The following is a 57,041-nucleotide window of genomic DNA, read 5'->3' as shown; positions in this document are numbered from 1 at the left end:
CACGGCGGTGACGACGGCAAACGGCGGCGCGGCGGTTGGTCCGGTTGAAGATCATGCGGCGGCCATACAGGCAAATCGCAACCGGTGTCAAGATGCCGGCCTGCAGACTGCAACAAGGGCCGCCGCTCCAGGAAGCGGCGAGGGAAGCGCCGCCGGTGCGAAGCCCGCTCGATCCGGTCTCGGGTCTCGCACCTTAGTGACAACTTTACCAAACATTTAGCGGCTGTGTTTACCCTGCCTGGGCAGCTTGAAAATGCAAGCGCTCAGGACGAGCGATGTCGAACCCCCATCTCACGATCGCCGAAGAAGTGCAGGCGGCCATAGCCACCGGCTCAGCCGACCGCTGCTCCGGCGTGGCCGAGCGGGTCGCCTCCCTGTTCGTCGCCTCTGCCGGTAGCCTGGATATCGAGCAGCACGCGCTGTTTGCCGACGTCTTCGAGCGTCTCGTCAATACCATCGAGCTGCGTGCGCTGGCCGACGTCGGGGCCCGGATCGCACTCGCCGAACTCAGCGCCCAGCTTGCCCCGATCCCGCAGGCGCCGGCCGGCGTGATCCGGCGGCTGGCCCATCATGACGACATCGCCGTCGCGGGGCCGGTGCTTTCAGAATCGCCGCGGCTGAGCAGCGAGGATCTGATCGAGATCGCGCAGACGCGCAGCGAGAAGCACCTGATGGCGATCGCCGGGCGCTGGTGGCTGCAGGAGATCGTGACCGACGCGCTGCTCGCGCGACGCTATCCGAGCGTGAGCCGGCAACTCATGAAGAACCCCGGGGCGCGGGTGTCACCCGCCGGATTTGCCGCCATCGTGGCGCAAGCGGCGGGAAACGCGGAGCTCACGGTCGCGGCCGGCATCCGCGCCGATCTGCCGGCAGCCTTGCGCAGGACCCTGTTGCAGCGCGCGACGGAGGCGGTGAGGGTGCGCCTGCTCGCGTCGGCACCGCCGCATCTCTACGAGGAAATTCGCAGCGCCATTTCATCGGCCACGCTCGACGCCGAGCGCGAGATGTCGCGCAATCGCGACGCGGGCAGTTCCAAGGTGGCCGTCGGCCAGCTGAAGCAGGGCGGCAAACTGACCGAAGCCGCGCTGCTGGAATTTGCCCGTCAGCGGCGTTACGGCGAGACGATCGCGGCCATCGCGGAGCTCGCGAAATGCAGCATCGAGCTGGTGCGGCCGCTGATGCAGAGCCTGCGCAGCGACGGCATTCTCGTGCCGTGCAAGGCCGCTGGACTGAGCTGGGTCACGGTTGCCGCGATCCTCGATAGCCGGTTCGTTTCAGGCGCAACGCCCCCCGACGAGCTGACCAAGCTCAAGAACAAATATCTCGAACTGAAGCAGGACGAGGCGCTTCGCCTGCTGAAGCTCTGGTCGGTTCGTACCACGGGCTCCTCGCACTGAGGACGGCTCGCCCCGGGGCCGCAAAGGCGCTTGGGCGACCTGCTGCGGTGCAGCAAGACAACCGAGGGGCGTTCGGCCATATCCACGCACCTTCGATCTTTTAAAATCAGGGGTTGTATCGTATCCTCTCCGCTGCCTGCGGGAGATGCCCCGGTCAGACCGGTCAGGAATGACTCCCGTCGAGGAGATCGTGATGGGTGTCGAGCTTCGTCCGCTGGGCGTGACCTGCAACATCATGTGCCAGTATTGCTACCAGAACCCGCTCCGGGACAGCGGCAGCCTGCGCCCGCGCTATGACATCGATGCGATGCTGGCCGCCCTCGCAGAGGACGATGAGCCGTTCACGTTGTTCGGCGGCGAGCCGCTGCTGCTGCCGCTGCCGGATCTCGAGAGGCTGTGGGCATTCGGACTGGCGCGCTTTGGCCGCAACCGGATCCAGACCAATGGCACGCTCATCACAGACCGCCACATGGAGCTGTTCGCGACCTATGCGGTTCATGTCGGCATTTCCATCGACGGCCCTGACGCTTTGAATGATGTCCGCTGGGCCGGGTCCCTCGACAGGACGCGGGACCTCACCAAGAGCGTCGATCGTGCGATCGCCGGACTGTGCGAGCGGGGCCTGCATCCGAGCCTGATCATCACGATGCATCGGGGCAATGGCCTGCCGCAGCACTGGCCCTCGATGGACAGCTGGCTGCTGGAGATGCAGGCGAGGGGGGTGCGAAATGTCAGGCTGCATGCACTCGAGGTCGACTCGCCCGCCGTGCAGGCGCATTGGGCGATGACCGATCCCGAAACCATCGCGGCGTTTCTGCACTTCTACCGATTCGAGCGCGAGCACCTCACCTCGATGCGCTTCGATATCTTCGACGAGATGCGCGCGCTTCTTCGTGGGCTGGACGACCAGACCGGTTGCGTCTGGCATGGCTGTGATCCGTATACGACCGGCGCGGTGCACGGCATCGAGGGATTTGGCGAGCGCAGCAATTGCGGCCGCACCAACAAGCGCGGGATCGACTTCATCAAGACCGAGGCTGCCGGCTATGAGCGCAGCATTGCCCTGTGGTTCACCCCGCAGCCGGCCGGCGGCTGCCGCGACTGCCGCTTCTTCGCGATGTGCAAGGGCCAATGCCCGGGAACCTCGATCGACGGCGATTGGCGCAACCGCAGTGCGCAATGCGCGCTCTGGACCGCGCTGTTTGTCCAGATCGAGGAAGACCTGCTCGCTGCAGGCGAAACGCCGTTGTCCTGCGATCCTCGTCGCGCCGAGATCGAGCACAGGCTCATCAAGTCGATGATGGACGGCCGGGTCCCGTTGCTGACGGAGATCATGGACGATTTGAGTGGATCGCCGCCTGTGGCGGTTTGAGATCCAGGACGTTTGCGAAAGAGAATTTGGCCGATCAAATGTCCGAGCATGCCGCGATCCTCCCTCCGATCCGCCCGCCATTCGTTCGCATCGGCTGGGTCTCGGAGGCTGCGAGAAAGGTGTGGGAGCCGCGCTTCGAGCTGATCAGGACGGAATGGAAAGTGTTGCGTTGGCGGGCGGTCGCGGCCGGTTTGAGCCGGGCATCGATCAGCACCGTCAACCCCGACGCTCTCGACGAGATGGCGCTGCAGGTCGAACGCGCAGGGCTCGCGCTCATACCAGTCCGACTGGCGGTCGAGGCGGTCCCGAAATTGCCGTCGTCGCAGACGCGGGCAAGACTGCCGCTCGAAGTCACCATCGCTGTCGTCCGTGCTCGCGACACGGATGAGTTCGAAGCCGACTGGCAGCGCGATCCGGCACGCACATTGCGGGACTGGGCAGGGTGTCCCCATTGTTGCGCCGAGGCGCTGCGCCGCCGCGAGCGCCGGCCGCTGGATCCGGTCTGGGCGAGCGCGCTGTTCGAGAGAGCCGAAGCGTCGGGACATCGGCGGATCGAGCTGCCGTCGCGGCCGGCGACGAACATGCTCTGGCGGTCAATTGATCTCTGCATCATCCCGCACTGGCCTTGCCGGCTCGATTGCCCGGCAAGCGCCGCGCTCGCGGCGAACATGCTCGCATTCGGCCGAGCGCATTGCGGGCAGACGACGGAGTGGCTGCTCGATGTCCTGACATGGCCGGCCGAGTGGTCGATGATGCACGGCATCGCCGAGCTGCACGCGCCGGTCTGCCGGATCACGGCATCGACCTCCTACAGCAGCGCACGCCGCGAAATTATCTATCATGGCGCGACCTGGCCCGTTGAAGGCGCGAGCGGCTTGCGCTTCCCGTATCGGGCACCATCGCGCGAACGCTGGACGGGGTCGAAGAGCTTTCGTGGGGGAACGCTGACGACAGGGTAGGCGGTCCTACTTCCCTAGCCCGAGTGAAAATACAATCTCCGCGAGTTGTGATGTATCTACTGCCGCAAAAGTGTTATATGCTCCGCTTTGCGTTGATTGACCACCTTCATTGCCAAGAGCGATTATCGGGAGACTCCAAGATGTCTTACATGGACAAGAAGATTCAAATCACTGCGGACCTTGCGAAAGTGAAGGCTGCGGCGGCCCAGCTGAAGAGCCAGGCCAATGCCGCGGACGAGCTCCAGAAGGATCCGCAGGGATATCTCGCCCAAGTCGGCATCGAGATCGATTCGAACACGGCCGATCTGATCAAGGATCGCCTGTCGGGCCAGAAGGCGACCGCCGCGCCTGCTTCGGTCATTCACGTCGACGTCTGACCGCGATCTCAAGCCGGCCGGACAATGTCTGCATTGCCCGGCCGGAAACGTGCTGCAGCTCCGACCTCCGTCAAAGTCAGTTCCTGCCCCTGGGAGCAGCTGGACATGCATTCGCGTGACCGGGTGACGAAACCGACTGAGCTTGTCTTCAATATCAGTTACCGCTGTCCGCTGAAGTGCAGCCATTGCTGCTTTTCGTCGGATATGACTCAGCTCGACGTGCTGCCGCAGGACCTGATGATCGCAGCGATCGATGATGCAGCCGTCGCTCACGGCATGACGCGGATCAATCTGGTCGGCGGCGATCCATTCCTCCAGCCCGAATTGATGCGCGCTGCGGCATCCCGCGCCAGGTCGTTCGGCCTCTCCACGTCCGCGACCACCAGCGCCTATTGGGCGACATCCGAAGCGAAGGCCGAGCGGATCCTGACTCCACTGGTTGAAGCAGGTCTCGAACGGATCATCATCTCTTTCGACGACATGCATGCCGAATTCTTGGACGGGCGCAATATCGCGCATGCCTACCGGGCTGCCCGTTCGCTCGGATTGGACGTGCTGATTGCCGTCGTGACATCGCCGGGCAGCGTGATCGACCGGTCCCGGATCTTCGATCTTCTCGGTGTCGACCCTGACTCGGATCCGCAGCTGTCGGTGTACGAGACGGCGATCAACTCCACGGGACGCGCCGTCGACGATGTCAGCGCGTCCGACCTCGACGCAAGGCGGCATTCGCCACAGGTCTATCGCGGACCATGTCCCTCGGTGCTGAGGCATTTCTCCGTGGCCCCGAGCGGGAACGTTCTGCCCTGCTGCGGCGTGCTGCCGTTTCATGCCGCGATGAGCGTCGGTGATCTGAACGAGACGCCGATGTCCGAGGCGATGTCCCGCGCCTACATGGACCCGGTGTGGAAGTGGATCGCCTTCGAAGGTCCGGTCGCTCTGCTCTGCGAAATCACGGCGGAGACCGAACGACCGCTCGCGGCCAGCGATTTCGACGGCATCTGCACGGCGTGCGACCGTCTGTTCTCAAATCCCGAGCTGCTGCAATTGCTCGACAGCCATTTGCCGCGGAAGCTGCCAACGTTGACGCTGCTCGAGCACATGTTCGAGGCAGTGGGTGTATTTCATTCGGTGCCTCCGCCGTCGTCCGACCTGTCCGCCAAGTTCTGACAGCCCAAGTTCTGAGAGCCATTGCCATGACCATATCCGTTGCGCTGGTTGCAGCGCCGTTCCTGGCCTTGACGCGGCCCGCGCTGGGGATCAGCACGCTCCAGGCGGCCCTCGAGGACCGCGGGATCGACGCACGGCAGTACTATCTCGGTTTTGCGTTTGCCGAGTTGATCGGCGCCGACACCTTCCAGTTCATCGCGGAGCAGGTTCAGACCAGCCTGCTGATCGGTGAATGGGTGTTCGCCGCGACCTTCGAAAACGCTCCTGATCCTGTCGCGGAAGCCCGGCACCGGGAGCGAATGGAAGCCTATTGCGGCAAGCATTGGCCCGCGGTCGTCGCGGCGCGCGATGCGGCGGAGAGGTTCGTCGACCGGTCGGCTCGTCTGCTGATCGCAGACGGCGCCCGCATCGTCGGCTTCTCGTCGACGTTCCAGCAGAATTGCGCGTCTCTCGGCATCGCGCATCGCATCAGGCAGCTCGCGCCGGACACGATCATATGCTTCGGCGGCGCCAACTGCGAGGGGCCGATGGGCGAGGCGCTGCTCGAACGCTTCCCGCAAATCGACTATGTGTTTCGCGGCGAGTCCGACCGGACCTTTCCGGATTTCGTCGAGCGCTTCCTTGCAGGCACCTTGCCTTACAGTGAAAGCACCGACGTGCTGGGCCGCGTGGGCACGAATGGGAGGATCGCGGAGACTCCGCTGCAGAATCTTGACGAGCTTCCCGTCCCCGACTTCACCGACTATTTCGCGGAGCTGAGGCAGGCGTCGTTCTGCGATGATCTGCTCCCCGCGCTGCCGTTCGAGAGCTCGCGCGGCTGCTGGTGGGGCATGAAGCACCACTGCACATTCTGCGGCCTGAACGGCGCGACGATGGCGTTTCGCACCAAGTCGGCCGAGCGCGTGCTGGCCGAGCTCGCAACACTATCCGCGCGCTGGAGCGTCAAGCGCTTCGAGGCGACCGACAACATTCTGAACTTGAAGCATGTCGACGCCGTGTTCGGCCACCTCGCCAACACCGCGCCGTCGCCTTACCGGATCCTCTACGAGATCAAGTCGAACATGCGCCCCGAGCAGCTGCGTACGCTCGCGCGCGGCGGGGTGACCTGGGTTCAGCCGGGCATCGAGCATCTCGACAACGATGTCCTGCGCCTGATGGAAAAGGGCGTGACCGGGCTGCAGAACGTCCGCGTGCTCCGAAGCTGTGCCGAGATCGGACTCCGGCCGATCTGGAACGTGCTGTGCGGCTTCCCCGGCGAGCGGCCTGCGGCCTACGCCAAGATAGCGCGATGGTTTGCGCTGCTGGAGCATCTGCAGCCGCCGACCGGACATTGCCGGATCAGGCTCGACCGCTTCAGCCCGTATTTCAACCACGCGGCCGAGTTCGGGTTTGAAAATGTCGCTCCCGCGCTGGCCTATCAGGCGGTCTATGGCCAGCCGGAAGATGTGCTGACGCGGCTCGCTTATTTCTTCGATGGCACGGCCGCCAACACCGCCTCGGACGAGGATCTCGCCCCGCTTGGCGCTGCGATCAGGCTTTGGCGGTCTGCACATGTGGACGGCACCGCAATGCCGATACTGGCGGTGGTCGGATTGGGTCCGTTGTCGATCCTCAAGGACACGCGCCGGATCGCAACCGAGACATGGCGCATCCTCGATCCGATCGAGATCGCCGTGCTGGACGCCTTCCGAGAGCCGGTGCGCATCGACGCGACCCTCGGGCGGCTGGTCGACCAGGAGACCTCCTGGCCAGAGGTGGAGCAGAGCTACACCGGCCTGGTCGCCCGCGGGTGCATCCTGGAAGACGAGGACTGCGCGCTGACGCTGGTCACCAGCACCGAAGCCCTCGTCATCGACGACGAATGCCGGCGCGATTTCCCCGGCGGCTGGCTGCGCCCGATCGCCAGGGACGGCTCCGGCGCGTCGTCCGCTCAGCTTCAATTCTGAATCAACATCCGTCGCGGGAGGAGACAATGATCGACTGGTCGCGGGCCGCGGCACCACAGGATGATCTGTATGACGCATTGCTGGCCTGTCATCTCGCCAGCACGACCACGAACGCTCACCGGCCGGAGCCGTTCGTGCACCGGGTCGTCGGCCATTCGCCGCGCATCTTCGATGGCGCCGTGTCGGTTCGCTACGTGCAGCCGACCGCGCCGGGGGCGCCCGTATTCAGCAACGGTCCGCTGGAGCACCCCAACATCGATGCTGCCGTCGACTACGTGCGGCGCTGGCCGGTCGCCTTCGAACAGATGCGCATGCTCATCGATTCCTTCCATCCGTTGGCGCGTCCCGATGTTGCGGAGAGCGACTATCGCGAGGGCTACGGATCCTACAGCGGCTCGACCGACGACCGGCTGGGCACGCTGTTCGCCACCATCTTCGATCCGATCGGCCTGGCCCAGGCGTTCGTGCACGAGATGGGACACAACAAGCTTCGCGCGCTCGGCATCAATCTGGAATCCGCGGATCGGCTGGTGTTGAATCCGGCGGACGAGTTGTATGTCAGCCCCGTCATCAAGGATCGTTTGCGCCCGATGACCGCGGTGCTGCACGCGGAATATTCGTTTGCCTACATCACGGCGCTCGACATCGTGCTGATCGAGACCGAGCCGGATGAAGAGCGGCGCCAATTGCTGTTTCGCCTGCTGCGGCGCAATCTCGCCCGCATTGAGGAGGGGGTCGACGAGATCCGGCGGTACATCCGCGTCGACCGGGACGGAGAGGCGTTCGTTGCCGGCCTCTATGCCTGGATCGACGCGTTGATCGCGCGAGGCCGGCAGTTGCTCGAGACCCGCGAGGCGGCGGCGGTGCACTGAGGAGGCCGTCGTTGGACCTGTCAACGTGGCGAGCGCTGATGTCCGGCGAACGGCCCGCGCCGGATTGGCTTGCGGCCGACAACGGCTTCGCGTCCGTCCGCGGAATGCGAGAGGCTCACGCTCCCATCGCCGCGGCCGTAAGAACGGTCACGGCCGGGGCGCGCTACAACATCATCGATCTCGGATGCGGCAATGGGGCGCTGTTGGCCGCGAGTTGCGAAGGGACGCCTGATCTGCAGCCGCTCGGCATCGAGCGAGATTCACGAAAGCTCGTCCATGCGCGAGCGATGTTCGGACGAGCGGTTTCGCACTGGCCGAGTTGCGACATGTTCGCTTGCCCCGCACCTCTTGAGACGGCCGCTGATCGGAGCGTCGTTTTGATCATGCCCGGACGGTTGCTCGAAGCGGGCGCCGACAGGGCTGCCACACTGTGTCGGTGGCTTCGCAGCCACGCCGACATTATCCTCTGCTACGCCTATCCCGATTGGATCGCGCGCTACGGCAATCTTGATGAACTCGGCAGACGCGCCGGCTTTGCATCATTGGAAAGCGTAGGACCCGACCGGACGATTGCGATCGGCCGGCTTCCCTGAATTGCCGTTGACCCGCGCTAGAACCCAGCGACCGTGCCGTGCAGGTCGTATTTGTCGGCACGCTCGATCTTGACCGTGACGATCTCGCCGACACGCAGCGGCCGCCGGCTGGACAGATAAACGGCGCCATCGATGTCCGGGGCATCGGCCTTGGTGCGGCCCTTGGCGACGCTCGGCCCGACCTCGTCGATGATCACCTGCTGACGCGTTCCGACCTTGCGCTTGAGCCTGCGCGCCGAGATCTTCTGCTGGCGGGCCATGAGCGCGTCCCAGCGCTCCTGCTTGACCTCGTCCGGGACCTGGTCGGGCAGGGCGTTGGAGGTCGCGCCGGCCACCGGCTCGTATTTGAAGCAGCCGAGCCGATCGATCTCGGCCTCATCCAGCCAGTCCAGCAGGTAGGCGAAGTCGGCGTCCGTCTCGCCGGGGAAGCCGACGATGAAGGTCGAGCGCAGCGCAAGATCCGGGCAGGTCGTCCGCCAGGCCTTGATCCGGTCCAGCGTCTTGTCCTGCGCCGCCGGCCGGCGCATCGCCTTCAGGACGTTGGGGCTGGCATGCTGGAACGGGATGTCGAGATATGGCAATATCTTACCGTCCGCCATGAGGCCGATCACCTCGTCGACATGCGGGTAGGGGTACACGTAGTGCATGCGCACCCAGGCGCCGAGCTCGCCGAGTTCGCGCGCCAGATCGAGGAAGCGAGCCCGGACGTTGCGGTCCTTCCAGGCGCTTTCGGCATATTTCAGGTCCAGCCCATAGGCCGAGGTGTCCTGCGAAATGACCAGGAGCTCCTTGACCCCGGCTGCGACCAGCCGCTCGGCCTCGCGCAGCACGTCGGCCGCGGACCGCGACACCAGATCGCCGCGAAGCTTCGGGATGATGCAGAAGGTGCAGCGGTTGTTGCAGCCTTCGGAGATCTTCAGATAGGCGTAGTGCCGGGGCGTGAGCTTGATGCCCTGCGGAGGAACCAGGTCGAGATGCGGGTTGTGCGCCGGCGGCGACGCGCGATGGACGGCGTCCAGCACGCTCTCATACTGCTGCGGGCCGGTGATCGACAGCACGCCGGGATAGGCCTGCTCGATCTGCTCCGGCTCGGCGCCCATGCAGCCGGTGACGATGACCTTGCCGTTCTCGGCCATGGCCGCGCCGATCGCCGACAGCGATTCCTGCTTGGCGCTGTCCAGGAACCCGCAGGTGTTGACGATGACGACGTCGGCGCCGTCATGCTTCCGGGCGAGCTCGTAGCCCTCGGCGCGCAGGCGCGTGATGATGCGCTCGGAATCGACCAAGGCCTTGGGACAACCGAGCGAAACAAAGCTGATCTTGGGCGCCGAACCCTGCTGCATCTTGGAACTGCCTGATGAGATAGGCGTCAGCTAGTCCGAATTGTCCAGAAAGACAAGGCTTTGAGGCGGCCACGTCCATGCTATGGGTGAGGGCCCGGACAACCTGGTGATCGATGAGCGCCGAGCAATCGCCTAAAATCGTGATCGTCGACGAAAGCCCGATCCGCGCGGCCATCCTGGAGGAGGGCTTGCGGGAGGCGGGTTTTACCGGCGTGGTGCATGTCAGCGAGATGCAGGGTCTCCTGGCGCGCATCTATGCCCTGGACCCGGACGTCATCGTCATCGACCTGGAGAACCCCAGCCGCGACGTGCTGGAGCAGATGTTCCAGGTCAGCCGCGCCGTCCGCCGGCCGATCGCGATGTTTGTGGACCAGAGCGACGCGGCCTCGATCCAGGCCTCGGTCGAGGCGGGCGTCTCCGCCTACATCGTCGATGGGCTGAAGAAGGAGCGGATCAAGCCGATCCTCGACCTCTGCATCTCGCGCTTCAATGCGTTCTCCAAGCTTCAGGACGAGCTCGAGCGCACCAAGTCCGCGCTGGAGGACCGCAAGGTGATCGACCGCGCCAAGGGCATTCTGATGAAGATGAAGGGCTTCACCGAAGAGGAAGCCTATGTGCTGTTGCGCTCCACGGCCATGCGCGAAAAGAAGAAGATCGGCGAGATCGCGCAGTCGATCCTGACCGCCTCGGAGTTGTTGAAATGACCGGCCCGCTTCGCATTGGCTTCATCCCGCTGGTCGATGCCGCCGCGCTGATCGTCGCCGTCGACAACGGCTTCACCGCGGCCGAAGGTCTCGACGTCACGCTGGTCCGAGAGGTGTCGTGGTCGAACGTGCGCGACAAGCTCAACATCGGCCTGTTCGACGCGGCGCATCTGCTGGCTCCCGTCGCCATCGCGTCGAGCCTGGGCATCGGTCACGTCAAGGTGCCGATCGTGGCTCCTTTCAATCTCGGGGTGAACGGCAACGCGATCACCGTGACGCCGGCGCTGCATGCGGCGATCATGGCCAATCTCGATGGGGATCGTTTCGACCCGATGGCGACGGCGCTGGCGCTGGCGCGCGTCGTCGCGGAACGGCGCAAGGCCGGGCGCGAGCCGCTGACGTTCGGCATGACGTTTCCGTTCTCGACCCACAACTATCAGTTGCGGTTCTGGATGGCCGCAGGTGGCGTCGACCCCGATGAGGACGTCCGCCTCGTGGTGCTGCCGCCGCCCTACATGGTGGAGAGCATCGCCAACGGTCACGTCGACGCGTTCTGCGTCGGAGCACCGTGGAACTCGATCGCAGTCGATCTCGGCATCGGCCATATTCTCCACTTCGTGTCTGACGTGCTGGTGCGCGCGGCCGAAAAGGTGCTGGCGGTCAGGCAGAGCTGGGCTGACAAGAATCCCGGCGCTCTCGCCGGCCTGGTTCGCGCCTGCGCCAAGGCCGCCAATTTCATCGAACAGAACCACGCAGAATCCGCGCGCATCCTGGCTCAGCCGGAGCGGATCGGCGTCGATGCGGAGGTGCTCCAGCGTACGCTGGACGGCCGCCTCAAGATCTCGCCGGACGGCACCTTCCGCGAAAGCTCGCGCTATCTGCTGGTGGGCCGCGAAGACGCGGGACGGCCCGAGAAGATCCAGGCGGCATGGCTCTATGCCCAGATGGTGCGGTGGGGCCAGACTCCCCTAAGTACTGAAGCCCTGGGCACTGCCATGGGCGTGTTCCGGCCGGACATCTACGACGCGGCCATGGGCACGGCCGCGGTCGGCACGGATGCCGCCATCGGCGCATTCGCCGGTCCGCCTTTCGCGGCGGACGACGTGATCGGCCATCTCGAGGCCTTCAAGATCGGCCGCTGGACGGCCTGATTCACGCACCGATCACGGTCTGGGCACCGTGTGCCGTCGACCAATTTTTGGGCGGCGTGCCCGTATTTCGAGGCTTGAGTCGGTTAACTTGCCTTCATTGATTCGATCAGCATTCTGATTTTACACGCTTTTCCTGATTTTTCAGGCTGGCACGCAACTTGAATATTGCAGTGCAGTCAGCCGCCGCAGATGCCGCTGACTGCAATCCGTGTCGGATTTCCGCAGCAACGAAGCTGGTCGGATCTTTCATCGGAAGCAGGCCATGTCGGCCTGTCGGACGGTGCGATCCTCATCCCATTCCCGAACGCCAACCACCGTGGCCGCTGGAGCTTCGTCCGCCATCATGAAAATCGAATCGTTGTCAGTCGACTTCAACGACGAGCAGAAGCGCTACCTTGAAGGGTTGGCTGCGGGCCTCAAGGTCACGCTGGCGGGGCGCGGCCAGGGTGGCGCGCCGATAGCAAACGAGCCGACCGGTCCTGACGCCATCCACGTCAAGGCGCAGGACAAGGTGATCGCGTCGGGACGGAAGCTCGTCGACCAGGAGAAGGTCAAGCGCGAGCTCCATCCCTTCGATGCCTACGAGCGGCTGAAGGAGCAGGCGCGCAATGATGCCGCGCCATCCACGGCCGACAATTTCCGCTGGCGCTATTTCGGCTTGTTTCACGTCGCGCCGGCGCAGGACTCCTACATGTGCCGTCTGCGCATTCCCAACGGCATCCTGAAGCACTGGCAACTGACGGGCCTTGCCGATCTCGCCGACCAGCTTTGCGGCCCCTACAGCCACGTCACCACGCGGGCCAACCTGCAACTGCGCGAAATTCCCCCAAGGCACGCGGTCATGCTGCTGGAAGGACTCTCGGATCTCGGTCTGACGGCGCGCGGCTCCGGCGCCGACAACATCCGCAATGTGACGGGGACGCCAACGGCCGGCATCGATCCGCAGGAATTGCTGGATACGCGGCCTTTCGCCCGCGAATGGCATTTCCACATCCTCAACGACCGCTCGCTGTACGGCCTGCCGCGCAAGTTCAATGTCGCCTTCGACGGCGCCGGACGGATCGCGGCACTGGAGGACACCAACGACATCGCGTTCTCGGCGGTCGAGGTGAAGGACGGCTTTGGCGTTGCGCCGGGCGTGTGGTTCAAGCTCGGCCTCGGCGGCATCACCGGACACAAGGATTTCGCCAAGCCGACAGGGATCATCGTCGAGCCGGAGCGGGCGACCGAGGTGGCCGACGCCATCGTGCGGCTGTTCATCGAGACCGGCGACCGCACCAATCGCCTCAAGGCGCGGCTCAAATATGTGCTCGACAGCATGGGTCACGACAAGTTCATGGAAGCCGTTGAAACAAGGCTCGGCCGCAAGCTGGCGCGCGTCCCCGACGAGGCGCTCGCGCCGCGGCCCGACGCCGATCGCATGGCCCATATCGGCGTCCACCAGCAGAAGCAGCAGGGGGTGAACTGGATCGGCGTGGTGCTGCCGTTGGGCAAGCTGACGACGGACCAGATGCGCGCGCTCGCCAAGATCGCAGCCGATCTCGGCGACGGCGAGATCCGGCTCACGGTGTGGCAGAACCTGCTGCTCTCGGGCGTTCCCGACGACAAGGTCGCGCTGGCCTGTGCGGCGATCGAGCAGATCGGGCTGTCGACAAAGGCCTCGCACATCCGCGCCGGACTGATCGCCTGCACCGGCAACGCCGGCTGCAAGTTCGCGGCATCCAACACCAAGAAGCATGCGGCCGAGATCGGCGACTGGTGCGAGAGCAGGGTGGACGTCGACACCCCGTTGAACATCCATCTCACCGGCTGTCATCATTCCTGTGCCCAGCACTACATCAGCGACATCGGCATGATCGCGGCAAAGGTGCCGGTCGGTGATGGCGACGACACGGTCGAGGGCTATCACCTGTTCGCCGGCGGCGGGTTCGGCCCGCAGGCCGACATCGGCCGCGAGGTCTATCGCGACCTCAAGGCGGCGGATGCGCCTGTAACCGTTGAGAAGCTGCTCAAGGCCTATCTCGCCCATCGCGCCTCTCCCGAGGAGACCTTCCTGTCGTTCGCACGCCGTCACGACGGCGAGGCGCTGCGCAATCTCGCCGAAGCCCAGACCTCGTCGGAGGTGTCTGCATGAACCAGATCACGCCCATGCCCAAGATCGAGATCATTCCTTCGACGGCGCCATTCTCCGAGGCGCAACGCTCATGGCTCAACGGCTTTCTGGCCGGAGCGCTCGGCTTCGACGGCGCGACAGCGTTGTCGCCGGCGCAGAACGGCGCCGTGCTTGCGCCCGCGGGCGACGGTGACGACGGCGAGGCGCCATGGCACGACCAGACCATGCCGATCGCCGAGCGCATGAAGCTCGCCGAGGGCCGTCCGCTGCGCCGGCGCATGATGGCGGCCATGGCGCAGCAGGACTGCGGCCAATGCGGTTACAATTGCAGCGACTATTCGGATGCGATTGCCGATCGCAGCGAGGCGCGGCTGAATCTGTGCGTCCCCGGCGGCAAGGAAACCGCGCGGATGCTCAAGGCTCTCTACGAGGAGATCGACAAGGCTCCGGCGGCGGCCAAGCCGGCTGCGGCTGCGCCAGCCACCGTTTCCGTCGTCGTCAGCGAGCCCGGCCGCTCGCGCGACAACCCGGTCGAGGCGACGTTCCTGTCGCGGCGCCTGCTCAACAAGCCGGGCTCGGAGAAGGAGACCTGGCACATCGAGTTCGATCTCGGGGAGAGCGGGCTCGACTACGTCGTCGGCGATTCCTTCGGCATCTTCGCCAAGAACGATCTCGGCCTCGTCGATCAGATCATCGCGCTGCTCGGCGCCTCGCACATGACCGAGGTGAACGGCAAGCCGCTGCGGCAGTGCCTGTTGGAGGACGTCTCGCTGGCGCCGGCGCCGGATTCGCTGTTCGAGCTGATCTCCTTCATCACCGGCGGCGCAACCCGCGAGAAGGCGCGGCAGCTGGCGCAGGGCGAGGATCCCGACGGCGACGCGGCGACGCTCGACGTGATGGCGGTGCTGCAGAAGTTCTCCGGCGTCCGGCCGCATCCGGAGGCCTTCGTCGAGGCGCTGGAGCCGCTGCAGCCGCGGCTCTACTCCATCTCGTCGTCGCACAATGCCACGCCCGGCAGGTTGTCGCTGACGGTCGACTGCGTCCGCTACGTCATCGGCAAGCGCAAGCGGCTGGGACTTGCCTCGACGTTCCTGGCCGAGCGGATCAATCCCGGCGACAAGCTGCGCGTCTATGTGCAGAAGGCGCACGGATTCGCGCTGCCCGCTGATCCGAAGACGCCGATCATCATGGTCGGTCCCGGCACCGGCGTCGCGCCGTTCCGCGCGTTCCTGCACGACCGCAGGGCGACCGGCGCGCCCGGCAAGAACTGGCTGTTCTTCGGACATCAGCGCAGCGACTGCGACTTCTTCTACGCCGACGAACTGAACGCCATGAAGACGGCCGGCCTCCTGACGCGGTTGTCGCTGGCGTGGTCGCGCGACGGCGACAAGAAGTTCTACGTCCAGGACCGCATGCGCGAGGTCGGGCGCGAGGTCTGGACCTGGCTCGCCGACGGCGCCCATCTCTACATCTGCGGCGACGCCAAGCGCATGGCCAAGGACGTCGAGCGCGCCCTCGTCGACATCGTCGCCCAGTTCGGGGCCCGCTCGACCGACGAGGCCGTCAGCTTCGTGGCCGACCTCAAGAAGAAGGGCCGGTTCCAGCTCGACGTCTACTGAGCGGGAACCCTGCGGAGAATATTCTCGGCCGCTACCCCCGGCCGAGAATTTTTTGGTTCCAGCGGGACCCGAAGCAGGGGGCTTGTCGTTATTTCGCCGGTTGCCTTGCGCCGGCCCGCGAGAACGCTTTTCTCATGGCCGGAACTTCAGGAGACCGGCCATGCGGACGATATCGACGCCCCTGCGACAGATGCCCCAGGCCCGCGCCATTCGCGAGCGCGGCGCAACTGTCGCGTTGGTTGCCTTCTACAGCGCGATGGCGCTGATTGCCGCGATCACCTTGGGCACATCCTTCACGCACCCGTTCTGATCCTCCTCACCTCTTGAACGGCGCGACCGTGATGCCGGCCGCGTCCAGCGCCTTGCGGACCTCCCGCGCAATCTCGACCGCGCCAGCGGTATCGCCGTGAATGCAGACGGTGTCGGTGCGCATCTTCATCACCTTGCCGGTCACCGAAATCACCGCGCCGTCCTGAACCATGCGCACGACGCGATCGGCGATGACCTTGGGATCGTGCAGCACGGCGCCGGGCTTGCTGCGCGACACCAGGAGTCCATCGTCGCCATAGGCGCGATCGGCGAACACCTCGTGCGCCATCGACAGGTTGGCCTTCTCGCCCGCGGTCACCAGCTTGGAGTTGGCGAGCACGACAAAGATCAGACTGGGATCGACGGCCTTGATCGCCTTGGCGATCGCGTTTGCCGTCATGTCATCCTCGCAGGCGACGTTGGACAGCGCGCCGTGGGCCTTCACATGCGTGACCTTGTGGCCGGCCGCGGTGGCGATCGCCTGCAGCGCGCCGATCTGATAGGCGACGAGGTTTTCGATCTCCGATGATTTCAATCCGGGTACCGGACGCCGGCCGAAACCATGCAGATCGCGATAGCCGGGATGCGCACCGACGCTGACGCCTTTGGCCTTCGCCATCTCGACCGTGCGGCGCATGATGTCGGCATCGCCGGCATGAAAACCGCAGGCGACGTTCACCGACGTCGCCAGCTCGATCATGGCGGCATCGTTGCCCATTTCCCACGGGCCAAAGCTCTCTCCGAGGTCGCAGTTCAGATCGACGGTGCTGGTCATGTCAGGGTCCGCTCGTTGATGGGTCCGAAACAGCGTGAGATGTGCTCAAATCAATCGGGAGTCGCTCCGGGCCAGGTGGTGGCGTCGGTTGCGCTGACCGCATGACCGGCGACATTGGCCGTGAACAGCGCATCGACATTGAAATCGCTGTTGGCGAGCTCGGTGACGCGGCCGGGCAGGCTGCGCAGCAGATCCTTGTAGCGGCGCAGCTCGGCCTGCGCCTCGGCGACGCTCACGGCCTTGAAGCGGAACGGCGTGCCGGCGGGCGTCTGCGCCAGGCGGCCGAAATCCGCCGTGATGACGGTCGCGATCTTCGGATAGCCGCCGCTGGTGCCGCGATCGGACATCAGCACGATCGGCGAACCGTTGCCAGGCACCTGGATGCTGCCGTCCACGGTGCCGTCGGAGACGATGTTGTGGCCATGGAGATGGCGGATCGGCGGTCCTTCAAGGCGATAGCCCATGCGGTCGCTGGTTGCTGACACCATCCAGTCGCTGCCGAGGAACAGCGCTTTCATCTCGTCGCTGAACTCATCGTCCTGCGGCCCCATCACGACGCGGATCACGCCGCTCATTCTCGGCACATCAATCCGCAGTTCCGGCGCGTCGCTGGCGGGGGTGACCTCGAACCTGTCGCCGGCCTGGAGCGGCCGCGGGTAGGGGCTGCCGAGCCCGGCGCGCGCATTCACCGAGAGACTGTTGAACATCGGCTCGCCGGCGATGCCGCCTTCGATGGCCAGATAAGTGAACGAGCCGCCGCGCGCAAAGCCGAGCGTGAGCTGCTCTTCGTCGTTCAGTGTCACCGACGTGTTGATCTCGACCGGTCGCTTGGCGACGTCCGCCGGCCGCTGCGCGCCGGCGAGCGCCACGCGCGCCGCCCCGCCTTTAGCCGTGAACGTCGCGCCGAACGGGCCGATCTCGATCGCAGCCGCCATCGGCACATTGCCGACGAGGCTGTTGGCTGCGGCCAGCGCCAGCTTGTCCATCGCGCCGGATGGCGTCAGTCCGTAGCGCTGCGCGCCGAAACGCCCGCCATCCTGGACCGAGCTTGCCGGACCGATCTGTGAGACGACGAGCGTGCTCATGCGGCGATCCGCTCTGCGATGAGCTCGCCGCCCTCCGCGGCGCGCTCCTGCTCCGCGAAGGTCTTCACGTCGACGGCGTAGAAGCTGACCTCGTCGCCGGGCTCGAGCAGGAAGGTCGGGTCGCGGTGCAGTTGAAACGTCCGCATCGCGGTGCGCCCGAGCAGGTGCCAGCCGCAGGGGCCGGCAAGGCACTGGATGCCGGTCTGGATGCCGCCGATCGCGATGATGCCTGCCGGTGTCGCCAAGCGCGGGTTCTGCCGGCGCGACATCTGCAACGTCGGATCGAGACCGGACAGATAGGACCAGCCCGGCGTGAAGCCGATCATCGCGACGCGGTAGATGCCGGCGACATGGCGGGCGACGACCTCGTCCGGCGTCAGGTTCAGCGCCTTGGCGACGTCCTCCAGGTCGATGCCATTCTCGCCGCCGTAGCAGACTGGAACCCGCCAGCGCCGGATCTCGCTGTCCGGCGCAAGCGACCCGGCCGACAGCGCCAACAGCTTTGCCCCAAGCGTGTCGTGGTCGATCACACCTGCATCATAGTGCACCAGCAGCGAGCGATAGGTCGGCACCGTCTCGGTGATGCCCGCGATGGCGGCGGCAGTCAGCGCATGGTCGAGCGCAAGCACGCGGCGATTGGCGGTCTCGTCGATGGTCCGGCTGAACTCGACGGTGACCGCGCTGTCGCCGCTGGGCAGCAGGCGAGGAGGTGGAAAAGAGTCGGCCATCTGTCCGAGAAGATCCGTGTTGCTGTTCCTCATCTAGCCGCTTTCGATCGCCAGTGGAATTGCGCTGGAGACAAAAAGTCTCGAAAATTCAATAAATTAATCGGATGCCCTGCGATAAGAGGACCTTATCGGGCCGCTGCAGGCCCCGCATGCGCTGGGCGCACTGAGCATGCCCTTGACGCGGCCTTCGTCGCTCGCAAGATGCGCCTGCTTTTTCCGCCAGCCTGTTTGGAGCGCCAGTCTCACAATGTCCCTCACTCCCGAAGCCATCGCTACCCTCTCCCAGGTCACTACGGCGACCATCACGACGGTCCTGCTGAAGAAGGGGTTGCGCAATGTCTGGCTGCGCGGCGCCAAGCCGCTGCGCCCGGGACAGAAGCGGCTGGTCGGTCCCGCCTTCACGCTGCGCTTCGTGCCGGCGCGCGAGGATCTGGCGACGCCGGAATCCTGGTCGTCGCCGATCTCGACCCGCACCGCGATCGAGGCGATGCCCGAAGGCTGCATCGCCGTGGTCGATGCGATGGGCGTCAAGGACGCCGGCATCTTCGGCGACATCCTGTGCGCCCGCATGGTCAAGCGCGGCGTCACCGCGCTGATCACCGATGGTGTCGTGCGCGACCTCGAAGGCGTGATGGGCACCGGCCTGCCGGTGTGGTGCGATGGCTACGCCGCGCCGCCGTCGGTCGCGGGGCTCACCTTCGTCGGCTGGGGCGAGGCGATCGGCTGCGGCGGCGTTGCGGTGTTTCCGAACGACGTCATCGTCGCCGACCAGGATGGCGCGGTGCTGATCCCGCAGGCGATGCTCGATCACGTGCTCGCCGAAGGCCCGGAGCAGGAGCGCATGGAAGCCTGGATCGTCGACGAGGTGAACAAGGGCGCGGTGCTGCCGGGCCTCTATCCGATGAATGCCGAGACCAAGGCGCGCTACGCGGCGTCGAAGAAGTAGGTCGCGGCCGACGCGGCGATCGATCGACTGCAAGGACTCAGGAAAGGCAGAACCATGGTGGATGTTTATCTCGCGGGCTCGCGCCCCACGCGCCGCGCGGCGGCCGAAAGTTTCACCGGCACGGTGTGGCAGGACCCGATCATCACACCGCAGGCGCCGGCCCGCGTCGCCTCGGCGCGCGTGGCGTTCGAGCCCGGCGCGCGCACCGCTTGGCACACCCATCCGCTCGGACAGACGCTCTACGTGATTCAGGGCGTCGGTCGGGTGCAGGCCAAGGGCGGGCCGGTGCGCGAGATCAAGGCCGGCGACGTCGTGTGGATTCCACCAGGCGAGAAGCATTGGCATGGCGCCGCGCCGACCACCGGCATGGTCCACGTCGCGATGCATGAATCGCTCAACGGTGAGCACGTGACGTGGATGGAGCACGTCACCGACGAGGAATATGCGACGCCGGTCGGCTGACGCCAGACTGACGACCGCTCGAGCGCGCGGTCGCAAGACCGCGCGCGTTTCATTTGAATGAACTTCGACGGTCGTCGCCGCGCTCAGTTCACTCGCGTCCAGGTCTGGCCGCCGCAGAACATGCCGCCGAAGGCGCAGCCCTGCACGCGCAGATTGTCCGCTCCCTTCAGCGCGATGGTCGAATCGTAGGTGCTGCCGCTGTTCGGATCGAAGATGCGGCCGGTCCACTTCTTCTCCTGGGCCTTGTCGCTCGGCCGCATGTTGATCAGGATCTGCTCGCCGTTCTGCTTGGTCTTCGCATCCACGGCGTAGCCGCAGAGATTGGCGCCGCAGGGCTCGATGCGGATCTGGCCCTCCTTCTCCTCCGTCAGCCAGATGCCGACCGGCGAGTTGGGATCGCGACCGGCGGTCTGCGCCGCAGCAGGCGGAGCGGCTGCGGTGGTCACGGCAGGCGCCTGGGCTGGACGCGGTGGCGGCGGCGCGGCGGCCGTCGTGGGGGCCGCAGCGGCCGTTGCAGCGGCCGGAGGCGCAACCGGTGCCGTAGCGTTGGCGGCTGGGGCCGCCGGAGGTGGCGGCAGCGGCGCCGGTGGCGCGGCCGCCTGAACGGGAGCAGGAGCGGCCGGTGGGCTCACCGGTGCGGCTGCCGTCGGAGCAGGCGCGGCGGGAACTGGAGCAGGGGCCGCGACCGCCGGAGCAGGCGGTTGCGGGGCCGGGGTGACCGCCGCCTCGGTGGGCGCTGGAGCCGGCTTGTCCGCCGCGGCCGGCGGCCTGGCCGCCTGATCCGGATCGCGCTTGGTGCGCTTGGACTTCTTCTGCTCGGTATTGTCGTAGACGCCGGGGATCTGCACGGTGCCGCGGTCGGGATCGATGCGGATCGTCTTGCCGCCGTACTCGATGACGTACTGCGCCTCGGCGGCACTGCTGGCCATAACCAAAGCCGCGACGGCCAACAGCCTCTTCATCCGTGTCTCCGCGATGTCGGTTGCTGATGTGAGCGAGCTCACGCGCAATTAAGTCGCCGCTGCGGCAGCCCTGGTTCAACGCGCCCTCCGCTCAGAAATCCAGCGGCGCATTGTCGACCACCTCCTTCATCACGAAGAAGGTGCGGGTCTGCCGCACGCCGGGCAGCGAGATCAGCTGGTCGCCATGCATGCGGTTGAAGTCCTGCATGTCGCGGACGCGGATCTTGAGGAAGAAGTCGAAATCGCCGGCGACGAGATGGCAGTCGAGCACGAATTTGAGCTTGCGGATCGCGGCCTCGAAGGTGCGAAAGCTCTCCGGCGTCGAGCGGTCGAGCACGACGCCGACCAGCACCAGTGCGCTGCGCTCGACCTTCTCCGGCGCGATCTGCGCGCGCACGCTCCGGATGTAGCCCTCCTCGAACAGGCGCTGGGTGCGGCGATGGCAGGTGGCCGGACTGACGTGAACGGTGGCGGCAAGCTCGGCGTTGCTCATCCGGCCGTCCTTCTGCAGCAGTTGCAGGATGCGGCGGTCGACGCGGTCGAGATCGATGCTGGAAGGTTCTTTCATTCTTGCTGTCATGGATGGGAGTTTCTCTTACGGATACCAAAAATCGGCGGACGTAAGCACGAAAACACAGGGTAATAAAGAGAGCACCTTTCTCCGGCTTTTTCGTATGTTTCGGCCGGCCCATTCATCCACCCACGGAGAGACCCGTGCTTCGGCTCGACAAGTTCAAGAAGTATCCGCTCACTTTCGGTGCCACTCCGATCGAGCATCTGCCGCGGCTGACGGCGGCGCTTGGCGGCAAGGTGCAGATCTACGCCAAGCGCGACGACTGCAATTCCGGTCTCGCCATGGGCGGCAACAAGCTGCGCAAGCTCGAATACATCGTGCCGGACGCGATCGAGTCCAATGCCGACACCCTGGTCTCGATCGGCGGCGTGCAGTCCAACCACACCCGCATGGTGGCGGCGACCGCGGCCAAGATCGGCATGAAGTGCGTCGTCGTCCAGGAGAGCTGGGTGCCGCACGAGGACGCCGTCTATGACCGCGTCGGCAACATCCTGATGACGCGCCTGATGGGCGCCGACAGCCGCATCGTGGAGGACGGCTTCGACATCGGCATCCGCAAGAGCTGGGAAGACGCGATCCAGTCGGTCAAGGATGCCGGCGGCAAGCCCTACGGCATTCCGGCCGGTGCCTCCGTGCACAAGTTCGGCGGCCTCGGCTATGTCGGCTTCGCCGAGGAGGTGAGGGCGCAGGAAGCCGAGATGGGCATCAAGTTCGACTACATCATCGTCTGCGTCGTCACCGGCTCGACCCAGGCCGGCATGATCGTCGGCTTTGCCGCGGATGGACGCGCCGACCGCGTCATCGGCATCGATGCCTCCGGCACGCCGGAGCAGACCCGCAGCCAGGTGCGGCAGATCGTCGACAACACCGCCGAGCTGGTCGAGCTCGGCCGCAAGGTGCGCGACGACGAGATCGTGATCCTGAATGACTACGCCTATCCGGCCTATGGCGTGCCGAGTGCCGAGACCAACGAGGCCATTCGCCTCGCCGCCCGCACCGAGGCGATGATCACCGACCCCGTCTACGAGGGCAAGTCGATGCAGGGCATGATCGACCTGGTCAAGAAGGGCTACTTCCCTGAGGGATCGAAGGTGCTCTACGCCCATCTCGGCGGCGCGCCGGCGATCAACGGCTACAGCTACACGTATCGCAACGGCTGAGGCCTTTTTGAACTCCGTTCGCTGCGCGGTTATGAGCCGAGCTTTCACAACACGCTCCACTGTCGTCCCGGCCTCGAGCCGGGACCCATAACCACCAGCGGGACTGTTCTGCTGGCCTGCACCTTCGCACCTGCCACAAACGACGGCCTGTGAGTATGGGTCCCGGCTCGAGGCCGGGACGACACCGTTTGTGTCGCCCGAGCGATCCGCACCTAACACTCTAGAGCATGACCTTGCTGTCTCGCGACTCATGACGTCCGAGTGATTCCATCAGTCGTGCCCCTCTGAAATAGAAGAGGGCGCAGGGAATGCCGGGTGAGGGCCTCACCCATGGCCCGCCTGCGTAAAAAATGCAGGCGGCAGGTACCACAGGTGCTGCCGATCAACCGGCATTCCCTGCGCGACGGTCTTAACGCTTATACGCAGTCTCCCTGGTGCGCCGGGCTTGTTGGCCACCATCACCACGCGGCGCCTTGAGCACCTTCGCGGCTTGATACCAGCGTCGGGGTATCAGGACCCTGCGACTTCACGTCCGCAAGCTGCCGTTCGTCCGCGTGCAAGCACGCTTTCGGCATCTCTCGGCCGTCGCCTCCCCACCTCGCGTGTCGTGACGATCGCGCGCAACGCCCCTCTTCGATGAGGCGGGATGGCGGCAGTAAAGCATGAAATTCTGAAAAACAAAAGTGGAATATTTTCTACCGGAGGACTGGACAGAGGTCTTCTCATTGAAACTACGCCGGAATATCGCGTTTAGGTGCGGGTCGTTCGGGGTAGGCTCGGCGTGCAATTCCACGGCGGGTAGACTGACGCTCCACGAGGTCCGATCTAAGGTCACAACCGGCCATCGTATATCTACTCCCGGCCCAGAGGTGACACTCAGCCCCTAGCAACAGCGAAGGGCGATCGCTAGAATTCGGTCATGAGCGACACCGCGAAGGCCACCGGTAGGGGACTGCGCTTAGGCTGGCATTGGCTTTGGTTCGTGCCGCTTTGCGTGATCGTGCTCGCGTTCGTGGAGCGGCACACGGTTAGCCACGCTTTCTTGCTCATCAAGCTCGGCTGGCATCGCTGGACGTGGGGTGCTCTGATCTCGCCGTCTGCGGCGTTCTTCCTCGGCGTAATTGCGACTTCAATTATTTGGCCGCTTTACGGTCTAGCTGTTGTTGCGTTTCTCGTCACGGTGAGACAGCCATGGCGATGGGTGGTCTTGATGATCGCCGGGGTATTGCTGCTTCCGTTTGTCACCGATCTTCTCACTTGGGGATCATTCCCCTTCATCTTTGACAACACAGGGAGCGCACGATTGAGAATGATCCCCTTCCTCCCGTGGCCGAGCGGCGCTTACGGGGAATATTGATTGCGTGTCTGCTCTGCTCCGTGACAGCGACGTTGCTTCGTTTTCCGCCAAGCCTTAACTTTTTCGATCCGACGTTCTCACGGGGCACTTGCAGAGAGTCTGCCTAATTCATCGAACGCTGCATATTCAGCCTACATCCCGTCAGCTTCGTCAGAATTTACTCGAACCAATTCTTGTAGATCGCCTGGTAGCTGCCGTTCTCCGTCGAGATGTGCAGCCATTGGTCCACGAACGCCTTCAGCGCCACGTCGCGCTGCAGCCAGTAGGCCTTCTCCGAAAAGTCGAACGGCTTCTCTGGATGGACGGCGCACAAGACACCAGGATGCAGTTTCTGCTGGTAGCGCGTCTCAGAGGCGTCGGTCATCATCAAATCGGCGTCGCCCTTGGCGATCTCGTCGAAGATGGTGACGTTGTCGGTGTGGACGCGGATGTCGGCGGCCTTGATGTTGGCGCGGGCGAAGCGCTCGTTGGTGCCGCCCGGATTGACGACGACCCGGGTGCCGGGCTTGTCGATGTCGGACAGCGTCTGGTACTTCGAGGTGTCGCTGCAACGGGCGATCGGTGTCTTGCCCTCGCGCATGATCGGCGTCGAGAAGTAGCCCTTCTTCTGACGGTCGAGCGTGATCGACACGCCGCCCATGGCGACGTCGAACTTGTCGGCCTCGAAATCCTTCATGAGCTGCGGCCAGCTCGTCGGTACGAACTCGACCTTGACGCCGAGCGCCTTGCCGAGCGACTCGGCCATGTCGACGTCGAAGCCGGAGAATTTTCCGGTCGCCTTGTCGAGATAGGTGAAGGGCTTGTAGTCACCGGTCATGCCGACCCGCAAGCTACCGCGCTGCACGATCTCGTCGAGCCGCGAGGCCTGGTCCGCGGCCGCCGGCACGGCAAGGCTGCAGACGAGGACGAGCCCGGTCAGGACGGACAGCGGACGATCGAAAAACCCCATGATTGCGACACCTCGGCTTGAGTGGGACGAGGGTCTTCTTACAGGAAGCGGTGTCGCGGGACGAGGGGCAGGCGGCGGTCGCATCGTTCGGATCGGCTCACGGCCGCCGCCAGCGGTCGAGCCTCCTGGTCCACCAAGCAATGCCGCGCATCATTCAACGATGCGCGGCCACCGAGCGCTAGGTCCGGCCGGGTTCGACCGGAGCAAACGCACCCTTGCCGGTCATCTCGTTCTTCAGTGCCTCGAAGCGCTCTGCCGCCTCGCGCGCACGGGTGTCGACCATGTCGATGGCGGCTTCGGCCGTCATCGGGCCGCTGCTGACGGCGATCGAGGTCGGCCCGACGGTCTCATCGACATAGTAGCCGTCCTCGCCGCGCCGCGCGGTCCAGCGGAAGCGGATCGCAGAGATCGGGCCGGGACCGATCTTGGTGTAGCCGTCGGCCTGATCGAATGAGACCACCGTACCCGTGGCCTTTCTGGCTGGAGAGTTGGGAACAGGCGCGCTCGCCCGGTCGTCACGCTTCGCAGATTCCGGCTTGTCGAGGATGCTCGCTATCGTTGCGAGCGCGTGCTCCGTCGCAACACTCATGATCGCCTCTGTTCCTACTGACGCGCGCAAACGCCGACGCCAATAGCTGCAGTTGTAGCGAAGTCTGGGCGAGATGCAACATTGCGTTCAAATTTGGGCGACAAAGCGGTGGATGAAGATCCCCGCAGGACGGCGTTCGACTCAGCCGGCTCGTCTCCAAACGTGAATGGCCGGGATGGAGCCCGGCCATGATCATTCGAGCACTGAGCACAAGTATCAGCGCGAGACGGCGCCAGCCCGCGATTCAGAGCACGTCCTGATTGATCACGTTCTGCCGAATCGGCTCGCCGTCGAGCACACTCAGGATGTTGCGCGCGGTCTGCTCGCTCATGCGGTCGACCGCCTCGCGGGTGACGCCGGCGACGTGCGGGGCCATGATCACGTTGGGCAGCATATGCAGCGCGTGGCCGACCGGCGGCGGCTCCTGCTCGAACACGTCGAGGCCGGCGCCGGCGAGGCGGCCGGACACCAGCGCGTCGTACAGCGCGGCCTCGTCGACCAGGCCGCCGCGCGCGGTGTTGATGAGGTAGGCGGTCGGCTTCATCAGCCGCAGACGCGCGGCATTGAACAGGCCGATGGTCTCGGGCGTCTTCGGGCAATGGATGCTGACGAAATCGGCGCGCGGCAGCGCGGCGTCGAGGTCGGTCACCGGCTCGCAGCCGGCGGCGGTGATGTCGGCCGCGGGCTTGTAGGGGTCGTAGACAAGGACCTGCATCTCCATCGCCAGGCAGCGCTTGGCGGTGCGGGTGCCGATGCGGCCGAAGCCGATGATCAGCACGGTCTTGCCGTAGAGATCGAACGGCAGCACGCCGAGCCGCGAGCCCCAGGTGCCGTCCTTGACCATTGCATGCATCTCGTTGGCGCGCTTGGCCAAGGTCAGCATCATGAACAGCGCCTGCTCGGCGACCGACGGCGAATTCGCGGTGCCCGCGACCATCAAGGGCACCTTGTGGCGGCTCAGCGCCGGCACGTCGACCGCATCGAAGCCGACGCCGATCCTGGTCACGACCTTCATGTCGCCGGCAGCGACGAGCTCCGGCTCGCCGAAGCGCGTCGCACCGAGAGCCACACCATGCACCGGGGCATGGGAGGCGAGCAGCACGGAGAAATCCGCAGCCGAGATCAAGTTGGGGAACTCGATCATCTCGACGTCGTCGCGCGCTGCGAGCAGCGCGCGTCCCTTGGCCGAGAAGGATTCCGTGACGAGGATCTTGTTCTTGTTGGTTGCCGTCCTGGTGGTCATGTCCTGCCCTTGAATCGTCCTGGTGCTCGTCAGATCACGAGCCCGGTCGCCTCGTTTAGCAGGTGCATGTTGTTGAGGTCCATTGCCATGCGCAGAGGGCTGCCATCCCGCGCGCCGGCATTGGGGTTGACTCGCCCGCAGACCGGCGTCTCATTGAGGGTGAAGTAGACCAGCGTCTCCATGCCCATCGGCTCGGTGACGTCGAGCAGCGCCTCGAACGGCTCGATCCCAGGCTCCGCATGCGGCTTGGTCTCGGTGATGTGCTCCGGCCGGATGCCGAGCAGCAGCGGCTCATTCCGTGACACGGACTGATAGCGCGCGGCGCGCGCGGGCGGCAGCGGAAAGGCGATCCGATCGGTGAGGCGGATGTGGAGCCGGCCATTGGCCTCCTCGAGCCGGCATGGCACGAAGTTCATCGCGGGCGAGCCGATGAAGCCGGCGACGAAGCGTGTCGCCGGATTGTGGTACAGCTCGTTCGGCGTGCCGATCTGCTCGATGCGGCCCTTGTTCATGACCACGACACGATCGGCCAGGGTCATCGCCTCGACTTGGTCGTGGGTGACGTAGACCGTCGTGGTGCGGACCTTCTGGTGCACCTTCTTGATCTCGATGCGCATCTGCACGCGCAGCTTGGCGTCGAGGTTCGACAGCGGCTCGTCGAACAGGAACACCTTGGGATTGCGCACGATGGCGCGGCCCATCGCGACGCGCTGGCGCTGGCCGCCGGAGAGCTGCTTGGGCTTGCGGTCGATGAGGTCGGCGATATCCAGCATGCGCGCGGCCTCCGCCACGCGGCTCTTGATCTCCGCCTTCGGATAGTGCTTCAGCCGCAGCCCGAACGACATGTTCTCGGCCACCGTCATGTGCGGATAGAGCGCGTAGTTCTGGAACACCATGGCGATGTCGCGGTCCTTCGGCGGCACGTCGTTGACGACGTCGCCGCCGATCGTGATGTCGCCGTCGGAGATGTCCTCGAGCCCTGCGATCATCCGCAATGTCGTCGACTTGCCGCAGCCGGACGGGCCGACCAGCACGACGAACTCGTGATCGGCGATGTCGAGATCGATGCCACGGACGGCCTCGACGTCATCGTAGCGTTTCACGACCTTGCGCAAGCTCACTTCAGCCATGTGTGATCAACTCCCGTCCTCAGCCCTTGGTCGCGCCGGCCGTGAGCCCGGCAATGTAGTAGTCCATCAGGAACGCGTAGATGATCAGCGGCGGCGCCGCGCCCAGCAGCGCCCCGGTCATGATCTGTCCCCAGTTGAAGACGTCGCCCTTGATCAGGGTGGTGACGATGCCGACCGGCAGCACCAGCTGGTCGGTCGAGGTCGTGAACACCAGCGGATACAGGAACTGCGCCCAGGAGACGGTGAAGGCGAAAATCGTCGCCGCGATCAGGCCGGGCAGGGCGACGGGAATGAAGATCCGCGTCAAGGTCTGCAGCCAGGAGGCGCCGTCGATGATGGCGGCCTCGTCGAGCTCCTTGGGGATCGAGGCGAAATAGCCGATCATGATCCAGGTGCAGAACGGCACGGTGAGCGTCGGATAGATGAACAGCAGCACGTACCAGCGATTGATCAACTGGATGCCGGTGACGTCGCCGACCAGCGCGAACATCTTGAACAGCGGAATGAACAGCAGGCTGTCCGGGATCAGGTAGGTCAGGAATACCCCGGTCGCCAGCGTCGCCGAGCCCCAGAACTTCATCCGCGACAGCGCGAACGCGGCCGGAATGCTGATCAGCATGGTGATGATCACGACGATGATCGAGACCATGGCGGAGTTGAAGAAGAAGCGCAGGAACTGGTTCGAGGTGAGCAGCCCGACATAGTTCTCCAGCGTCGGGTGGAACACCCACCAGGGGTTGGTCGCCGCCGAGATCTCCGCGCTGCCCTTCAGCGAGGTGATCAGCATGTAGAGCGGCGGAACCAGCGAGAAGATCGCGAACAGCGTCAGGAAGAAATACGACCAGCGCAGCGCCCAGGCGCGGTCGCGGCTCATCGAGCCATATTTGACGGTGCGGGTCGGGCCGGCCTTGTCGACGGTCATCGTGCTCATCAGGACTCGTTCCCCCGCTTGTTGACGTCGCGCAGGATGAAGATGGCGGCGACCGCGAGGATCGGCACCATGAACAGCGAGACGCTGGCGCCGAGCGGAATGTCGCTGCCCTCGATGCCGACGCGGAACGCCCAGGTCGCGAAGATGTGCGTCTTGTCGAGCGGGCCGCCGGCGGTGAGGATGCGGACGATGTCGAAGTTGGCGAACGTCACGATCAGCGAGAACAGCGTCGTGATGGCGATGATGTTGCGCATCATCGGCAGGGTCACGTACCAGATCCGCTGCCACCAATTGGCGCCGTCGATCGCCGCGGCCTCATAGAGCTGGTCCGGGACGGATTTCAGCGAGGCCAGGTACATGATCATGAAGAACGGCGCGCCGTACCAGACGTTGACCAGGATCACCGAGAATCGCGCCCAGGCGGCATCACCGGTCCACGGGATCGGGCCGATGCCGAAGAACGACAGCGTATAGTTGAAGGCGCTGTAGGACGGGTCGAACAGCCACAGCCAGGCCAGCGTGCTCATCGCCGGCGGAATCACCCAGGGCACCAGCAGCATGCCGCGCCATTTGCGCTGGCCCTTGGCCGGGATGTTGTGGACGAAATGCGCGACGATGAAGCCGATCAGCGCCTTGAAGACGACGGCGGTGATCGCGAAGATGCAGGATTGCTTGACGACCAGCCAGAACGTGTCGCGCTTGAACAGGAACTCGAAATTGCCGAAGCCGACGAAGCGCTGCATCGACTTGTTCAGGGTCGCCAGATGCACCGAATACAGGGCGGGATAGACGACCAGGAGCACGATCAGCAGGATCAGCGGCAGCGTCATCAGGAAAGCGGCGGTCGATTTCCGCTTCAGCGCCCTGTGCAGACCATTGCGACGGGCCGCGCGGGGGCGGGCGACGGCGTTTTCACCGATGGCGGCATCAACCATGAGAAAGGGCTCCTCGTGATGTCCCCTGCGAAGGCGGGGTCCTCACTGGATGGGAAACACTGACGAGGTGAAAGGGGGCGGCCCGCCTGCCGAGGCGGACCGCCTGCGTTGCTTCGAGCATGCCTCAGCTGCGCATGAAGCCTTCGCACTCGCCTTCGGCCCAGGCGAGGGTCGATTCCATCTTCTCGCCCTGGGCGTAGCGCAGGCACATCTTGGTCATCGTCGCCTGTGCATAGATCTGCTGCGCGATCTTGGGCGGAGCAGGGGAGGCTGCGATCGACAGCGTCTGGTGATTATAGGGGTTGGGATAGTGAAACAGCGTCCCCTTTGGCGGCGCCGCCTCGGCCCACACCTTCAGCGTCGTCAGCTTCTCGTAGGCCGGCAGGTCGTAGCCGCCGCTGGCCACTACCATCTTTTCGATCGAAGACGGTTTCGAGAGGTGGACGATCAGGCTCTTGGCCGCTTCCTTGTTCTTCGAGAACGCCCAGATGCCCCAGAAGTACGGCAGGAAGGGTGCGAAGCGTCCCTTCGGGCCCGCCGGGAACCCGTGCGTCCAGCATTGCTCGGCGACCTGCGGCGCATCGCGCTTGGCGACCGCCCAGGCGCTCGGCGGATTCATGATCATCGCGCCCTTGCCGGACACCAGCCATTTGTTGTTGGACGCGTCGTCCCACGCCGCGACGTCGGGCGGCAGCACGGCAATCAGCCGCTTGTAGAACTCCAGCGCCTGACGGACTTCATCGGTCTTGACCGTCACGTCCCCCTTGGCGTTGACGAGATCGGCGCCGAACGCCTGGAAGAAAGCGCCGGCGGAATCGACGCTGTCGGTCGTCTCGCCGAGACCGATGCCGAACGGCACGCCGGCCTTGTGGCATGCCTCCGCCGCCTTCAGGAACGTCTCGGTGGTCCAACTGTCGGCCTTCGGCGGGCTGCCGGCGGGATACAATTCCTGCACGTCGATCCCTGCGTGCTTCTTCATCAGATCGATACGGGTGCAAGGGCCCTTGATCTGGCTGCCGACGCAGGCCGGCACCGCGAGCCATTTGCCGCCAGCCTGGCCGAGATATTTGACGGTGCCGTTGACGGAGCCATTCTCCTTGACGATCGGCTCCATGATGTCGTTGACGGGCTCGAGCTGATTGGCATAGGCCTGCGGCCACCAGGTGGGATGGGCGAGAATGTCGTGGCCCGAACCGGCCGCCGCCTCGGCAGCAATGGTGAGCTCGAGCTTCTTGCCCTGGCTGGTGATGTAGTCGATCTGGACCTCGACCTTTTCCTTGGCAGCCCATTCGTTGACGAGATCGGTCGAAGCCTGATTGGCGCCGGGAACCCAATGGTCCCAGAATCCCATCGAGAGCTTGCCGGCCGCGTAGGCGCCGCGCACATAGGGCGCGGCAATCATGACCGCCGAGGTGGCAGCGGTCGCAGCAACGAATTGTCGGCGGTTCAGCTTCCTCCGTGACATGGCGTTCCCTCCCTGGTGAGCCAAGCGTTTGGGTGCGAATCCGATTTGTTAGTTGCTGCGTCGCGTCATGCGACGCATGGATTTCGCTTGGGTGCAATCAGAGCAGAATTGCGAGCGGCTGTCGAGAAAGCAGGTGGAGCGAATCCTAGAACTAATGGCGGGCACAATCGTCGCAGGTCTCGCAACTGATTGCATCGCAACGATGAGCGCTGCAGCGCAAAGCGCGTCACGGCAGAACAGGAATCGATGTAGCTGGACGCGTTGGATGCATCGCACTGCGTGCGACAGATGGACTTGCGCGGCGCGGCAACGATAGAATTCGTTGGAATCATGGCCGTCACGACCGGCAACGCGCGAGACGGTCGGACGTGTTGCACGGAGCATGAACTGATGATGACGAGCCCCGCCGGCATCTGGCGCCGGTCTTTCGGATGCATCGCAATAGGAGTGTCAGTGGGCCTCGTCGGCCTCGCGGGCCTGCCGCGTCAGTCTGCCGCGCAGGGCCTGTTCAGGGGCGTCGAGCAGGGCGCGCGCGAAGGCAACAAGGCGGCAGGCCCGGTCGGCGGTGTGCTCGGTGGCGCGATCGGCGGTGTCGTCGGCGTGGTCACCGGCGTGACCGGGGCGTTCACCGGCAACAACGACCAGCAGAGTGCGCAGCCCGCGGCACCGCCGGCCGAGGCCAGGAAGGCGAAGCCTTCCAAGCCGGCGAAGACGAGCAAGGTCGCCAAGGCGACGCCGATGCTGACGCAGCCAGGCGCCCCGCAACTCACGGCCGAACAGATCGTCGCCAACAGCGACAGCAATGTCGAGCGGCTGAAGACCGGGCTGAACCTGACGGAAGAGCAGGCGAAGAACTGGGGTCCGTTCGCCAATGCGATGCACGCGCTCGGCCGCAACGGCGCTGACAGGCTCGATCTGCGCATCGCGCGGTCGAAGCGCGACCCGCCGGATGACATCGTCGAGCAGATGCGCAACGAGGCTCAGTTCCTGGTCGACCGCGCCGCCGACCAGCGCGCCGTGGCCGACGCGTCGGAGCCGCTCTTCACCAGCCTCGACGACAGGCAGAAGCAGATCTTCATCGACGAGATGGTGCGGCTCAGTCGCGAGCGCGGACTGGACTAGCTCGACGGAGTTGGCGTCGCCGCGGCTGTGTCCGTTGGCAGCAGCGGCGCCTGCGGCACGCCGTGACGCATGATCACCGCGGCCGCACCGCGCTACGGTATTTTAATACCCCAAGAATGACGATTGGTCGCGTTGACGGCCTGACCGGGAGAAAGCAGGCTCCAGCGGCGTGCACATTTATCGAGCACGAGCGGGGTGCTCGCGCAACGTCCCGGCCCATCAGCGCTGCTTCTGCAACCGAACTGCGACGCATTTTGATGTACATTGCAATTGTATTACGTAGAGAGCCGGAGCCGGCAAGGCGGTCTTCGCAGGCGTGCTGATTCGCAGCAGCGATCGCACGGCAGACGATCAGCAGGCCGTTCGGCTCGATGTCTTGGAGGATGATTGTTGTCGAGAGTGCGACTGCGCCGATGGATCGAGGGCCGGTTGGGGATTGGCACCGCCAGCACCGAAAGCCGCCTCGATGAGGATGTGAAACGCTTCGTCGATGCGCTGCAAGCGGAGTTGATCGCCGCGAAGGATGAGTCCGAGCGGTACAGGCGCATCACCGAAGAGAGGGGCGTGATCATGGGCCGCCTGCGCGATGAGCGCGACGGCTACAGGCTGGAGTGGGAGGCGGCATCCGCGGAGCTTCGCCGGCTGACGCGCCAGCGTCCGGCCGTGGTCTCGGACAATGGAGCGACGCGCCCCTCCGGCAATCGCCGTGACGTGGCCTTGAGGAATTCTCCGCCTTCCGCGCTGCGGGTGCTGTGCGTCGGCACCGGCCGGGACGGCACGACGTCGCTCGCGCGGATGATGCAGGAGGTGTTCGACAACCAGGGCAACGGCGACAGGGCCGTGCACGAATGGGCGTCGAGCGAGCTCAACGAGCTGTTCTGCCAGCTCAAGGAAACCAACGATCCCAGCTTCGCGGATCAGATTCGTCAGACGATCCTCGATTGCCCCCATGCCTGCGTCGTCGGCAACGGTTATGCGGCCGTGCTGCCGATCATCGCCGAGCTCCTCGGCGACCAGGTCACGCTGGTGCATCTGCGCCGGCGCGACCGGGCGGCGTGCATCGCAAGCCTGGTTGAGAATGCGGCGCTGTCGCCGCAGAACCACCTCTACTACGCCGACTCGCCGGCCGCGCAGCGCAAGCGTCCGACCGCTGTCCACTTCGGAGAGATGTCGAAGCAGCAATGGATGGATCTGTCGCTGGCCGACAAGTTCGGCTGGTACTACGACAAGACCCACGCCTTGATCGAACGGCACAAGAGCCTGTTCCCGAACACGCTCTCCGTCGATACCGAGGACCTCAACGCGGACAGCGTGCGCCTCGCGCTGGCGCACGCGGCCGGCAGCGCCGAGGCGCCGCGCGCCTTCCACGTCAACCGGTTCGTCGATCTGCGCCATGTGCCGCCCGATCGCCGCAGCTTCGTGCAGCGGCTGCTCGGCCAGCTCGACGTCCAGAAGCTCGCCCATGACGACCTGTACGGGCTGCGGCAGGTCCTCAACGAGATGATCTATCATCTCTCGCATTTTCCCGACGCGGCACCGGGCGCGGTGGATGAGCTGCGCTGGACGCTGACCGAGGTGCACGGCCTTCTCGACAGCCGCATCCGCGACGTTCGCGAACTGATGGAGCGGGTCGGCGTGCCGCCCGAGACGGCCGGCGCGGTGAACGGCCACCGCGCACGGCAAGCAAGCCATTGAGCGCAGTCGAGTGCTCGACTGGGCTCGGGGGCTCTGAGCAGGGGAGGCTGCGGGCGCGCTCGCGGCCTTATGGAAGAAGATTTGGCGGGCCACGCTCGATGAAGATGAGTACTATGCCTACGCCATAGCCCTATGAGCGACACCATGGGACGAAAAGCGATGAGACACGACCATTAAGACGCGAGCGGGTAGTCGTTACGAGTTTTGGGCGCAATCAATTGGTGTGCCAAGCGCCGCCGCTCGTTAGCCAAATTCCTTGCTCTATCGGGGTCGAGAAGTTCGGTGAGGTAGCCTAGTGGCACTGGACGCAAGATGACCGACGCCGGCCGCCTGTTGGACCACGATACGGGTTGGCGAATTTCCACGCGTTCGTCATGTGCTTCAGTAGACATCGAGGCATACAGCAGCACAGCAACTTCGCTGGGCGAGGCAAGTGCGTATATCGAAAGTTGATACAGCCACTCTGCTGGTAGCCCCTGTTCCCAAACGTCGCGATATTTTGCATCGAGGAACCCGTGCAGCGCATTGCCATAGAACATAGCGTAGTCCGGACGCGGTGCCGGAGCGCGACGTCGCCTCGGATTAGCGTCGGGCGCGTACGCAAACAGGTTCCGGATCGCTAGTTCGTCCGCGATGCGCACACCGGCAAGATTGTCGCGCAAAAACCGGGACAGAAGACGTTGGAAGAATACATTCATGTTGAACAGATAACCGGGCATTCGGCTTGCGGGCTGCACAGAATCGAAAGAGATGCCCAGCATGTCATGTAGTAGCCGGATGATCGTCAGCGCTGGCCGACAGGCCGCAGTCAAGCGGGTAAGTTCACGTTCGGCTCGGTCTATATCGTCAGTGTGGAGGTTCGCCAAATATTCGACATCCTCAAACATAGACGACAGTTGATGCACGCGCCGTCGAAGATTCCGATCCTCGGTCAGTCGCGCTCCAGCCTCAAGGCCCGTTCGCAAAACCTGATTTAAATGCCAATCACCACGCCTTTCAAAGTGCCTACAGGGAAGTCGAGCCTCTCTTACGCCTCCTTCACGGATCATTTGATCTATCAGAATCCGGCCACGCGGGCTTTCCAGCTTCTCAGACAATGGAATGTATTGACGGACCAGACCGCGATGCAGCAGTTCCTCTACCTCCGCCGCGAGCAACGCAACCAGCAAGTCGTGCAGACCGTGTCGGGTGGTAGGCGACCTTGTCTCCTTGACCGTAGCGACGTCACGTAACCCATAAGCATATCGCAGCAGTCGTGCCAGCGGCATCGCGGGAAGTTTTGGGCCAATTGCGATGCAAAGCGGCCCAACGTCCACGCGGCCGACGAAGGACGTGCTGGTGATTTCGAGTCCGTCGTATCCTTCGCGGATATCCAGCCGGTTACGCAGCGTCTCGACCAGGCGGCGGGCCTCCATATCATCCGCCAGAGAATAGCCTCTTAAGCGGGCGTCCTGCGCAGGCCCCGTTTGGTCCCATTCCGCTAGCTCGACAACGAAGGACCGCGTCCTATCAGGGCGCGGATTCATCGTCACCCTCGCTGTCGTCGGAGGAAATATCAGAAGGCTCGCCCGCCAACGCGCTATCAACCGGATCCTGATCAACTATCAGAGGCTGCATCTCCTCGAATGATACGGCCTGAATTAGATCCCCTTCTCGGTTCTGGCCAAATATATCTTCTCGAATTCGTCCGAATTCCACGTCGACCAACTCACCACCGAGTATATCTCTGAGCATCCCAAAATCATCATAGCAGTACTCTTCAAGCAGAGGGATGATGTCGTCTCGTAAGACGCGAGAAAACTCTGCTACCGAGGTAATGGGCTGCGGTGGCATTAAATAGGCGTGACCGATTTGAAGGTTTCTGGCGTCCCGTTTGAGGTAGACGCGAAGTCTCGCATTAAGTGCATCCAACCACGCACCGAGCAGCAGCCCTCCCGCCTTCCGCCCAGCCAGCAAATTGCTCTCGGGCATCAACTCAACAAAACCGAAACGCCGCCGGAGCGCGGTATCCATTATTGATATGGAACGGTCAGCCGTGTTCATTGTGCCGATGATGAAGACATTCTTCGGCACGGAAAACAATGTCCCAGTGACCGGCAGTGTGATCTGCCGGTCCCTTTTATCGTACTCGATCGTCGTCAATAGCTCTCCAAATATTCTCGGGAGATCGCCACGGTTAATTTCATCCACGACAAGGAAAAAGTTCCTAGTAGATTGCTTGGCCGCGTCTGCGCAGAGCCGCTTGAAGATGCCGTCACGCGGCTCAAAAACCATCTGGCCATTAACTGTTGTAGGCCGCAGACCCTCTATGAAGTCCTCGTAACCCCATCCGGGATGAAAGGTACAAACGCGCACGAGCCCGTCGCCATCGGTGACGGTCCCGCGCTCAGGTTCGGTCAGATCCACAAAGCTCTTTCTGAACGCATGGCGGGCGGCGAGTTCGTTAGCGACTGCCAATGCGCGATAGGTCTTACCCGTGCCTGGCGGGCCATACAATATCACCTGGCCTTTGCGTCGTAGAATGGCTTCAATTCGTGCGGCAAATGGATCAAGCGGCAGCATGGGTGCGGTTTCCGCGGCAGGCACAACTAGACGCGGCGTGGGTGCGGTGGCAGGCGCAGGACTTCTCCAGGATAGCCGCTGCTCAAGCTCAAGCAGGTTGGCTGCGCTCCTGCCGAGTTCAAAAACCGTCGTCCGGGGTCCTTCTTGTTCTGGCATTCGCCAGGAGTCGAGGGTAAGCCACTCAACAGGGCGTTTGTGCGGGAAGCCTAGGCCGCCGTCATACTCGTAAGGCCCGCGAACTTTCCCGACGCCCAGTACGGTTTGCCCCTCGCATGCCAGCACGAAATCCATTTCTGAGATTTCTTGCACGAAATTAAGTATCTCCCCCGCCTTTCTAAATGCGACACCCGCGTTGGTAGGGTAGACGGGAAGCAGAAAGTCTCGGATTCGATTTTTCGCGGTTGTCTTGTCCTGACCAATCGTTTCTGACAGATCGGGCACTTGCTCAGACCAACCGATGGACACGAACCCACCATCACGCATTTCTGCCCAGTGGCTTCCGCCTTCGCTCCCTTCCGTAGTGCCCACCTTCCAATAGCGGTGGAAGGCACCATCCCGCCGATTCAGGATGGCGTTGAGTGTTGTGACCGGCACCCCGAGTTCCCGCGCGGCAGCAATGAAACGTCCCGCGCAAATAAAGCGCGGTGAACTGCCATCTAGGATGCCGACCCCATCGGGAGGCATTTGCAGAATTTTGAAGAGGTGAAATCGTTGATAACGAGGGCTATGGTAAACATCGATCCTGTCAGGACAGATAAGAAACCAGTATTTGTGAGCCCATCCATCATGCGCCAGTTTTGGAGCGGCCTTCTCCATGGCAGCTTGAAGTTTGGCGTACGTCTCATCCGACGTATCGCCAACGCTCAGCGCCGACAATACATCAGCCCCAGCCACCAATTGGTCTCTCTGTTTTCGAGCAAAGTCGATGGCGTCCTCAAGGGATAGGACGTTCTGTGCCTTCGGCGACCCCGTCATCCAGGCGTTGTCACTCTGGCGCTGGTAGATGCCAAATTTTAGCGCTGATCCACCACCGATGCCGCCAAATTGGTTGCCGGAAAACTCATCATCGTTCTTGAATTCCAGCCAATAGGCCAAGCACCGAGTTTCACCACTCAGGCGCCCATGCATCCGACGCAGCAAGGCTTCACCGTCAAGCTCGCGCAGTACGGCCGGTCCAAAGCGATCACGGAACAGCGCGGTCTGCTGCTCGATCTGCGAGGGCGTCAGCAACTCGCCGGGAGCGACGCCATGGCTAAGCACAGCTTTCAGATCATTAATGATATGCGGTTCAAGAATTGCTGCGCTCATGCGGTTCTGTCCATCTCATTCGGCATTCAACCTTGCAACCAACGGCTCCGTTGGTACGCCGTTGATCCAATCTATCATCCGACCTGCTCGCGCTCTATGGCTGCCGCCACCGGCCGTGGTATGCCTCGCTGAACACTCACTTGATACCATCCAGCACAGCTTGGACTGGTTGAATGGCTGCGAACGCCTTGGCGAAGCTTTGCGGGCGGCAATCAGCTCGGCGTCGAGGTTAAATGACGTTTTCTGCATCAGCTTCTCCAGCTAACCTTCGTGGAGTCGCCGAAGAATTGCGTCATGCGGCATGGTTCTGCCGGGAAAGGTGATGAAGACGATCGCCCCGTCGGGCTTCCTTGGCAAACGAATTTCGGAGAGGGTGGCTTGCTTCTCGCTATCCGCGCCGATGCCATTGTCCGGGTCGAGAAACACAATATCCGCGCCGTCGAACGCTGTTCGCTTGCGCGCTCCCCACGTGCCACGCTCGTCGGGACCGCGCCGAGCGTCGCCGCGAGCAGATCGCCCTTTAAGGCCACTCGCGACCCGGCTCAGGTCGACGCCCGGCGCGCGGCCAAGTGGGGAGGGGTTCGGAGCCACCATCGCCCTCACTCATATTGCGGCCTTCGCGAAGGAAGCCCGTGAACGCATCCGCCTTCCTGGCGGCGGCTACCGCTGCGAGCTGGGTCGCACTCTCGCCCATAGATCGAAGGGGAATTTGCTGCGGACACTCGCCGGCGAGGCAGGGATAAAATCGGCTACAGGCGGCGTGCCACTTCTGTTCTGAACTGGCGGAAGGGGTGGGATTCGAACCCACGGTACCCTTGCGGGCACGCCGGTTTTCAAGACCGGTGCCTTAAACCACTCGGCCACCCTTCCATCCGGCGTCGTGTCCGGGACGTCGGCGACGTCCACGCCACGGCGGCGCGGGATCGACGCGATCCTTGTTTAGGGTGCGGGCTTGCGGCTCGTCAACGGCGCATTCACGCCTGCCAGGACGGCCTCAACTCAAAGCCCACGCTCACCTGAGCGCAAAGGCCATCAGGCCGGAGCACAAGACTGCGGTGCTCAGCGCTGCCAGGGCGAGAAAGCTGCCCGAGAGCAAGTCCTGATGTCGCAACGCTTGATGTCGTAGATCTTGGTGTCGCATGGGCCACCTGCTGCGGCTGCGCTACCGGTCCGATCTCACACCGGCCGGAGAAAACCAAGGGCCGGGCGACGAACGGTCTGGATGATCTTCTGGTCGAAACTTCCGGCTTCAGGGATGCTCCTGAAGTGTCGTTATTGAAGCGGACGCAAACATCGAAGCGGACGAGAGCCGACCATGGCGTCGGCTGTCCGATCCGTCCGGAATCAGGCCCGCGAGCGGACCCCTTCAAACGCATGAGCAAGGAAGATCCCGGCGCCAACCAAGCCCATCACTGCCGTCATTGCTTCGATCATAGCGAACACACCCTGTTGCGCCCCACGTGAAGCAAACGACGTGCAGCCCCGCACAGTCAAAATGATTCAGGTCCCGCGAAATGAGAACACTCCCAGGTGAGGATTTCACGCAACATATGTGTCCAAAAAGGTGCACTCGCAACACAGTGGCGCAGCGGAGTGCACGCCTGGGCGGCCATCGTCCGCGTCACAACCGCTGGAAAGCTCCGGTTAACCACGGCGGGGCCCACCCCATTTCCGCCGTGTTCGGGTTGCGTTATCCTTGTGTATTGAGTTGCGGGGATGCGACTCGGGGACAAGCCGGGACGCGGGGGCCTGATGGGATGGCTCGGCTGCGACCGGCTCATTGGTAATTGGGGTCGATGGGGATTGGTCAAACAGATCCGGTCGAGAGAGCGGTGCGCAGTGCCGTCGCCATCCTCGCCTGCCTGATGGTCGCGAACTGCGCCTCGTCCAACAAGTTCGCCAGCAAGGTCGATCCGAAATACGGCGTATCGTCGAGCCCGCGCGTCGTCGGATTCGGCGAGCCGGTGCCGAAGGGCGGCGGCGTCTACCGCATCGGCAAGCCCTATACCGTGGCCGGGAAGACCTATGTTCCCGAAGAGGACACCAACTACCGCGCCGAGGGCTTGGCCTCCTGGTATGGCGATGATTTTCACGGCCGGTTGACCGCCAATGGCGAGGTCTTCGACATGACGTCGCTGACGGCCGCCCATCCGACCCTGCCGCTGCCGAGCTACGCCCGCGTCACCAATCTCGCCAACGGCAAATCGCTCATCGTCCGCATCAACGATCGCGGCCCGTACCACGGCAACCGGCTGATCGACGTCTCCAACAAGGCCGCCGATCTGCTCGAGTTCAAGGGCAGCGGCATCGCCCGCGTCCGCGTCGAATATGTCGGCCGTGCGCCTCTCGAAGGGTCCGACGATACCCAGCTGATGGCGACCCTGCGCACCGGCATCCCGGCGCCGGCGCCGTCCCTGGTCCGTGTCGCCTCCGCCAAGCCGTTCGTTCCCGAGATTGGCGCAGGTCGTCCGATTCGCGGCGAAGTCCCGCTGCCCGAGGGGCGTCCCTACACACTCGGCAACACCTCCGCCGACCTGGCGTCGGTCGCGGCGACGTCGGAGATGTCGGCTTCCAGCCGGAGCCGCGGACGCAGCCTCGATAATCCGCGTGCCGTGTCCTACGATCAGGCCGGCCGTTACGTGACGCCGACCAGCGCATACGACGGCGCGGATGAGGCCCGCGAGATCCTCGGCGGCCGCGGCCTGTACTGATCACGCAATACGCTCACGGAATACGCTCTCGCACGTCGAACCAGCCGTCCCTCGCCGGGGCGGTTTCGATTCGACCGAGCCGCCAAGACCTTTTGCGAAAAGACCTGTTGCGAAAAGTCCTGTTGGGAAAAGTCCTGCCGGGAGGGGCCTATCGGGCGGTGAATGGCACGCGCGCCCTGGCCGAGAAGGTCCAGACCCGGGTGTTGCCGCCGATCCCGCCATACTCGGCACCGAGGCCGACGCCGGCACCACCCTCCGCCTGGATGCCGAGCCCGCCGGTGAACCGGGCCGACCAGCCCTGCAGCAGCGGCGTCGAGGCGAGCGCGCCGGCGGCGAGCGTGTTGGCGTCCTCCTTGTTGAAGTAGTAGTCGCCATACATGCCGAGGAACGGCGTCAGCAGAACGCCGCTGTCGAGCCAGGCGACAGGGTAGGCGGCACGCAGGCCGCCCGAGGCGCGGCCGCTGGCGAAGTCGTTGGTGCCCTGCCGCGTGCCCAGCGAGTCGGTATAGGCGTTCTGGTGCTCCCACAGCGCGTAGATCTTGGTCGAGGGTTCGAGCACCACGCCAGCCAATTTGTAGGTTCCGGTCAGACCGGTCGACAGCATCCAGCGCTGGCCGCTGAAGTTGCCTTGGGCCGTCCCCGCGGTCCCGTCATAGCCGATGCCGGAATAGGCGACGGCGGCATCGAAGCGCAGGGTGGGGACGATCTTCCAGCCGAGATAGGCGCCGGTGGTCCAGCCGTCGCCCTTCAGCTTTCCGTTAATCTCCTGCTGGGTGTAGCTGAACGTCTCGTAGCCGCCGAGCACGCCGACCAGGAAGCTCGGCGTCGCCCGGTAGGTCAGCCCCATCATCGCGTTGAGCTGCTGGCCGTACAGCGAGACCTGGTTGGCCTGGGTGATGCCGCCGTTGTTGGTCGTGCCGAAGCGATCGACACCGGTGCCGCGGACATCAGCCCACAGCAGCCACTCCTTCTGCTCGTGCCATCTTGGCGCGGCCTGCTTCTTGTCGCCCCGGTCGATGGCCGCGAAGGCATCATCGATTCGCCCGCGGCTGCGGCCTCGCGGCTGCGACGCACCGGGCAGCATGGAGGAATAGGCGTCGCTGCCGCCGGCCGCGGCACGGTCCGAGGTCGGCGCCGGCTCGTCCTGGTCGCGTGGATCGGCTGAGAAGTTGAAGCGCATGCGCATGTTGCCCGGCGACATGAACGGACCGCCATCACTGAAGCCGTCGGCAATCGCGTCATCGATCGCGCCGGAGATCGCCTGTCCCGAGTTCTGCGCCACCAGCTTGCTGACCGTCTGCTGCAGCGAGCGCAGCCGCACACTGTCGACGGGCACGTTGACGGTCTGGGCGAGGGCAGGCGATGTGCTCGCGGTAAACAGCGCGCTGCCGGCATAGCTTGCGGTGACCGTGTGGCTGCCGACGGCGAGCGTTGAGGTGGCGAAGGTCGCGACGCCTCCAGCCAGTGTCACCGTGCCGATCGGCGAGCCGTTGTCGTTGAAGGTGACCGTGCCGGTCGGCGTGCCGCCCGACGCTGAAACGGTGGCCGTGAACGTCACGGGCTGGCCGAACTGGCTCGGATTCTGCGACGAGGTCAGCGCGACCGTCGTGACCAGCTGGCCTACCGACAGATTGAAGGTGGCATTGGCCGAGGCACTGTTGGTGTCGGTCACGGTCACGGTATACGTGGTCATTGCCGCCGGCGCCGTCGGCGTGCCGGTGATCTGGCCATTGGTCGTGTTGAAGCTGAGGCCGGCCGGCAGGGCCGGCGAAACGGCAAAGACCAGCGCGCCCGTACCACCCGAGCCCGTCACAGGCGTGAATGGCGTCACAGCCTGGTTGATCGGCAGCGAGCTGGACGGCACGGCCGTCGTCGCCGTCACCGCACCATTGATGGTCAGGCTGAATGTGTTGCTTGCGGTCGCGTTGGCGGCGTCGGTCACGGTCACGGTGAAGGTCGTCGCGGCAATGGTCACCGTGGGCGTTCCGGAAATGCTGCCGTTGGCCGTATTGAGAGACAGTCCGGCCGGGAGCGTCGGCGCGACGGAATAGGTGAGCGGCGCGGTGCCGCCGCCGCCCGTGACCGGTGTGAACGGCGTGACGGCGTGGTTCGCGGTCAGCGTCGTCGCGGCGATCGCCTGCGTCGCGCTGACGGCGCCGTTGACCGCCAGGCTGAACGTATTGGTCGCCGTGGCACTGTTGGCGTCGGTCACCGTGACCGTATAGGTCGTGGCGCCGCTGGTCGCGGTCGGCGTGCCGGTGATCGCGCCCGAGGACGTATTGAAGGTGAGACCCGCGGGCAGCGCCGGCGCGATGCCATAGCTCAGCGGCGAGGTGCCCCCGGCGCCGGTCACCGGCGTGAAGGACGCCACCGGTGTATTCACGGTCAGGCCTTTGGACGCGATGGCCTGCGTCGCGGTCACCGCGCCATTGATCGTGAGGCTGAACGTGTTGCTGGCGCTGGCGCTGTTGGCGTCGCTCACCGTGACCGTATAGGTGGCGGCGGTGCTGATCGCGGTCGGTGTGCCCGTGATGGCACCCGTCGAGGTGTTGAAGCTGAGGCCGGCGGGCAGCGCCGGTGCGATGCCATAGGTGAGCGGCGAGGTGCCGCCGCCCCCGGTCACCGGGGTGAAGGATGTCGCGGCGACATTCACGGTCAGGGACTTCGCCGCGATCGACTGCGTGGCGCTGACGGCGCCGTTGACGGTCAGGCTGAAGGTGTTCGTCGCGGTTCCGTTGTTGGTGTCGGTGACGGTCACGGTGTAGGTCGCCGTCGCCGCGCTGGTCGAGGGCGTGCCCGAGATCGCACCGGTGGAAGTGTTGATGCTCAGCCCGGCGGGCAGACTCGGCGAGATTGAATAAGACAATGCGCCCGTGCCGCCGCCGCCCGTGACCGGCGTGAAGGCGGTGATCACCTGGTTGGCGGTAAACGTCCGAGAGGCGATGGCCTGCGTTGCGGTCACCGCGCTGTTCACCGTCAGGCTGAACGTGTTGCTGGCCGTGGCACTGTTGGCATCCGTCACCGTGACCGTGTAGGTCGTGGCGCCGCTGGTCGCCGTCGGCGTGCCCGTGATCGCGCCGGTCGAGGTGTTGAGCGTCAGGCCCGTCGGCAGCGCGGGTGCAACGGAGTAGGAGAGCGGCGGCGTGCCGCCCGATCCGGTGACCGGCGTGAACGAGGTCGCTGCTGTATTCTGCGTCAGCGCCTTGGACGCAATGGCCTGGGTCGCGCTCACCGGACCGTTGACGGTCAATTGGAAGGTGTTGCTGGCGGTCCCGTTGTTGGCATCCGTCACGGTCACCGTGTAGGTGGTCGTGCTGCTGGTCACGGTCGGCGTGCCGCTGACCTGGCCGGTGCTGGTGTTGAAGCTGAGACCGGTCGGCAAGGTCGGCGCGATCGCATAGGTCCGCGGCGTCGTGCCGCCGCCGCCGGTGACCGGCGTGAATGGCGTGATGGCCGTGTTCACGGTGACGGTGGCCGAGCTCACCGACTGCGTCGCGGTGACGGCGGTGTTCACCGTGAGGCTGAAGGTATTGCTGGCCGTGGCGCTGTTGGCGTCGGTGACGGTGACCGTATAGGTGGTTGCACCGCTGCTCACGGTCGGCGTGCCAGTGATCGCGCCGGTGTTGGTGTCGAGCGTGAGGCCCGAGGGCAGCGCCGGCGACACGCCGTAGGTGAGCGGCGGGGTGCCGTTGCCGCCGGTCACGGGCGTGAAGGAGGTCGCAGCCGCATTCTGCGTCAATATCTTCGACGCGACCGACTGGGTCGCGGTCACGGCCGCGTTGACGGCGAGACTGAACGTGTTCGAGGCCGTCGCGCTGTTCGCGTCCGTGACGGTGACGGTGTACGTCGTCGATCCGCTCGTGGCCGTCGGCGTGCCCGTGATCGCGCCGGTCGACGCATTGAGCGAGAGACCGGAGGGCAGCGACGGCAAGATGCTATAGGTGTAGGGCGTCGTGCCGCCGCCGCCGGTGACCGGTGTGAACGAGGTCGTCGCGTGGTTCTGCGTCAGCGTCTTCGAGGCGACCGCCTGCGTCGCCGTGACCGCGCCGTTGACCGTCAGGCTGAACGTGTTGCTGGCGGTGGCGCTGTTGGCATCGGTGACGGTGACCGTATAGGTGGTCGCGGTGCTGGTGATCGTGGGCGTGCCGGTGATCGCACCCGTGGACGTGTTGAACGAAAGACCGGTCGGCAGCGACGGCGCGATGCCATAGCTGAGCGGCGCGGTGCCGCCGGAGCCGGTGACCGGCGTGAACGAGGTCGTCGCGGTGTTGACGGTCAGCGCTTTCGACGCGATGGCCTGGGTCGCGGTGGGGCCGGGCAGGTTGACCGTAATGGTCCAAGAGGTGAGCGCCGTTCCGGAGCCTGAGCAGGTTACGAGAAAGTCGCTACAGTCTGACGCATAAAACAGCGTGATCGTATCCTGGCCGCCGCCCGTCAGGCTGTTCAGAGTGATGTTGATCTGAGCCTGACCAGTATTCGCACTCTGCCCATTGTCGTTTCCACTGCTTGGATGCAGCGTGTAATTGGCTTTGCTCGTCGTCGGGCTGTAGTCGGAATAAGCACTCGAGCTCGTGCCGGCGATGGGCAGCTGGGTGTTCGCATTCGTGCCGGATACGGAGTACAAGCCGTAGACAACGGCATCGTCTCCGGTGTTGGGAGTGCCAACCACGGTGAGACACAGGTGATAGACCTGTGACACGGAATTGAACGTGATCGTGGCCCCGGTGGTCGAATTGACGGTCAGATCGCAGACCGCCTGCGCCGATGAGATCGACGCGCCCATGGCCGCGAGAACGACAAAGGTCGTCACCGCCAACGTTCTTACGTTGCTGACGGCCGACGACCAGCGAGTCAGAAATCGCTGGAACGACGTCTTCCACGCGCCAATCATGACCGAGAAAAGGTGCACCTTGCCCCTGCGCTTCCCCGAGACCGCGGGTCGACCCCGGCCGCGGTCCCAAATATTTTGCGACTGCAATAAAGATTACCGAAAACTTACCGTTGATTAAGCTTTGTTTGCCCTGTGCCGCAAGCCAGTGATGCACGGAACCGCTGCACGCGCGCCGCCTTTCTCGAAGCCAGTTGCGCGCCCGCAACACTGCGACCTTTCCGCGTGCTGATTCGGCGCAGGTCTCGCGAAACGCCCCCACATCCCCTGCGGGTTCATGCTTGACTGTTCCCGTTGGATGCGTGACACTTTCGAATTGCACACGACGAATACTGGACGCGTCGGTTGTCCACGTTCGTCGTGACGCGCTTTCTTTTCTCGTTGAATTGCACAAAATCATTTGGAGGAACGCATGCCGGTTACGCCTGTGCTCGGGCAAATCATGCCATTTGCTGGAAACCAGCCACCGAGGGGGTGGGCGTTCTGCAACGGTGCGCTGTTGGCGATCCAGACGAACCAGGCATTGTTCTCCCTGCTCGGCACCTATTACGGCGGCAATGGTGTCACGACATTCGCACTTCCGGATCTCCGCGGACGGGCTATCCTCGGCTCGACCGGCGGCAGCGGCCAGTTTCCCGCTGGCACGGTCAGCGGCGAGACCACGGTCACGCTCACGACGGCGCAGATGCCGACCCACAATCACCAGATCCAGGCGTCCAGCAACGATGGTACTGGGCGTGGAGCGTCGGCGACCAACAACGTGTTCGCGACCAACAAGCTCCCGCCAGACAATCCCAAGCTGATCTTCACCACCGCTGGGACGAACGCGGTGCCGCTGTCGCTCAGCACCAACATCGTCGATATCGGCGGCGGGCAGCCCCACAACAACATGCAGCCCTATCTGGTGATCAATTATCTGATCGCCCTGAATGGGGTTTACCCTTCGCGCAACTGAGACGGCTCGGCGCTCACATTTCTCACCATCGTCGCAATCCGCCGCATCGCGCCCGCTTCGCGGCGCCCACCGCACTTGAAAGGATGTCGGGATGTCAGACCCGTTTCTCGGCGAGATCAGGCTGTTCGGCTTTCCGCGCATACCGGATGGCTGGCTGGCCTGCGACGGAAGCGCATTGTCCATCGCCAACTATGATGCGCTCTATGCGGTCATCGGGACGACGTTTGGTGGCGACGGGGTCCAGACCTTCAATCTGCCGGACCTGCGCGGCCGCGTTCCGATCGGGCAGGGCACGCCGCCCGGCGGCGCATCCTATCTGCTGGGGCAACTGGACGGTGAGGACGAGCACACCTTGATCACGACCGAGATGCCCACGCACAGCCACGCTTTGTTGGCGTCGACCACCGTCGCCGACACGGCACAGCCGGGGACCAGTACCCTCCTGGGAACCGCGACAGCGGGCAATCTCTACGCGCCCAGTGCTGACGCCGGGACCTACGAAGTGATGGCGGCCTGCGTCGGGCCGTCGGGGCAGGGCGTCGCTCACAACAACATCATGCCGACCGTCGTCGGCAATTACTGCATCTGCATCAACGGCATCTTCCCGTCGCCGGGCTGACGCCTTCGCGTTCGATCGGCTCTATTGCGCATTCCTCAGGAGAGACGTCGTGTCAGACCCCTTCGTCGGCGAAATCCAGGCCTTTCCGTTCACCTTTGCAGCCGACGGCTTCAACAGCGCGTGGCTGCCGTGCTTCGGCCAGTTGCTTCCGATCCAGCGGTATACGCCGTTGTTCGCGCTGATCGGCACCTATTACGGCGGCAACGGCACCACCAATTTCGCCCTGCCGAATCTGAGCGGCGCGATCACCAACGGGCAGGGCGACGGCCCCGGTCTGCAGCCGCGCGTCATCGGTGAGGCGATGGGGACCAGCACCGCCTTTCTGACCACGGCCGAGATGCCCGCGCATGCCCACACGCTGCAGCTCGGCAGCAAGGCGGCCGCGAATGCCACGCCAGGGCCGGGGACGGGCGTGGGCATCGTGGCGATCGATCCCAGCTTCAACGGGTTCCTTGCGCCGCCGGGCAATACGACGCTGGCGGTCAATGCGGTCACACCGAACGGGCAGAGCATTCCGCACGACAACATGCAGCCGACCCAGGCGCTGATCTGGTGCATCTGCTATGCGGGCATCTTCCCGTCATTCAACAACTCCTGAGCCGAGCAGGCTCGGAGTGACGCTCGGGATCGACGTCGTCTCACCGGACGTTCGCTTGCGGCTGCGGCCGGCCGAGACCGCCGACGAGCCGTTCCTGCGTGACCTCTTTGGTTTCGTCAAAGGTGCGCAGCTCGCCGCGGCCGGTCTGCCGCCGGCGATGCTCGATCTCGTGCTGGCGCAGCAGTATCGCGCCCAGCTCGCAAGCCATGCGGCGCAGTGTCCGGCGGCGCAGTCGCTGATCATTCTCCGCGACGCCGCGCCGGTCGGGCGGCTGCTGCTCGACCGCGCGGCGTCACAATGGCACGTGGTGGATCTCGCGCTGCTGCCTGGCGCGCGCAACGCGGGTGTCGGGCGCGAGATCATGCAGGCGGTCGCCACCGCCGCACGGGAGCAGGGCGCCGCGGTGCTTTCGCTCGCGGTCGCAACCACGAATGACGACGCGATAAGGTTCTACGTCCGACTAGGCTTCCGCGACGTGGCGGACAACGCGACAGCGTCGCATCGCATGATGGAGCTGGCGCTCGCGCGCTAGCGAGCCGGAGCCACCTCGCGCAGGAACGCGATCAGCGCCGCGTTCACCTCGGCGGCGCATTCCTGCTGGATCCAGTGGCCGGCGCCGTCGATGATCAGCTTGCGCCGGAGATCCGGCAGCACGCGCGCCATGTCCTGAACGCGCTTGGCGCCGATCAGCCCCGTCACCACCGCGTCCGCGCTGCCCGCGATGAACAGCGACGGCTGGCGGATCTGGGCGTCCTGCCATGGCGCGGTCAGCTCCCAGTTGCGGTCGATGTTGCGATACCAGTTCAGGCCACCGCGAAAGCCGGAGGTGCGATAGGCTGCGATGAACTCGGCGAGGTCTGCTTCGCTTAGCCACGCCGGCAGAGGCAGGGCGGGGTTCGCCGCACCGAGGAAGCCCTTGTCCGGCGCGACGAACAGCGACTGCGGGTCGGAGAAGCCACGCGCCAGCATCGTGCGCATCGTCAGCGCGACGTCGCGATCGAGCTCGGCTTCGGCGACGCCGGGCGTCTGAAAATACTGCCAGTAGAAATTCTCGATGCCGCCGGCGTGGAACGTCTCAAGGGGGCGGCTGCGGCCGCGAAACGGCGGCGGGACGCTCAAGCCGGCGACGGCCGTGAACATGTCCGGCCGGAACAGCGCCGCATGCCAGGCGACCGGCGCGCCCCAGTCGTGGCCGATGATGACGGCGGTGTCCTCGCCGAGCGCCTGGACCAGCGCCACCATGTCGCCGACGGTATCGAAGATCGAGTAGGCGGCAATGTCTGCTGGCGCCTGCGAGCGGCCGAACCCGCGCATGTCGGGCGCGACCACCCGATAGCCGGCCTCGGCCAGCGCCACGATCTGGTGCCGCCACGAATAGGACAGTTCGGGCCAGCCGTGGCACAGCACGACAAGCGGGCCTTCGCCCTGTTCGCGCACGAACAGCTCGATTCCGTTGGCCTTGATGGTCCGCGTCGATGACACCGTTTCCCCCTTGGTTGCTCGACTTGTGATTGCCGGCCCTGGACGTATCGCACCGCGCGATGAGCCGTGCAAATCCCGGGACAGCGGACGGATCCGCGGATTGCCGAGTTGTTTGCACCCCCCGCAACTGCTAGAATCCCAGTGCGCTCCAGAGCTTAGCCGATGAATGTCATGACCTTACCGCCGCGTCGCTCCGGTTTCACGTCCGGACGGGCGACGCGCGCACTCATCGCCTTGGCCGCGGCGTTCGCCGTCGGCTGGAGCGGCGTGCTCTACGCCGCCAACCAGAGCGTCCAGGGCGCGCGCAAGGAGGATGGCGGCTTCGACGGCGATGCGCCGACCGCGATCCTGGTGGAGGCCAACAGCGGCAGCGTGCTGTTCGAGAAGAATGCGGACGAGCTGCGGGCGCCTTCCAGCATGATGAAGCTGATGACCGCCGAGGTGGTCTTCAACGCGGTCAAGGACGGCACGATCAAGCTCAACGACGAATACCGCATCAGCGAGAACGCCTGGCGCCGGGGCGGGGCGCCCTCCGGCACCTCGACGATGTTCGCCGCGCTCAACAGCAAGGTGTCGGTGAGCGACCTCCTGCACGGCGCGATCATCCAGAGCGGCAACGACGCCTGCATTGCGCTCGCCGAGGGCATGGCCGGCAACGAGAAGATCTTCGCCGCCGACTACATGACCAAGCGGGCGCGCGAGCTCGGCCTCACCAGATCGACCTTCGCCAATTCCAACGGGCTGCCGGATCCCGGCAACAAGATGACGGTGCGCGAGCTCGCCATGCTCGCCCGGCACATCATCCTGGATTTCCCGGAGTTCTATAAGATCTTCGGCGAGAAGGAATTCACCTGGAACAAGATCCGGCAGCAGAACCGCAACCCGCTGCTGAACGCGATGGAAGGCGCCGACGGGCTCAAGACCGGCTACACCAAGGAAGGCGGCTACGGCATGGTCGGCTCTGCCGTGCAGAACGGCACCCGGCTGATCGTGGTCGTCAATGGCCTGGAGGATTCCGAGGACCGCGCCACCGAGGCCAAGAAGATGCTGGAATGGGGCTTCCGCAATTTCGAGACCCGTACCCTGTTCGCGGCGGAGCAGCCGATCGGCTACGCCAAGGTGTTCGGCGGCGAGAGCCGCTCGGTCAAGCTGTCGAGCCCGGTGCCGGTCAAGGTCATGGTGCAGAAGAACGGCGGCGACAAGCTGATCGCCCGCATCATCTACAGTGGCCCGGTCAGGGCTCCCATCGAAGCCGGGCAGAAGGTCGGGGTTGTCAGGGTCTGGCGCGGCCCCAATATCGCCATGGAGGCCCCTGTCTATGCTGCGGAGGCGGTGGGCACGGGATCCACGATGCGGCGTGCGATCGATGGGGTCAGCGAGCTCGTGATCGGGATGTTCCGCGCCGGCGCCGAGAAGCTCTAGTGACATGGCGGATGCAGCTTTGAAACGTGGTCCTGGCCGCGGCCGATTCGTCACCTTCGAGGGCGGCGAGGGCGCCGGAAAATCGACGCAGATCAAGATGCTGGCGGACCATCTGCAGAAAGAGGGTTTGCGCCTGGTGCTGACCCGCGAGCCCGGGGGATCGCCGGGCGCCGAGATCATGCGCCACCTCGTGCTGTCGGGCATGGGCAAGCTGCTGGGCCCGGAGGCCGAGACCCTGCTGTTCGCAGCCGCGCGGGACGACCATGTGCGCAACGTGATTCTGCCGGCGCTGAACCAGGGCAGCTGGGTGCTATGCGACCGCTTCTTCGATTCGACCCGGGCCTATCAGGGCAGCCAGGGGAAGGTCGCGCCTGACGTGCTCAATGCGATGCAGCGGGTGACGATCGGCGACCTGAAGCCGGACCTGACGCTGATCCTCGACGTGCCCGTGGAGGTCGGCCTGCAGCGCGCCTCGGCGCGGCGCGGCAGCGGCGCGCCGGACCGCTTCGAAGGCGAGGACATCAAGTTCCACAAGGGGTTACGCGACGCCTTTCACAAGATCGCGGCCGAGGATCCAAGGCGCTGCGTGCTGGTCGACGCCACCGCGAGCGCGGACACGGTCTCGCAACTCGTTTGGGACGCCGTGCGCGAGCGGCTGTTCGCGGAAGTGGCGGCCGCCTCATGAGCGCACGCAAGGTCGAGCCGGAGATCGCGGTCCGCCATCCCCGCGAGACCAGCGCCTTGTTCGGCCATCGCGAGGCCGAGGCCGCGCTGCTGTCAGCCTATCGCAGCGGCCGGATGGCGCATGCCTGGCTGATCGGCGGCCCGCAAGGCATCGGCAAGGCCACCTTGGCCTACCGCATGGCGCGCTTCGTGCTGACCCACCGTGATCCTGCGTCGGACGCGGTACGTACCGCCGGCTCGCTGTACGTGGACCCGGATGATCACGTGGCCCGGCTGATCGCCTCCGAGGCCCATGGCGGGCTGCTCACCTTGGAGCGCTCGGCCAACGACAAGGGCGTGCTGCGCACCGTCATCACCGTGGACGAAACCCGCGAGACGATCTCGTTCTTCGGCTCGACGGCGGCGGTCGAGGGCTGGCGGGTGTGCGTCGTCGACACCGTCGACGAGCTCAATCCCAACGCCGCCAACGCGCTGCTGAAGATCCTCGAGGAGCCGCCGCAGCAGTCGCTGTTCCTGCTGGTCAGCCACGCGCCGGCGCGGGTGCTGGCCACCATCAAATCGCGCTGCCGCCGGCTGGCGCTGCGGGCCTTGGCGACCGACGACGTCATCAGCGCCGCGGCCGAGGCCACCGGCATGAACGGAGCCGATCCGGCGCTGCGCGAGGCGGCCAGGGCGTCCGAGGGCAGCGTCGCGCGCACCCTGATGCTGCTGGGCGGCGACGGGCTGCAGCTGCAGACCCGGACCGCGGCGCTGCTCGCGAGCCTGCCACGAATCGACGCCGGCGAGCTGCACGCCCTGGGTGATGCGCTCGGCACCAGCGACCGCGTCGCGCTGGCGAGCTTCCTCGACAGCATCGAGCGCTGGGTGGCGGAGCGGCTGCGCGCCGGCGATGCCAACGCGGAACTGCCGCGCCTTGCACGGCTGGCGGAGGTATGGGAAAAGATCGTCCGCGCCGCGCGCGACACCGAATCCTATAATCTGGAAAGAAAACCGCTGGTTTTCTCGGTGTTCGGGATGCTTGCCGAAGCCACGCGGTAACCGCGCGACCATCATCCCGGGATCATCAGGATCAATCCGTCGACCGACGTCGTCAAAGAGGAATTTGCCGTGGCGAAGGCCAGCAAGACAACCGTGAAGAAGGGCAAGCCGGCGACCAAGGGCGCCGCGAAGAAGGCTGCCAAGTCGCCCGTGAAGGCCAAGGCCGGCGCGACCAAAGCAAAGGCGAAGGCCGCGGCGGACAAGGACAAGAAGGCCAAGGCCACGAAGGCCAAGACATCATCTGCGCCGGCCAAGAGCAAGGCACCGAAGGCTGCCAAGAAGGCCGGTGCCAGCAAAGGGGCTGCCAAGAAGGCCGTGAGGGCGCCGGCCAAGAAGGCCGCGGCCAAGCCTGCCGCACCGGCCAAGAAGACCGCGACCAGAGGGGCCGCCGCCAACAAGCCCGCGGCGTCGAAGAGGCCCGCAGCAGCGAAGCCAGCGCCTGCGCCGAAGCCGGTTGCGCCCGTGGTCGCCGAGCGTCCGAAGCCGCCCCGCGCCGCAAAGCCGAAGGCACCGCGCAAGCCTAAGGTCGAGACCGTCGCGGGTCCGGAGATCGAGATCGCGGAGATCGAAGTTGCTGAGGTTGAGATTGTCGAGATCGAGGTGAGCGAGGCCGCGGATGCCACTGCGCCGGTCGCGGCCGCGCCGGCCGACGACAACACCTTCTACGTCACGACGGCGATCGCCTATCCCAACGGCAACCCACATATCGGCCACGCCTATGAGGCGATCGCGACCGACGCCATCGCACGCTTTGCGCGGCTCGACGGCAAGGACGTCTTCTTCCTCACCGGCACCGACGAGCACGGCCTGAAGATGGTGCAGACCGCGCAGAACGAGGGCCTGACGCCGTCGGAGCTCGCGACCCGCAATGCCGGCCGCTTCCGCGAGATGGACGAGCGGCTGAACGTCTCGTTCGACCGCTTCATCCGCACCACCGAGCCCGCGCATCACAACTCGGTACAGGCGATCTGGACTCGCATGCGCGAGAACGGCGACATCTACGCCGACACCTATGCGGGGTGGTACTCGGTGCGCGACGAGGCCTATTACGCCGAGGACGAGACCGTCGTCGGCGAGGACAATGTCCGCCGCGGACCGCAGGGCACGCCGGTGGAGTGGGTCGAGGAGAAGAGCTATTTCTTCCGCCTGTCGGCCTATCAGGACAGGCTGCTCGCGCTCTATGAGAGCCAGCCGGATTTCATCGGGCCGGATGCGCGGCGCAACGAGATCATCAGCTTCGTCAAGGGCGGTCTGAAGGACCTCTCGATCTCGCGCACCACGTTCGACTGGGGCGTCCGCGTGCCCCACGACGACGAGCACGTGATGTATGTCTGGGTCGACGCGCTCACCAACTACATCACCGGCGTCGGCTTTCCCGACGAGAGGGATCCGAACTGGAAGTATTGGCCGGCCGACGTCCACGTCATCGGCAAGGACATCATCCGCTTCCATGCGGTGTACTGGCCGGCGTTCCTGCTGTCGGCCGGCGTCCCTGTGCCGAAGCGGGTCTATGCCCACGGCTTCCTGTTCAACAGGGGCGAGAAGATGTCGAAGTCGGTCGGCAACGTCGTCGATCCGTTCAATCTCGCCGACCAGTATGGCGTCGACCAGCTCCGCTACTTCTTCCTGCGCGAGGTGCCATTCGGCCAGGACGGTAACTACAATCACGAGGCGATCGTCGCGCGCATCAACGCCGATCTCGCCAACGACCTCGGCAATCTCGCACAGCGCTCGCTGTCGATGATCTCGAAACAGCTCGGCGGCGTGCTGCCGGAGCCTGGCGAGTTCTCGGCCAATGACAAGGCGATTCTGGCCGAGGCCGACGCGATGATCGGCGCGGCTCGCAAAGCCATGGCGACGCAGCAGATCCACCAATGGCTCAACGCCGTGTGGTCGGTCGTGGCCGAGGCCAACCGCTATTTCGCGGGCGAGGCGCCCTGGGCGCTGGCCAAGACCGATCCGGCGCGCCAGCACACCGTGCTCTACGTCACCGCCGAGGTGATCCGTCAGGTCGCGATCCTGACCCAGCCGGTGATGCCGGCCGCGTCGGCAAAGCTGCTCGACAGCCTCGGCATTCCCGAGGACGAGCGAACGTTCGCGCGGCTTGGCGGAGAGCTCCGGATTGCTGCGGGCACGCAGCTGCCAGCGCCACAGGCGGTGTTCCCGCGCTACATCGAGCCGACGGCCGCGTGATGCTGGTCGACAGCCATTGCCATCTCGACTTTCCGGATTTCGCCGAGGATCTGGACGGCATCGTCACGCGCGCCGCGGCCGCCGGCGTCGGTCGCATGGTGACGATCTCGACGCGAGTGCGGCGCTTGCCCGAGCTGCTCGCCATCGCCGAGCGCTTCGACAACGTCTACTGCTCGGTCGGCACCCATCCGCACAATGCCGACGAGGAGGATGGTATTCCGGCCGAGGAGCTGATCGCCCTGACCCGCCATCCGAAGGTGGTCGCGCTCGGCGAGGCCGGGCTCGACAATTTCCACGATCACGGCTCGAAGGACGCCCAGGAGCGCGGGTTCCGCGTGCATATCGCCGCCGCCCGTGACACTGGCCTGCCGCTGGTGATCCACACCCGCGAGGCCGACGAGCAGTGCAGCCGCATCCTCGAGGAGGAGATGGCGCGCGGACCTTTCAACGCCGTGCTGCATTGCTACACCGGCGGACGCGAGCTGGCGATGAAGGCGATCGATCTCGGACTGCACATCTCGTTCACGGGCATCGTGACCTTCAAGAAGTCCGAGGCCTTGCGCGCGCTCGCTGCCGAGGTGCCGGCCGACCGCATCATGGTCGAGACCGACGCGCCATATCTCGCGCCCGGCAAGTTCCGCGGCAAGCGCAACGAGCCGGCCTATGTCGTCGAGACCGCGAAGGTTCTGGCGGAGACCCGCGGCGTCTCGCTCGAGGAATTCTCGCAGCAGACCACCGAGACCTTCTTCAAGCTGTTCTCGAAGGTGCCGCGGCCAAGGGAGACTGCATGACGCTGACGCTGACCATTCTCGGCTGCGGCTCCTCGGCCGGCGTGCCGCGCCCGGCGCTGGGGTGGGGCGCCTGCGATCCCAACAACCCGAAAAACCGTCGCCGGCGCTGCTCGCTGCTGGTGGAGCGCCGCGCCACGCACGGCGTGACGCGCGTCGTGATCGACACCTCGCCGGATCTACGCGAACAACTGATCGATACCAATGTCGACCACATCGACGCGGTGTTCCTGACGCATGAGCACGCCGACCAGACCCACGGCATCGACGACCTGCGCTCGGTGGTCATGCATCAGCGGCGGCGGATTCCGGTCTATTTGAACCAGTCGACCGCCAAGGACATCATGCACCGGTTCTCCTATTGCTTCATCTCGCCACCGGGAAGCGACTATCCGCCGATCCTGACCCAGCACGCGATCGAGGCCGGCGAGACCCAGGCGGTGGAAGGCAAGGGCGGCGAGCTGAGGCTGACCGCGTTCCTCGTCCAGCACGGCAACATCCCCGCGCTCGGCTACCGCATCGGCAATGCCGCCTACACGCCTGACCTCAACGACATCCCGGAGGAGAGCTGGGGCGCACTGGAGGATCTCGACCTCTGGATTGTCGACGGCCTGCGCCCGGCGTCACACCCGAGCCATTTCTCGGTCAACGACGCGCTGGCCTGGATCGAGCGCTTCAAGCCCCGACGCGCCGTCATCACCAACATGACCGCCGATCTCGACTACGAGGTGCTGCGCCAGAGCCTGCCGGCCGGTGTGGTGCCGGCGTATGATGGCATGCGGCTGGAGGTCGGCTGATTGTTCGTTGGCCGGCTAAGGCCGTCATTGCGTGGAGCCGAAGGCGACGAAGCAATCCAGAGTTATAGCAATGACTCTGGATTGCTTCGCTTCGCTCGCAATGACGGGCAGGGGCGGGCGACCGCAAGGGCCACGAAGCTGTAGCAGCCTGCGGCCGAATACATGGAGACGCTACCATGCTGTCGCTGTTCTTCGAGGTCGAGGTCAAGCCCGGCCATCTCGACCAGTATCTGCAGCTCGCTGCCGCGCTGCGGCCCAAGCTCGACGCCCTTGGCGGCTGCCTGTTCCTCGACCGCTTCAGGAGCCTGTCGCGCGACAACCTGATCCTGTCCTACCAGATCTGGCAGGACGAGGGCGCCATGACCGCCTGGCGCGTGCACGCCCATCACCACGACATCCAGACGCTCGGCCGCGACAAGTTGTTCTCCGACTATCGCCTGCGCGTCGCCGAGCTGGTGCACGAGGTCAGGCCGGGGCAGGCGGCTTGGCAGCCGGAGCGGCGGGGGACGTACAACGATCCGAAACGGCGTGCGCCGACCTATGTGCTGGCGGTGGAGACGGCTGCGCCGCAGCTGAGCATCGCGACGGATCTGCCGGTCGCGACCTTCTCCAGCGTCTATCGCGAGGGCCGCTTCGCGTATCTGATCGACTTGCCGGACGAGGCGACCGGCGTGGCGCTGAGTGTGCGCCTGCTCGCCGAACCCGGCGCCGACAACATCCGCGTCGTCGAAGTCAGCAGAGACTACGGCATGTACGATCGCCGCGAAGCGCCACAATATTATCCGGAGAAGAGCAGGGGCGACGCGGCGGCCAACTGACCTTCGACGCCCGAGCGAGGAAAGACCATCGTCATCGCGGTGCTCATGAATGCGCCCTCGCCCCTTGTGGGCTACCGGATTCACACATCCGCTCGCGTCAGGAGGTTTGCGCCGCGCTTCATGGCCTGGAACTCAAGCCAGCCCT

49 protein-coding genes and 1 tRNA gene are annotated in these 57,041 nt (G+C 64.8%); 31 read left to right on the top strand and 19 right to left on the bottom strand.

Translation table 11 applies throughout. The features are described from left to right. The first annotated feature begins 275 nt into the window (after positions 1-275). The 8 genes from ACQR1D_RS13460 to ACQR1D_RS13425 all read left to right on the top strand — a co-directional run bounded on the left by ACQR1D_RS13460 (position 276) and on the right by ACQR1D_RS13425 (position 8,686). The gene (locus ACQR1D_RS13460; RefSeq protein WP_434839540.1) at positions 276-1,397 is read left to right on the top strand and encodes a DUF2336 domain-containing protein; all 1,122 of its coding nucleotides are present in this window, start codon (positions 276-278) and stop codon (positions 1,395-1,397) included. Between the two features lie 169 nt (positions 1,398-1,566). Then, positions 1,567-2,769 (top strand): radical SAM protein, encoded by a 1,203-nt coding sequence (locus ACQR1D_RS13455; protein ID WP_316215787.1) that lies wholly within the window; start codon positions 1,567-1,569, stop codon positions 2,767-2,769. 38 nt (positions 2,770-2,807) lie between these two features. Beyond that, a complete protein-coding gene (locus ACQR1D_RS13450) occupies positions 2,808-3,728 on the top strand; it encodes a hypothetical protein (protein ID WP_434839541.1) in 921 nt (306 codons plus the stop codon). A 140-nt stretch (positions 3,729-3,868) separates the two neighbouring features. Beyond that, entirely contained in the window at positions 3,869-4,105 is a 237-nt protein-coding gene (locus ACQR1D_RS13445; RefSeq protein WP_315800010.1) for a hypothetical protein, read from the top strand. Between the two features lie 24 nt (positions 4,106-4,129). Next, a complete protein-coding gene (locus tag ACQR1D_RS13440) occupies positions 4,130-5,275 on the top strand; it encodes a radical SAM/SPASM domain-containing protein (protein WP_434896496.1) in 1,146 nt (381 codons plus the stop codon). Between the two features lie 26 nt (positions 5,276-5,301). Then, positions 5,302-7,221 carry a RiPP maturation radical SAM C-methyltransferase gene (locus ACQR1D_RS13435; protein WP_434839543.1) on the top strand — a complete coding sequence of 640 codons (1,920 nt, stop codon included), beginning with the start codon at positions 5,302-5,304 and terminating at the stop codon, positions 7,219-7,221. Positions 7,222-7,247: 26 nt separating this feature from the next. After that, positions 7,248-8,093: an aKG-HExxH-type peptide beta-hydroxylase gene (locus ACQR1D_RS13430; protein WP_434839544.1), complete on the top strand. Its 846-nt coding sequence runs from the start codon at positions 7,248-7,250 to the stop codon at positions 8,091-8,093. Positions 8,094-8,104: 11 nt separating this feature from the next. Further along, on the top strand, positions 8,105-8,686 hold the full coding sequence (locus ACQR1D_RS13425; protein WP_434839545.1) for a hypothetical protein: 582 nt from the start codon (positions 8,105-8,107) through the stop codon (positions 8,684-8,686). A 17-nt stretch (positions 8,687-8,703) separates the two neighbouring features. On the opposite strand, the gene rimO is transcribed toward ACQR1D_RS13425, so the two are convergent. Beyond that, positions 8,704-10,029 carry a 30S ribosomal protein S12 methylthiotransferase RimO gene (rimO, locus tag ACQR1D_RS13420; protein WP_434839546.1) on the bottom strand — a complete coding sequence of 442 codons (1,326 nt, stop codon included), beginning with the start codon at positions 10,027-10,029 and terminating at the stop codon, positions 8,704-8,706. A gap of 113 nt (positions 10,030-10,142) precedes the next feature. On the opposite strand from rimO, the gene ACQR1D_RS13415 reads away from it, so the two are divergent. The 5 genes from ACQR1D_RS13415 to ACQR1D_RS13395 all read left to right on the top strand — a co-directional run bounded on the left by ACQR1D_RS13415 (position 10,143) and on the right by ACQR1D_RS13395 (position 15,926). After that, on the top strand, positions 10,143-10,733 hold the full coding sequence (locus ACQR1D_RS13415; protein ID WP_315800004.1) for an ANTAR domain-containing response regulator: 591 nt from the start codon (positions 10,143-10,145) through the stop codon (positions 10,731-10,733). After that, entirely contained in the window at positions 10,730-11,884 is a 1,155-nt protein-coding gene (locus ACQR1D_RS13410; RefSeq protein WP_434839547.1) for a CmpA/NrtA family ABC transporter substrate-binding protein, read from the top strand. The genes ACQR1D_RS13415 and ACQR1D_RS13410 overlap by 4 nt, the downstream gene beginning before the upstream one ends. A gap of 343 nt (positions 11,885-12,227) precedes the next feature. Further along, a complete protein-coding gene (locus ACQR1D_RS13405) occupies positions 12,228-14,018 on the top strand; it encodes a NirA family protein (protein ID WP_434839548.1) in 1,791 nt (596 codons plus the stop codon). Continuing rightward, complete coding sequence (locus ACQR1D_RS13400) at positions 14,015-15,616, top strand: sulfite reductase subunit alpha (RefSeq protein ID WP_434839549.1); 1,602 nt, start codon at positions 14,015-14,017, stop codon at positions 15,614-15,616. Before ACQR1D_RS13405 ends, ACQR1D_RS13400 begins: the two co-directional genes overlap by 4 nt. A gap of 160 nt (positions 15,617-15,776) precedes the next feature. Beyond that, positions 15,777-15,926 carry a hypothetical protein gene (locus ACQR1D_RS13395; protein WP_315711980.1) on the top strand — a complete coding sequence of 50 codons (150 nt, stop codon included), beginning with the start codon at positions 15,777-15,779 and terminating at the stop codon, positions 15,924-15,926. Positions 15,927-15,932: 6 nt separating this feature from the next. Here ACQR1D_RS13395 and ACQR1D_RS13390 read toward each other — a convergent pair whose 3' ends face one another. Genes ACQR1D_RS13390 through pxpB form a run of 3 tightly spaced genes read right to left on the bottom strand, consistent with a single transcriptional unit; the run spans position 15,933 to position 18,513 of the window. Beyond that, entirely contained in the window at positions 15,933-16,700 is a 768-nt protein-coding gene (locus ACQR1D_RS13390) for a LamB/YcsF family protein (RefSeq protein WP_315800000.1), read from the bottom strand. Between the two features lie 50 nt (positions 16,701-16,750). Continuing rightward, positions 16,751-17,785, bottom strand: a complete 1,035-nt coding sequence (locus ACQR1D_RS13385) for a biotin-dependent carboxyltransferase family protein (RefSeq protein WP_434839550.1) — start codon at positions 17,783-17,785, stop codon at positions 16,751-16,753. Further along, positions 17,782-18,513, bottom strand: a complete 732-nt coding sequence (pxpB, locus tag ACQR1D_RS13380) for a 5-oxoprolinase subunit PxpB (RefSeq protein WP_316178775.1) — start codon at positions 18,511-18,513, stop codon at positions 17,782-17,784. The genes ACQR1D_RS13385 and pxpB overlap by 4 nt, the downstream gene beginning before the upstream one ends. 247 nt (positions 18,514-18,760) lie before the next feature. On the opposite strand from pxpB, the gene ACQR1D_RS13375 reads away from it, so the two are divergent. Continuing rightward, positions 18,761-19,459: a ribonuclease activity regulator RraA gene (locus ACQR1D_RS13375; protein ID WP_006613956.1), complete on the top strand. Its 699-nt coding sequence runs from the start codon at positions 18,761-18,763 to the stop codon at positions 19,457-19,459. A gap of 54 nt (positions 19,460-19,513) precedes the next feature. Beyond that, complete coding sequence (locus ACQR1D_RS13370) at positions 19,514-19,921, top strand: (R)-mandelonitrile lyase (RefSeq protein ID WP_008965351.1); 408 nt, start codon at positions 19,514-19,516, stop codon at positions 19,919-19,921. Positions 19,922-20,004: 83 nt separating this feature from the next. Here ACQR1D_RS13370 and ACQR1D_RS13365 read toward each other — a convergent pair whose 3' ends face one another. Both ACQR1D_RS13365 and ACQR1D_RS13360 read right to left on the bottom strand, forming a co-directional pair. Continuing rightward, positions 20,005-20,883, bottom strand: coding sequence for a DUF2147 domain-containing protein (locus ACQR1D_RS13365; RefSeq protein WP_434839551.1), 879 nt, complete (start codon positions 20,881-20,883; stop codon positions 20,005-20,007). 91 nt (positions 20,884-20,974) lie between these two features. Next, positions 20,975-21,451 (bottom strand): Lrp/AsnC family transcriptional regulator, encoded by a 477-nt coding sequence (locus tag ACQR1D_RS13360; protein WP_316215797.1) that lies wholly within the window; start codon positions 21,449-21,451, stop codon positions 20,975-20,977. A gap of 146 nt (positions 21,452-21,597) precedes the next feature. On the opposite strand from ACQR1D_RS13360, the gene ACQR1D_RS13355 reads away from it, so the two are divergent. Next, on the top strand, positions 21,598-22,617 hold the full coding sequence (locus tag ACQR1D_RS13355; protein WP_434839552.1) for a 1-aminocyclopropane-1-carboxylate deaminase: 1,020 nt from the start codon (positions 21,598-21,600) through the stop codon (positions 22,615-22,617). Positions 22,618-23,536: 919 nt separating this feature from the next. Continuing rightward, positions 23,537-23,974, top strand: a complete 438-nt coding sequence (locus ACQR1D_RS13350) for a hypothetical protein (RefSeq protein ID WP_315799994.1) — start codon at positions 23,537-23,539, stop codon at positions 23,972-23,974. Positions 23,975-24,131: 157 nt separating this feature from the next. Here ACQR1D_RS13350 and ACQR1D_RS13345 read toward each other — a convergent pair whose 3' ends face one another. The 7 genes from ACQR1D_RS13345 to ACQR1D_RS13315 all read right to left on the bottom strand — a co-directional run bounded on the left by ACQR1D_RS13345 (position 24,132) and on the right by ACQR1D_RS13315 (position 31,216). Beyond that, a complete protein-coding gene (locus tag ACQR1D_RS13345) occupies positions 24,132-24,923 on the bottom strand; it encodes a transporter substrate-binding domain-containing protein (RefSeq protein WP_315799993.1) in 792 nt (263 codons plus the stop codon). A 178-nt stretch (positions 24,924-25,101) separates the two neighbouring features. Beyond that, positions 25,102-25,512: a hypothetical protein gene (locus ACQR1D_RS13340; RefSeq protein WP_316178771.1), complete on the bottom strand. Its 411-nt coding sequence runs from the start codon at positions 25,510-25,512 to the stop codon at positions 25,102-25,104. A 244-nt stretch (positions 25,513-25,756) separates the two neighbouring features. Next, complete coding sequence (locus ACQR1D_RS13335; protein ID WP_434893889.1) at positions 25,757-26,755, bottom strand: hydroxyacid dehydrogenase; 999 nt, start codon at positions 26,753-26,755, stop codon at positions 25,757-25,759. A 29-nt stretch (positions 26,756-26,784) separates the two neighbouring features. Then, positions 26,785-27,885, bottom strand: coding sequence for an ABC transporter ATP-binding protein (locus ACQR1D_RS13330; RefSeq protein WP_315799990.1), 1,101 nt, complete (start codon positions 27,883-27,885; stop codon positions 26,785-26,787). Between the two features lie 19 nt (positions 27,886-27,904). Next, a complete protein-coding gene (locus ACQR1D_RS13325; protein ID WP_316178769.1) occupies positions 27,905-28,816 on the bottom strand; it encodes a carbohydrate ABC transporter permease in 912 nt (303 codons plus the stop codon). After that, entirely contained in the window at positions 28,816-29,751 is a 936-nt protein-coding gene (locus ACQR1D_RS13320; RefSeq protein WP_315799988.1) for a carbohydrate ABC transporter permease, read from the bottom strand. Before ACQR1D_RS13320 ends, ACQR1D_RS13325 begins: the two co-directional genes overlap by 1 nt. A gap of 124 nt (positions 29,752-29,875) precedes the next feature. Then, positions 29,876-31,216, bottom strand: coding sequence for an ABC transporter substrate-binding protein (locus ACQR1D_RS13315; RefSeq protein ID WP_315799987.1), 1,341 nt, complete (start codon positions 31,214-31,216; stop codon positions 29,876-29,878). Between the two features lie 477 nt (positions 31,217-31,693). Between ACQR1D_RS13315 and ACQR1D_RS13310 the strand changes: the two genes are divergently transcribed. Both ACQR1D_RS13310 and ACQR1D_RS13305 read left to right on the top strand, forming a co-directional pair. After that, the gene (locus ACQR1D_RS13310; protein WP_434848011.1) at positions 31,694-32,338 is read left to right on the top strand and encodes a Spy/CpxP family protein refolding chaperone; all 645 of its coding nucleotides are present in this window, start codon (positions 31,694-31,696) and stop codon (positions 32,336-32,338) included. Between the two features lie 399 nt (positions 32,339-32,737). Beyond that, entirely contained in the window at positions 32,738-34,033 is a 1,296-nt protein-coding gene (locus tag ACQR1D_RS13305; protein WP_434893895.1) for a hypothetical protein, read from the top strand. 173 nt (positions 34,034-34,206) lie between these two features. Here ACQR1D_RS13305 and ACQR1D_RS13300 read toward each other — a convergent pair whose 3' ends face one another. The 4 genes from ACQR1D_RS13300 to ACQR1D_RS13285 form a co-directional block, all read right to left on the bottom strand. After that, the gene (locus ACQR1D_RS13300; protein ID WP_434893890.1) at positions 34,207-35,559 is read right to left on the bottom strand and encodes an McrC family protein; all 1,353 of its coding nucleotides are present in this window, start codon (positions 35,557-35,559) and stop codon (positions 34,207-34,209) included. Continuing rightward, a complete protein-coding gene (locus ACQR1D_RS13295) occupies positions 35,543-37,903 on the bottom strand; it encodes an AAA family ATPase (protein WP_316215801.1) in 2,361 nt (786 codons plus the stop codon). Before ACQR1D_RS13295 ends, ACQR1D_RS13300 begins: the two co-directional genes overlap by 17 nt. Before the next feature lie 261 nt (positions 37,904-38,164). Beyond that, positions 38,165-38,497: a hypothetical protein gene (locus tag ACQR1D_RS13290; protein ID WP_434893891.1), complete on the bottom strand. Its 333-nt coding sequence runs from the start codon at positions 38,495-38,497 to the stop codon at positions 38,165-38,167. A 186-nt stretch (positions 38,498-38,683) separates the two neighbouring features. Then, positions 38,684-38,773, bottom strand: a tRNA-Ser gene (locus ACQR1D_RS13285). A gap of 926 nt (positions 38,774-39,699) precedes the next feature. On the opposite strand from ACQR1D_RS13285, the gene ACQR1D_RS13280 reads away from it, so the two are divergent. Then, entirely contained in the window at positions 39,700-40,614 is a 915-nt protein-coding gene (locus ACQR1D_RS13280) for a septal ring lytic transglycosylase RlpA family protein (RefSeq protein ID WP_316215803.1), read from the top strand. A 148-nt stretch (positions 40,615-40,762) separates the two neighbouring features. Here ACQR1D_RS13280 and ACQR1D_RS13275 read toward each other — a convergent pair whose 3' ends face one another. Continuing rightward, positions 40,763-45,424, bottom strand: a complete 4,662-nt coding sequence (locus ACQR1D_RS13275) for a beta strand repeat-containing protein (RefSeq protein ID WP_434893892.1) — start codon at positions 45,422-45,424, stop codon at positions 40,763-40,765. 490 nt (positions 45,425-45,914) lie between these two features. On the opposite strand from ACQR1D_RS13275, the gene ACQR1D_RS13270 reads away from it, so the two are divergent. From ACQR1D_RS13270 to ACQR1D_RS13255, 4 genes are all read left to right on the top strand, one after another. Further along, entirely contained in the window at positions 45,915-46,457 is a 543-nt protein-coding gene (locus tag ACQR1D_RS13270; RefSeq protein ID WP_434893893.1) for a phage tail protein, read from the top strand. A 91-nt stretch (positions 46,458-46,548) separates the two neighbouring features. Then, positions 46,549-47,076, top strand: a complete 528-nt coding sequence (locus ACQR1D_RS13265; protein ID WP_316178755.1) for a phage tail protein — start codon at positions 46,549-46,551, stop codon at positions 47,074-47,076. A gap of 49 nt (positions 47,077-47,125) precedes the next feature. After that, positions 47,126-47,674 (top strand): phage tail protein, encoded by a 549-nt coding sequence (locus ACQR1D_RS13260; RefSeq protein WP_316215806.1) that lies wholly within the window; start codon positions 47,126-47,128, stop codon positions 47,672-47,674. A gap of 16 nt (positions 47,675-47,690) precedes the next feature. Then, positions 47,691-48,206: a GNAT family N-acetyltransferase gene (locus ACQR1D_RS13255; protein ID WP_434839556.1), complete on the top strand. Its 516-nt coding sequence runs from the start codon at positions 47,691-47,693 to the stop codon at positions 48,204-48,206. Here the strand turns inward: ACQR1D_RS13255 and ACQR1D_RS13250 are convergent. Next, positions 48,203-49,156: an alpha/beta fold hydrolase gene (locus ACQR1D_RS13250; RefSeq protein ID WP_434839557.1), complete on the bottom strand. Its 954-nt coding sequence runs from the start codon at positions 49,154-49,156 to the stop codon at positions 48,203-48,205. The genes ACQR1D_RS13255 and ACQR1D_RS13250 overlap by 4 nt on opposite strands. A 162-nt stretch (positions 49,157-49,318) precedes the next feature. Here ACQR1D_RS13250 and ACQR1D_RS13245 point away from each other — a divergent pair, with 162 nt between their 5' ends. The 7 genes from ACQR1D_RS13245 (at position 49,319) to ACQR1D_RS13215 (ending at position 56,896) form a co-directional block, all read left to right on the top strand. After that, the gene (locus tag ACQR1D_RS13245; RefSeq protein ID WP_434839558.1) at positions 49,319-50,578 is read left to right on the top strand and encodes a D-alanyl-D-alanine carboxypeptidase family protein; all 1,260 of its coding nucleotides are present in this window, start codon (positions 49,319-49,321) and stop codon (positions 50,576-50,578) included. A 4-nt stretch (positions 50,579-50,582) separates the two neighbouring features. After that, positions 50,583-51,263, top strand: a complete 681-nt coding sequence (gene tmk, locus ACQR1D_RS13240) for a dTMP kinase (RefSeq protein ID WP_434839559.1) — start codon at positions 50,583-50,585, stop codon at positions 51,261-51,263. Beyond that, entirely contained in the window at positions 51,260-52,300 is a 1,041-nt protein-coding gene (locus ACQR1D_RS13235) for a DNA polymerase III subunit delta' (RefSeq protein ID WP_434839560.1), read from the top strand. Before tmk ends, ACQR1D_RS13235 begins: the two co-directional genes overlap by 4 nt. 69 nt (positions 52,301-52,369) lie before the next feature. Next, positions 52,370-54,493 (top strand): methionine--tRNA ligase, encoded by a 2,124-nt coding sequence (gene metG, locus ACQR1D_RS13230; protein WP_434839561.1) that lies wholly within the window; start codon positions 52,370-52,372, stop codon positions 54,491-54,493. After that, the gene (locus tag ACQR1D_RS13225) at positions 54,493-55,284 is read left to right on the top strand and encodes a TatD family hydrolase (protein ID WP_434839562.1); all 792 of its coding nucleotides are present in this window, start codon (positions 54,493-54,495) and stop codon (positions 55,282-55,284) included. Before metG ends, ACQR1D_RS13225 begins: the two co-directional genes overlap by 1 nt. Next, the gene (locus tag ACQR1D_RS13220) at positions 55,281-56,078 is read left to right on the top strand and encodes an MBL fold metallo-hydrolase (RefSeq protein WP_434839563.1); all 798 of its coding nucleotides are present in this window, start codon (positions 55,281-55,283) and stop codon (positions 56,076-56,078) included. The genes ACQR1D_RS13225 and ACQR1D_RS13220 overlap by 4 nt, the downstream gene beginning before the upstream one ends. A gap of 176 nt (positions 56,079-56,254) precedes the next feature. Next, positions 56,255-56,896: an antibiotic biosynthesis monooxygenase family protein gene (locus ACQR1D_RS13215; RefSeq protein ID WP_434839564.1), complete on the top strand. Its 642-nt coding sequence runs from the start codon at positions 56,255-56,257 to the stop codon at positions 56,894-56,896. The last annotated feature ends 145 nt before the right edge of the window (positions 56,897-57,041 follow it).

The organism is Bradyrhizobium sp. HKCCYLRH2047 (assembly GCF_051168175.1).
Taxonomy (GTDB): Bacteria; Pseudomonadota; Alphaproteobacteria; order Rhizobiales; family Xanthobacteraceae; genus Bradyrhizobium.
This window is presented reverse-complemented; position numbering and strand designations above follow the sequence as displayed.

What these genes read in the sequence shown, in the direction of transcription:
- ACQR1D_RS13335 (WP_434893889.1), bottom strand. Translation starts at nt 26,755, where the DNA reads ATGACCACCAGGACGGCAACCAACAAGAACAAGATCCTCGTCACGGAA.
- ACQR1D_RS13220 (WP_434839563.1), top strand. Translation starts at nt 55,281, where the DNA reads ATGACGCTGACGCTGACCATTCTCGGCTGCGGCTCCTCGGCCGGCGTG.
- ACQR1D_RS13350 (WP_315799994.1), top strand. Translation starts at nt 23,537, where the DNA reads ATGAGCGACACCGCGAAGGCCACCGGTAGGGGACTGCGCTTAGGCTGG.
- rimO (WP_434839546.1), bottom strand. Translation starts at nt 10,029, where the DNA reads ATGCAGCAGGGTTCGGCGCCCAAGATCAGCTTTGTTTCGCTCGGTTGT.
- ACQR1D_RS13330 (WP_315799990.1), bottom strand. Translation starts at nt 27,885, where the DNA reads ATGGCTGAAGTGAGCTTGCGCAAGGTCGTGAAACGCTACGATGACGTC.
- ACQR1D_RS13300 (WP_434893890.1), bottom strand. Translation starts at nt 35,559, where the DNA reads ATGAATCCGCGCCCTGATAGGACGCGGTCCTTCGTTGTCGAGCTAGCG.
- ACQR1D_RS13365 (WP_434839551.1), bottom strand. Translation starts at nt 20,883, where the DNA reads ATGAAGAGGCTGTTGGCCGTCGCGGCTTTGGTTATGGCCAGCAGTGCC.
- ACQR1D_RS13370 (WP_008965351.1), top strand. Translation starts at nt 19,514, where the DNA reads ATGGTGGATGTTTATCTCGCGGGCTCGCGCCCCACGCGCCGCGCGGCG.
- ACQR1D_RS13445 (WP_315800010.1), top strand. Translation starts at nt 3,869, where the DNA reads ATGTCTTACATGGACAAGAAGATTCAAATCACTGCGGACCTTGCGAAA.
- ACQR1D_RS13265 (WP_316178755.1), top strand. Translation starts at nt 46,549, where the DNA reads ATGTCAGACCCGTTTCTCGGCGAGATCAGGCTGTTCGGCTTTCCGCGC.
- pxpB (WP_316178775.1), bottom strand. Translation starts at nt 18,513, where the DNA reads ATGGCCGACTCTTTTCCACCTCCTCGCCTGCTGCCCAGCGGCGACAGC.
- ACQR1D_RS13325 (WP_316178769.1), bottom strand. Translation starts at nt 28,816, where the DNA reads ATGAGCACGATGACCGTCGACAAGGCCGGCCCGACCCGCACCGTCAAA.
- ACQR1D_RS13405 (WP_434839548.1), top strand. Translation starts at nt 12,228, where the DNA reads ATGAAAATCGAATCGTTGTCAGTCGACTTCAACGACGAGCAGAAGCGC.
- ACQR1D_RS13270 (WP_434893893.1), top strand. Translation starts at nt 45,915, where the DNA reads ATGCCGGTTACGCCTGTGCTCGGGCAAATCATGCCATTTGCTGGAAAC.
- ACQR1D_RS13245 (WP_434839558.1), top strand. Translation starts at nt 49,319, where the DNA reads ATGAATGTCATGACCTTACCGCCGCGTCGCTCCGGTTTCACGTCCGGA.
- ACQR1D_RS13415 (WP_315800004.1), top strand. Translation starts at nt 10,143, where the DNA reads ATGAGCGCCGAGCAATCGCCTAAAATCGTGATCGTCGACGAAAGCCCG.
- ACQR1D_RS13460 (WP_434839540.1), top strand. Translation starts at nt 276, where the DNA reads ATGTCGAACCCCCATCTCACGATCGCCGAAGAAGTGCAGGCGGCCATA.
- ACQR1D_RS13315 (WP_315799987.1), bottom strand. Translation starts at nt 31,216, where the DNA reads ATGTCACGGAGGAAGCTGAACCGCCGACAATTCGTTGCTGCGACCGCT.
- ACQR1D_RS13340 (WP_316178771.1), bottom strand. Translation starts at nt 25,512, where the DNA reads ATGAGTGTTGCGACGGAGCACGCGCTCGCAACGATAGCGAGCATCCTC.
- ACQR1D_RS13385 (WP_434839550.1), bottom strand. Translation starts at nt 17,785, where the DNA reads ATGAGCACGCTCGTCGTCTCACAGATCGGTCCGGCAAGCTCGGTCCAG.
- ACQR1D_RS13295 (WP_316215801.1), bottom strand. Translation starts at nt 37,903, where the DNA reads ATGAGCGCAGCAATTCTTGAACCGCATATCATTAATGATCTGAAAGCT.
- ACQR1D_RS13435 (WP_434839543.1), top strand. Translation starts at nt 5,302, where the DNA reads ATGACCATATCCGTTGCGCTGGTTGCAGCGCCGTTCCTGGCCTTGACG.
- ACQR1D_RS13215 (WP_434839564.1), top strand. Translation starts at nt 56,255, where the DNA reads ATGCTGTCGCTGTTCTTCGAGGTCGAGGTCAAGCCCGGCCATCTCGAC.
- tmk (WP_434839559.1), top strand. Translation starts at nt 50,583, where the DNA reads ATGGCGGATGCAGCTTTGAAACGTGGTCCTGGCCGCGGCCGATTCGTC.
- ACQR1D_RS13290 (WP_434893891.1), bottom strand. Translation starts at nt 38,497, where the DNA reads ATGGTGGCTCCGAACCCCTCCCCACTTGGCCGCGCGCCGGGCGTCGAC.
- ACQR1D_RS13225 (WP_434839562.1), top strand. Translation starts at nt 54,493, where the DNA reads ATGCTGGTCGACAGCCATTGCCATCTCGACTTTCCGGATTTCGCCGAG.
- ACQR1D_RS13320 (WP_315799988.1), bottom strand. Translation starts at nt 29,751, where the DNA reads ATGGTTGATGCCGCCATCGGTGAAAACGCCGTCGCCCGCCCCCGCGCG.
- ACQR1D_RS13390 (WP_315800000.1), bottom strand. Translation starts at nt 16,700, where the DNA reads ATGACCAGCACCGTCGATCTGAACTGCGACCTCGGAGAGAGCTTTGGC.
- ACQR1D_RS13400 (WP_434839549.1), top strand. Translation starts at nt 14,015, where the DNA reads ATGAACCAGATCACGCCCATGCCCAAGATCGAGATCATTCCTTCGACG.
- ACQR1D_RS13450 (WP_434839541.1), top strand. Translation starts at nt 2,808, where the DNA reads ATGTCCGAGCATGCCGCGATCCTCCCTCCGATCCGCCCGCCATTCGTT.
- ACQR1D_RS13395 (WP_315711980.1), top strand. Translation starts at nt 15,777, where the DNA reads ATGCGGACGATATCGACGCCCCTGCGACAGATGCCCCAGGCCCGCGCC.
- ACQR1D_RS13440 (WP_434896496.1), top strand. Translation starts at nt 4,130, where the DNA reads ATGTCTGCATTGCCCGGCCGGAAACGTGCTGCAGCTCCGACCTCCGTC.
- ACQR1D_RS13430 (WP_434839544.1), top strand. Translation starts at nt 7,248, where the DNA reads ATGATCGACTGGTCGCGGGCCGCGGCACCACAGGATGATCTGTATGAC.
- ACQR1D_RS13360 (WP_316215797.1), bottom strand. Translation starts at nt 21,451, where the DNA reads ATGAAAGAACCTTCCAGCATCGATCTCGACCGCGTCGACCGCCGCATC.
- ACQR1D_RS13280 (WP_316215803.1), top strand. Translation starts at nt 39,700, where the DNA reads ATGGGGATTGGTCAAACAGATCCGGTCGAGAGAGCGGTGCGCAGTGCC.
- ACQR1D_RS13455 (WP_316215787.1), top strand. Translation starts at nt 1,567, where the DNA reads ATGACTCCCGTCGAGGAGATCGTGATGGGTGTCGAGCTTCGTCCGCTG.
- ACQR1D_RS13410 (WP_434839547.1), top strand. Translation starts at nt 10,730, where the DNA reads ATGACCGGCCCGCTTCGCATTGGCTTCATCCCGCTGGTCGATGCCGCC.
- ACQR1D_RS13375 (WP_006613956.1), top strand. Translation starts at nt 18,761, where the DNA reads ATGTCCCTCACTCCCGAAGCCATCGCTACCCTCTCCCAGGTCACTACG.
- ACQR1D_RS13345 (WP_315799993.1), bottom strand. Translation starts at nt 24,923, where the DNA reads ATGGGGTTTTTCGATCGTCCGCTGTCCGTCCTGACCGGGCTCGTCCTC.
- ACQR1D_RS13235 (WP_434839560.1), top strand. Translation starts at nt 51,260, where the DNA reads ATGAGCGCACGCAAGGTCGAGCCGGAGATCGCGGTCCGCCATCCCCGC.